The sequence below is a fragment of the Phyllobacterium sp. RCAM01083 genome, from assembly GCF_055685835.1.
This window is the reverse complement of record NZ_JBVFZN010000002.1, coordinates 57,672-115,342: the sequence shown is the minus strand read 5'-3', so window position 1 is coordinate 115,342 and position 57,671 is coordinate 57,672. Positions and strand designations below refer to the sequence as shown.

Genomic DNA, 57,671 nt, shown 5'->3' with positions numbered 1-57,671 from the left:
TATTGCCGCTGTCCAAATCGAAGCGCTTGCCAGGTGGATTGACGCGCCCGTCACGATTACCCGGGCAATTCCTCTTCCTTTCGTGGCTGATCTGCAGGGAGCCACAGCCATATATCCACCTCATGACCAGATAGCTGATCTGTTTTCGTCGTTGGGAACCGCAGTCCAGGCAAAGGACCTCAAGCAGTACGATCTTTTTGGCGCGGCGAGTGCGTTGATGGCTACATATTTCGGCCTGTTGGAAACAAGCGCCCGCTGGCTTGAAGCGGAAGGAATGTCCTATGACCAAGCGAGCACCTATTTAAGGCAGCTGTTTGGGGGCCTGTCCCACGCAACGGGCGCATCGGAGGAGCGATCGTTCGAGGCGATGGCGTCCGATTTTTCGACAAAGGGCGGTCTGAATGAGCAGGTCTTCACGGAGTTTACCGAGAACGGCGGCACAAAGGCTCTGACGCTGGCTCTTGAATCCGTACTCAAACGCATAGAGCAGCGCTAATGTGTGCCGAACAGCTGCCAGGCGTTGCAGCGCGCAGGAATCACCGCAAGATGTACCACGGTGGCAGGTCGAACTGGGAAGATTCAAACGGCGCCATTGGGGAGTATTGAGCCGGTACCGAGATGTCGTCGCTGATGATGTTCAGGGCTTCGCGGTCGGAGATGAAGTCTACTCCATGGTTCGCTTTTTCAGCACCGTTGACATCAGGGCAGACGAATTTATCGATTACACCAAAACGCCTCCCGAAGGCGTTGCGCATGACATTGATCTTGTCCTCGATGCTCTCGGCGGCCCAGGTCCGTTCGAAAGGAGCCCAGTTGACGGAAGTCGCACCCTTGCTTGACGGCGGAACGATCCGTGTCGTCCTGGATAGCACTTATCCGCTGTCGACGAACTGACAAGTCAGCTTATGCGCTCTCTACCGGGCTCCACACGACTTTGCGGATAGGCAAGTCCAATAGCCTTCGGCGCCGGTCCTTGAGTGCTGCGCCAACGCCGATCATGATGGATCAAACTAGGGTTCCGTGGTGAACGCAGCTCTAAAGCTGGCGTCATCAGTTGCGATTAGTCACCATGAGCAGCCAATCAGAGAAACCCGCTGAATTTCGTTCTTGAGGTACTTGAAATTCTGTGATGCCGGCCTTGTCAGTATTCTTCGGTACTGCTTCGCTGAGTTTGCCGGAGGAAGGGTCAAACCAGTGCGCTTGTTGCGCTGACGGCGAGAGTGAAGCCATGTTGAGTGCAACACTTCTCCGGTCGGACAGGTAGATGACGGCAAGGGTGCCGTCCGCTGACAGGCTGCCGATCGCCTCTCCGGGAAGGAGGGGGTTCGGGGCGACCAATAGTTTCCCTTGCTCAGGTCCAAGTGTCCACCATGCAATTTTGTCGAAGAACGCTTTGAGATGCGTCATGCTCTGTGCGCCGCGGCTTGCCAGGGATTCCTGCCAAGTCTTCGGCTGCTCAAAAACACCAGGGCCACCAAAATGCCATATGGGATTGTTGCCGAAGATCTGGCCGCACGCGCCTGACAGGATCGCACCATAGGCGTTTGCTCGAATGTTCTGCTCGGAAGCGTTGTGTTCGCCTTCATAGATGCTTTCAATTAGAAAGAATGGGGTGACCGGTCCTGTGATGTAGCGGAGAAGGGATTTCGCTGCCACGTCTCCATAGGTGTAGATAGTATCGAGGGTTAGCCAAGAGGTTGCTTTCCAATTCAATGCGACATCCGTATCCAGCCTTGCATGAATAGTCTGGAACGCGCCGGGATCCGTCTCTGCAATTCCTTCGGCAAGGGCGTTCGCCAGAGTCCTGTCCGGCGGATCGAAGTCGCCGCCCTGTACCCAGATAATGTTGTTATATTTCTTGTAGCGTTTGCCAAGATAACGTCCGTAGGACTTGAGCACGTCAGGCCCCGCTGCTTGCATTTCTTGGTACCAGCCCTCGGCGCCGCCATTCACCCCCATATAGGCAGGGGTTAGCAGTACCAGGAAGCCACGGTCTCGGGCTTGTTGCAGGATCCAGTCGGCGTCATCGAAATAGGCATCATTCGGCTGGGAGAAGGCAGCATTTTCTTCGAAAGGAGCGCGTTTGTAAAAGTTGCGCGGCGCGTTGCGGCTGAACTTATGCTCGATTAACCCGATAATAAGCGTATTGAAGCCGCGGTGTTGGCGGTCCGCGAGATATTTGTCGGCATCTTCGCGCGAAAGATCACCGATCAATGACCATGCGGAGTCACCCGTAATGAGAAAAGGCCGGCCTGTTGCATCTTCCAGATAGCGGTGATTTTCAGAAATGCGCAGCGGAAATATTGTATGTTGCGCATTGGCGGCAAATGGGTAAAGAGACACGAACAACAGAAACAGTCGGCAAATGTATTTCCGGCCGAGATCAGCCGTTGGCCGCCAATTCGAGATCGCGGATTGGAGCAGGTCGTATGCTGAAGCAACGGAAAACCGTTTCCGAAGAGCGCTTAACCAGACAATTGCCAAGCCATGCGCGGGCTGACGCACGGGTATCTCAAGTGCCGGTTGATCCGCTTGGCCTCGTTTGACAGCGTGATTTCCCCTTCTGCGTTCGTATTCATTGCCATCGGCATCCCAGGCATGACCAGGTAACAGCATTGGATGCTGAATCTCACCCCTGGCATAGGTATGCGTGCCACCGGAAATGCGATGATGCGACGGCCCGCAAAGCTGGTTCGACTTTTCGAAGTAGATGGCCATAAGCCAAATCCCGATTCAAAAACTTTGGCCCCTGCGCATAGTAGCACCAATGAAACTCGTTCCCTAAGATTGGTATCTCTATAGTAATTGATCGCTTGTTTATGTCTTTGCAGGCCTGCGTGATCAAGTGTATTGAACAATTGGCTCATAGCCTCAACGATCAATTTGAGTGTGAGGCTATACGCGAATTCGAGCTCTGTTGCGGCATTTGTGCGCTCTTATCAGTCGCGCTATTTGGCAAGCAGGTCCGGCCTGAACGCGAGCACTGACGCCCAGTGCTTCGAGTCCTGCACGACATCGTAGCCAAGCGCCTCGAGGTCGGCAGCAGCTTGCGTAACCGTATAGGGTGTGTGGCATTCGACCTTGAGGCAAGCGACCTTGCCCGCCCATTCGGTATTCTGCCTGAGGACCAAGGCTTCCGCGCCTTCGATATCCATCTTGATAAAGTCGACGCGCGCGTCATCCTTGAGAAGGGTGTTGAGCGACCAAGCCGGCGACGTCCGTGTCCGAGAGCCCGCAGTGCCGCCAGTCACGTGCGCTCCGTGTTCCATGCCCTCATCAATGACATACTGGATCGTACCGTCCTCGATCCACACGGCTCCGGTGATGACTTCGCAGCGCGGAGCGAAGGCGATGACATTGTTGCGGGCGAGATCGGCATTGGCTGCATCCAACTCCACCGCGCTGATCCTGGCTCGTGGAAATGCCGCGGCATAGCGGGCCACGGTCAGGCCGATATTGGCACCAAGATCCCAGATGCGTGTTGTCGTTTCCGGCGAAAGGATTTTTGGCGGCATGTCGTAAGAGGCACCGAATGTCTCATAAAGCACGACGAGGTCGCTCGTGCCCGGGCGCACGGATACGGGGCGGGACCCCAACGACCGCACACGGAACGACATCCGGCGATCCTGGGACTTCCCGTTGGCCAGAGCCCAAAGGAACCTCAGGGGTTGCATCCCAGGGCCGAACTCGGAGAACAGGCGGCCCATGTCCCTAGTCCGATCCAACACCGTTCGCTGCGACATCTCTCAAATCTCCGTCCCGCTGCCGCCAGACTAGATAGGGTGTGAAAGTCTGTCCAGTTGACCGAAAGACGTACTGAATACCCCCGGGACGTTGGCTCCGGCAGTGAGCGACACCGGGGCCGCATTTGGCATCGCCATTGTGCATGCAGCCGCTTCCCATGTTGTCGTCGATCCAGACGATCATCTCTGAACGTAAACTTCGAGCGAATCGGAAAATGCCAGTTAAGAACAAACTCATACGGCATGAGAAAATCGCGTTGATCAATCGATGCACCGCTGAGCCAGCGGGAGATTCGATCCATGTCAGCCGCCCATACCGTGCAAATCTCTGGTTTGATTCACACCACTAACGGATGAAGCGCCTGCACCTTTTATTCAAATGGTGATCGCTTGACTTGGCACCTACGATCTGAGGTTCGGACGCGTTGGGTTCAACGGATATCAGGAGCAGCCAAAGCGATGGACTCTTTGGAAAACGACACCAAAGCCGAGAAAAACCACTTGGCAGCTTTGGATGGTCTACGGGGCTTCGCGGTACTGCTCGTGATGATTTTTCACATTGTGCTCGGATATCCCTTCGAGGCCGGGGACAAGGCATTTCTCTACAAACTAGCCGGTGTGGGCTGGTCGGGAGTCGATCTCTTCTTTGTCCTCTCAGGCTTTCTTATTACTGGGATATTGTTGGACAACAAGGGCAGTACAAATTTTTTCAAGGCGTTTTTCGGCAGACGAGTCCTGCGCATTTTTCCTTTATACTACGGCGTTCTCATCGTTGTTTTCGTCATCCTCCCGGTCTTTGGGCTCTACAACACTCCCAAATTGCAATTTATCTCAGACCATCAGCTGTATTTCTGGACATTTTCGATCAATTGGGGATTTGTGGCCGCGCGCGGAGCGCATTTTTTTAACGTGGACTGGTTGGCGCTCGTACATTTTTGGTCTTTGGCAGTCGAAGAACAGTTCTATCTGCTGTGGCCTTTCGTTGTTTTTTTCTGTCCACGGAACAGATTTTTCAAAATTTGCATTTTGTTGGTTTTGGGTGCACTGGCATTTCGCTTGATGATGGCCATGCTACACTTGCCGAATGGCGCCTCGTACACATTGACCCCGGCGCGCATTGATACCCTTGCAATCGGTGCGCTGATTTCTTTGGCGGTACGCCAGTCTTCGGCCCCTTCTGGGCTCTACGCAGCTGCACCGTGGTGTACAGTTGCGGCGTTCGTGTCTATGTCGGCAGTTTTTGTCGCCCGAGATGGCATTTGGTTCAGTGATCGGTTCGTCAATACATTCGGGTTCTCCATTCTCGCATTCGGGTGGGGTGGCCTGCTGGTGATGTGTTTGCCGGGTTACCCAAATCCGCTGGTCCGCCGGATATTCAGCAGTCGCCTGCTTCGCTTTTTCGGCGTATACAGTTATGGTCTTTATGTACTCCACCATCTCATTCTGCCACAACTGCCTGCAACGCCATTTGCTGCGCTGCAGCTTCCAGAATCCATTGCGTTGTTGCTTTATATAGGTGTGTGCCTCCTCGTTTTTGTTGCTGCTGCGTGGCTTTCCTGGAACCTTTATGAAAAGCAGTTTTTGAAGTTGAAGGGATTGTTCGTCTACAAGCGCGAACGGATGCCGATCGCGTTGCTCAGGCCAAAGGCTCACAAATCCGACGATGCAACCCTGGTCAACGAAGTTGCCAAGTAAGCGGCGTTGGTGCGGCACTCAAGAGTTCAACACACCTCGGTCGTCGACCGGGTGGTCTAGTGTCACCGCTTTCCGCTGCTATCGATCCCGTCGCCGATGCTGCTTTTGCAATGAAGGTCTCGCTGCCAATTTGTAAGGAAGATGCTGTGTCGTCAATCAGACAGCGAGCGTGTGACTTTTCGACTTTTTCCCTAGAGTCGGGTAATCAGCGGCGCTCGGCCACCAGCAAAATCCTCGCCTCGGCCGACAACTCATGCAGGCCGAAATACCCTGCTACATCCTTTTGATGGCTGCCACTATTTCCTTGCTGACAGCCCGGTTTCCGGCAGCCGTCAGATGCGTTCCATCGGTATAATAGGACTTGGCGTTAGGATCGTTGTGCCAAGCAACCGACATATCGACAAATGGCACATTCAATTGTTGGAGGTATTTGCGAAAGCTATCTCGATAGGGCACATATCGTTGAAATGGGTTTTGTACGATCTCGGGTAGCCCAGGCATCATGACAACCAAAGGCAAGGATCCTTGTTGTCTGACAGTTGCTACCAAGTCAGCGAAGTGCTGCATGTTTTCTTCGAACTGCCTGGCTCGATCTTCAACGCTGACCGGTTCATTATCGCTAGGTTGATAACCCAAGATTTCGGCAATCCGCGGTATCAGGATTCTGTCAAATAGTTCGTTTATGGCGCTGAAAGGCTTTCGGTCGGGCTGACTAGCATTCACGCCAACACCGTCGCCAACACTGGTTGGTTGAAGCAGGTCGGCAGAACCTATTTCCAAAACGGCAATCTTGCTGCCAAACGTGCCGAAGCGCCGAACATATTCAAGTTCGTTGCCAATGGCCCATGACGCCGCGGAGGCATTCATCACCTCAATCTTCTGACCTGTCTCACGAAGATCCGCACCCACCAACTCGGAAAAAATTTCCGTTTGATCGACACCGGTAACACCAAAGGTGATGGAATCCCCCAGAAAGAACAAACGCTCGATTCCGTCCATGGGAAGCGCTGTCAAATCGTCTGAGCGTTGATGAAACGCATTAACTTTTATTCGATTTCCTAATCTGTAAACCTCCTGGTTCGCAACCATCATGTAACCAATTTGTGGGTCGCTTTGAAATAAGGGAGGGTTACCTAATCCGACCGCTAACCGAAGGCCAATCTCCGTACCGATCGTCAAAAGGATCACTATGGTGACAGCTAGGAAAAGTCTGCGCCGAGCAAATGCATTCTTCATTATCCAAGCCTAATCTTGCCTAAGTTGGGAGGTGCTACGTAGTTTGTAACGCGAGCATAGTAGAGCGCGGGAACAAGGAAAACCGCCATGTGAACCCATGCGATGACGATTTCGTTTGTGAAGTGGCTTACTACGAGAATGGAGGGCACAGCCGATAGCATATAGATTATTTGACTTGCCGTATTGCCCCTCAATGCAGAGTCATACAGCCGCCCCATAAGATACGCTACCAGGAAGAACTTCAAGCACCCAAAATACCAGAACGATGCAAAAGCGTCCGCCATACCAGTCGATGTTGAGCCAATGCCTGGAAAATAGAACTTGCCGTATATGGGCGCCATATCGATGATGAGAGACCGCTTGAAATCCGTCCCCACTAACTGGGCGGGCACGTAACTAAATACCAGAGAATTCCAATGTTCGATGCCGAAGTCGAGTACTTGGCTCTGATCGACGTGATCAATTGCAACCACGGCGTTGGTCATCTCGGGGCCGCCTTCCTTCAGCATCCGATTCCAATTGCCTGCGAGATCGATATTGGCTACTGCGCCCCAGCCCTGCTGTTCATAGTAGGTCGCTTCTCTATATTCTCCAGCCCCGAGCAAGCCCACAATGCTGAATGCGAGGCCACCAACAACAGCAATGCGCGGCGCAGCCCATCGCTTTTGAAACCAAAAAGCAAGTGCGATAAGAAGACAAAACTCGGCCGTTTCTCCCCGCCGCCCGGCAATGACAATCCGCTCCAGATAAAAAAGCGTATCAAACAATATTATACACAGTGCTGGTATTGAGGCTCGACGCGCAAAGCATAGGAGGGCAAGCGCAAAACCATATGTAAGTAATTTGGCAAAAAACAAATATGCCACAGCTGTACCCGTCAATATGCCGCGTAAGCGTTCTTCGTCGGGCAAACGCCCAAACTTAAAAAAGAAATATGCTCCGACAAGCGATAGAAAGGCTGCGGCTAGCAACAAATGTGGCTCGCTAAAGACATGATCCTTTAGCGTCTTCGACCGCACACCAAAGCGCCATCCAATTCCGCACATTGCAAGACAAAAGAATGAGAAAATCAGTGTCTTGATCAGAGCCGCTTCCGGTATAAATCGGCTGTTGGCGAGACCCGGCAATTGCGGCAGCACAAAGGTGAGGAATATTCCAGCAGCAAAAAAAGGGTACTGATAAAATCGCCCGGGCACAAGGAGCCCGTGAACCAACATTCCAGAACAAAGTATTACAAGCAACCAAATGATAAACCAGGTCATCTTTTCGCTCAAAGTTGTGTTGATTGATTCAATATGGAAGCGGAATTGAAATCAATTCGGTCATAAGGCGTAGTGGTGCAACAATGGACCGGGGAATCCCTCCACATGTCATCCGGCAGGGTCTGCCCCTCGAAAGGCAGTGCTCCTGTTGTTTGACAAGATGATGCGCGGCGAGGCCGCAAACGCAGCCTTCCGCTGCTGTGTCTGATTGGATTACGGCGTTGACGAACTTGTGTCCCAATGACGGGCATGCCGGTTTCTCAAGTTGAAGGCCCAGGGCCTATGTCCAGGTTTAAGTCCTGGCGGTGGAACGGCAATGGGAATATCTGTCGCAGCGGGTCGGGCAGAATAAAAGCTCATATATCCGGCACAGCCCGGAATATCCAAACCAGCCCCGGGTACAGCAAGCCGTCAGTTTGGTTTTACATCCCAACGAACAACTTGAAATTCATCCGAACGGATATGCCACAGTCCGAATAGTGACCTTGCTTCCGAATTCCGCTCCTTTGTATGCTTTGGGGCCTAACAGAGGAAGCCCAACAACATCCGGGAAGGTTGGTCACAAGAAATCATGAAGGCTTCCAGCAACTATCCAATCCCTGATGTAATCCGCCTTTGCGCCGCACTCCTGGTGGTAATGTATCACCTTGTCGGGACAAATTCGCAAAACGGGCTTTGGATTGATTTCTTTCCAGGCGGCAATACGAGACCCTTTTATAGTGTGCTACATCCAATTTGGTTTACCGGATACATCGGTGTTCAAATATTCTTTTTGATTTCTGGCTATATTATATCAATTAGCGTTGAAAGAGCATCTTCCGGCATTGAATTTTTCAAAAATCGGCTTTTGCGGATTTTACCTTGCCTATGGCTGTGTTCATGGATCGGGGCGATGTTATTTTTCGTATTTGGACTTTTCCCACTATCCCAGATTATCCAGATGTACACCCACTCGGCTCTTCTGTTGCCTTCTGGTCCCTATGTCGACGGCGTTATCTGGACGATCATGCTTGAACTGGTATTCTATCTCCTTGTTAGCCTATTCATTGTTGTCTTTGATAAGAAGAATTTACTCTATTTCGGCTATTTCCTCATAACACTTTCGGCATTTTTCTGGATTTCCGCCACGCTGTTTCCGGAGATAGTTGCCTCAAGTATCCTCATGTCACTTGCGCGCCGCTTCCTTCTGGTGCACGGCATTTATTTCGGCATGGGGATCGTCATCTCAAGGTTCATGGACGCGCGCAACAGGTCCATCGCATCTCTTTTCACGCTAGCCGGAATATTGGCGGGCTATCTACAGATAAGCAATTCGAATGCTCTGATCTACGAAACCTATAAGGACAATGGCGCATCGTCATCGTGCCTCCTGCCCTTCGCTTTTCTGGTTTTGTCCGTGGTTCTTCTCTTCATTAGTACAAAGACAGCGCAATCGGAGATTTCTGCCAGATTTCATAACCCGGCGCGGAGAATCGGTCTTTTAACCTATCCCCTGTACCTCACCCATTTCATAGCCGGGAACTTCGTCTACGCCGTCATGGAATGGCTTTTCGACTTTCCGCGCTATCTCAATACCGGAATTGCAATTATCGCGGTGCTTGGTCTTTCTTTCTTGATCTCGGAATATTTGGAGACACGGCTGAGAAAAGCGCTGCAACGAACTTTTACTTTTGCTGCCTCTGCGGCTGGATTCATTGCCGTCACGGCTTTTCAGGCAATTGCGAATGCTCGAACCAAGGGCGAGGTCCTAACAGCCGCGATGGCAGATGACACCTCAGTAGCCATGCGCGAAAACTTAGTGCTTCCGGTGGGACTGGAGCCGAGTAAATTGATGAAGAGAAAAGATGCCTGATCACGGCGCAAGCCACTGAAATGGAACGCGCACCTTTGGCGCGTGTTTGCATGAGTGAACGTCAATCGAGAGCTCGCACCTGTGACACGAGGATCAGGATTCATCAGGTATATCGAGTAACTGAAGTCGACCCGCTAGAATCTATTCGTCGGTGCTCGAAACGCCGATATCAGCGACATCGCAAGGTTGGTGGCACAGCCTTTCTGGTTTTTGCGCGCTAACGAAATATCCCCCAGCGACCGGACATGAGGTATGAGTCAATTCGCAAAATGCCTTTTTCTTTTAGTTATGGGCTCAATGGCGTTAGCATGTCTTTCGGCGAGCGCGCGAGCAGCCGCTAATTCGTGGTCCGGCGTAAACCTTAACGATGTAAGATCGTCGCATCGCGACACATCGCCGGAGAAGTCCTGGCAAGTTGCACAAGTCGGAGCGACACCCGGCGATTTTGGCTTTCCAGTACCCAACCCGGAGCCGGCACTGCCCAGCGAAGTGGATAGTTTCGACCCTCCCGCCAACGCGCCCAATCCCGCCGGTCCAACGATTGCAGAGATTTCCAGGACGGCGGATCGCGACGAGGTGATTTCAATGACGGGTGTGAAGTTGGATGGTCCATCTCGCTTCGAAGTCTTTTCTCAAGCGCCCTCCGCACAAAATGGATCGGTGATTTCGATCAATGCCTTGCGCGCCGATGAGACGGTGGCGACGGTGCTGCTGCCGGCTTCGTTACCTTCTTGGTCGATGTACCTGATCTGGCCAGAGCGCGACGGAATTCGCGGCAAGGCCTTCGCCATCAATCGCACTGAGGCTTGGTGGATAGGCCCAGGCAATGCGCCTTCCGGTACAATAGTTTCAATCTACGGCCGGAATCTGTCCAGTTCCAATGGCACATCGAGATCGTTTGTCTATATTAAACCGGCTGCTGGTGCCGGTCGATATGTGACGCCGATTTCGGTCAATCCGTTCAAGGTTGATTTCAAGGTTCCCGAATTGGCGGCCGGTTCTTATGAAGTTTGGAGCCACAACGGCCATGGCGGCCGCTTCGGTTGGAGCGGCCCCTTGGCTTTAACTGTTCTGAGCCAAGCTCCGTGGGCCGGTCAAGATCAGCAGATTTTCAATGTGAAGAGTTTTGGTGCGGTCGCAAATGGCGCCAACGACACCGCGGCCATTGAGGCGGCCTTGTCTGCGGCGGGAAATGCTGCCCCTTCTACCGTTTACTTTCCATCTGGAACCTACCTTGTGGAGTCCGCACTCCAGGCCCCAAGCAACGTCCGTTGGTTGGGCGACGGCATGGATTCCACGGAAATTCAACTAAGCAAAAATATCAATGGCAGCATGGTTGGTGGCGCCCAGCAGAATGTGCAGTTCGAGAAACTCACGCTCAATGCCAATGGAAAAACGGATTCTCATCCACTGCTGCTGGTGCCGTCAGCCTCAAATCTGCGGCTGCAATCCGTGCGGATCAAAGCCTGGGGGGTGCCGGCGCTCGAAGCACACAATGCCTCGGGGTTTTATATCGATGCCTCCGAATTGATCGAAAACGGATCCTTCTATGGAAGCAGCCGGCAAATTTTTATGACCAACAATCGGTTCCGCATGACAGGCTATGGTGAATCTGTCGTTTGGCTTTCCGGCGGGCGTGATCTTTCGATGGTCGGCAACGACCTTGCCAATGCCGATGAAAGCCGCGATGACGGGCAGGGCATCGGCCGGTTCTTTGTCGGGCAAGGCCATTTCGGCAGCATGGAAAACCTGTATTGGGGCGACAACATATCCCATCGGGCGGCTCCACATGACTGCACGAAGGTAGACTGCAACAAGGGCGAACAGATCTGCTTCGAGGTCGTCACGAGCGAACTGATGGCTGGCTTCAAGGAAGCCACCGCAAATACAGTTTCCTTCATTTCGGTGTCCCCCTCAGCGAAAGCTGGCGGGGACGATCTCGTCATCGTCGCCGGCAGGGGTGCCGGACAGCGCCGTCACATCGTCTCGGTGAGCAACAATACTGCAAGCCTGGACGCGCCATGGAATGTAATCCCCGATAGATCGAGCCAAGTCGCGCGGGCTTCTACCGCTTCGCATGTCGCGATTTACAACAATACATTCCAGGGACGCTCAGGCTACGATCAACACGATTCGGACTCCACTGCCGTTCTGCTTTTTGGGAACGTGTACGATGCCGTTGTGGATCACAATCATGTCTCTCAGATGCGCCACGGCATGATGACGGTAGCGTTGACGTCGACACGCGGACTAAGTCCCTATTTCTTACAGTATTCGAATAACGTAATTACCGACAGCAATAGTGGTCTTTACGTCGGCACCACCTTTACTGAGTCAGGGACTGCTGGTGTCTGGGGTGGTCTTGGCAATATCTACCGCAAGAACACATTCAACAATCTGGCCCATATTGGCGTTGAATATGATTCTTGGGGTTACAAAGGTGCCGATTACAACGGTACGGTTTTCGAAGGAAACCGGTTCACGAATCTTCGCTACGGCTTCATTGATGCCTTTCACCTCCTGTGGACCTATGATGGTCATTTCATTCCCCCGTCCCTGTATAGTGCGCGCAAATACAATACGATCCTTTACAAGAATGTTTTCGATCGCGGGTCCGCACCCTTGTCTGGAAGCGTGGGTTTCTTGACATTGCAACCCAAGAACACCTGGTTGAATATAGGCTCAACGTGGACGGGATTTGCTTCGGGCAACGCCGGTCCGCCAAAATAAACGTCTCATCCCAATTTTGGGGAGTATGCCGAAATTTTCCATGACATCGACGGGCTTACCTCGCACACAAACATGCGGTCCAATGCCTTCGGAGATATCGCGATAACGGGTCGTGGCCGCCTCAAATACCGTTGCGCTGTCGACAGCTGCCTATGGATCGGCGGCGCTGAGTTTGTTTCGTAATATTCTTCTCTTATCAAAACTTGAGCGAGATATCTGCCTTGAATGCGTTGTCCCGGGCTTTGCTGGCGAGCTGACCGTTGTAAGAAATGCCGAGAGTTGCACGAGATGAGAGCTTGAAATCAAGCCCTGCCTCGAGAGCCAATGCATCTTCGGCAATCGGCGCGCCGGAAATCACAAAGGCGTTGCTGCCAGTGAAGGCGAGATTTGATTCGGGGGTTGTGTCGCCGAATGCATGACGCCACCCCAGCATGCCACGCGCGGTTGATGTCATGCCACCCAGCACGAAGTCCGTTGAAGCTCGGAGGCCCAGCGTCGTAAACGTGGTGTCCGTGGTGGTTTTGCTGCCGGCAAGGGCAGCTGCGCCACCACTCTCGTTGAAGCTATCGTTCCTGAAATTGACATAGGCGAGATTAGCGAAAGGCTCGAAGGCAACGCGATTTGTATCGATGCGGTAGCCGAACTCACCAAAGACCTGTGCCGTGGCGGCATCATAATCTGCGGATAGATTGTTTGTGAATCCAGGAAAAACGACCGAGCGGCTGGTGCCGATATTATGCCAGCTATAGGCTGCTCCCGCCCGGAAGCCGAGATTGCCCCATTGTGATCCGCCATAGACACCGAGATGGTAATTGTCGCTATCACCGGAAGAGTTTCGATCGTCGACACTAAAGGATGTGTGACTGTAACCGGCAAGCAGTCCGAGACGCCAGTTGTCGACGACAATAGCATCGGCTCCGATGAGAAAACCGCCGGTCGAGCGGTCAAGGCTGGCAGCATTTCCATTGCTGTCCGCCGAACCCCAACTGCCGAAACCCGTACCCCATATGCTGAATTGTTCGCTCAAGGCGGCTGTGCTCTGCGGTCCGCCTTCGCCATAGGCCATGACCGGTATAGAGCTCGCAGCCACGCCGTCAAAGGCTGCTCGGATTCTGTTGGTCGCCGCATCGCGGATGAAACGGCTGTCCTCGACCAGTGCTGTTGTTGCGGAGGCGTAGATTTCGCCCGACAAGGCGTCGAAAGCGGTGCGCGCTGAGGCTGCGTCCAGGACAAGCAGTTTGTTGTAAAGTGCCTGTGAGGCGCCGCTCTGCTGCAAGGTATTGAGAGCCCCTGCGGTTGCAATCTGATTTTTAGTGATGGCAGCGATCGGGAATGGGCCTGTACTGCCGCCACCACCACCCGACATTTGCTTGACTGCGATCGTCAGATCGACCGCGTTGGGGGTATTGGTCAACGTTGCGTCAAGAAAGGCCGAATTGGTCATGACGCTCGGATTAAACGTCCCGCTGACGCCCCCTTGCGCGGTGAGGATCCGGTAGGTCTGACCTGTCTGATAGTTGGTTGCGGCATCGAGTTCGGCTACCGATACCGACCCGCCTTGAAGCGTTGCAACGCCGGTGGCGGCGATGAGATCTGAAGCGCCCGTCGACGCGATCTCAACATCATAGACCGATCCGGCGGCAAGGGTTATGTTTCCATTGACATGGAGCGTGCCTACTGAATTGCCTGGTGCAATCATGCCGCCGGAGGCAATCGTCGTGTTTCCAATCGTGCCCGTGCCCGCGAGAATACCGCCATTCAAAACCTGAAGCGTCCCGGCCAGGGTTCCATTGACGGACAGCGTCCCGGCCTGAACGGTGGTGCCACCGGTATATGTATTGTTTCCCGACAGTGTCAGTTTGCCAGTGCCGATTTTGACCAGCGAGGCACCCGTTCCACCACCAGACCCCCCATCCTGAATGGTTCCGGAGACTCCGGTCGAAAGATTGTTTGAGCCGACCGTCAATGTCACGCCGCCGAGAAAGAACTGGCCGCTGCCTTCGAGGGAACCCGCAGTGTTGGTGGCTGGCCCGTTGGAAAAATCGACCAGACCCGTGCCGTTTGCAATCAGCCTGGCATTGCCGCCAGAGCCACTATCGGCAAAGAGCGTTCGACCACCACTATTGCTGGTGATTGTGGCATTTCCACCTGAGCTGGTTCCGCGAATGAGCGTCAGACCGGTATTGTTGTTTGTGATCGTGGCGTTGCCAGCGTTGCTTGTATTAAAAAACGTAACTCGACCGTTGTTGAGATTGGTAATTGATGCGCTGGCGGCCACGCTGGTGTTGTCGAATTCCGTATTGCCACCATTATTGGTGATTGCGGCGTTGGCTGCTGTGGTTGCATTGACAAAAAATGTCGTGCTGCCAGTAGCATTGGAGATGGTGGCATTGCCTGCGGTGGATGTATCAAAGAATACTAGCGTACCCGCATTATTTGTGATGCGGGCGCTGCCTGCGCTGCTGTTTCCCTCGAATCGGGTCGTGCCACCCGAGTTGTTTATGATGGTGGCGTTCTGGGCGGTTGTCCCGCTGAAAAACCGCGTAAGTCCCGCGGTGCCATTGGTTATGGTCGCGCTGCCAGCATTGCTGGAATTGCTGAAGAGCGTCAGACCGCCCAGATTGCTGATTGTCGCATTCTGAGCCGTGCTGCTATTAATGAAATCCGTCTCGCCGCCGGTGTTGTTCGTAATAGTTGCGGTGCCGCCTTGGCTTGTATCTCGAAACGTTGTGAAATCGCCGGAATTGTTGGTGATGGTGTCGTTGTTCGCCGAACTATTGCCCGAATAGGTCGTATTGGCAGCATAAGCAGTTCCAGAAAGCAGGACCGCAGTCAGTGCAGTCGATACACGCAGTCCTTTACGCAGGTTCATGCCCATTCTTCCCCCCAAGTGAGGCTGACGCATCTGGATTTCCCCTCCAGCCTTGTCCAACGATATAGAACTCATTCTTAGCGCGAGTCAAAGCTAACTCATAAAGACAAATACTTAGTTTATGCGCATATTACAGGCGGAGCATGGTGTTTGATCACCAGTGTTGCGAATTTGATACTTAGTTGCGCGAGGCCTGGGTCATGGCGGTGCGAACCTGGCCGAGTATGTGAAGTCTGCTAGAGATCGACTGTTTCCGGCCTTTGGTGTTGCGATATGGAACGTCTTGACATGCCCGATAGGACGCCACCCAAACAGGGCATCGCCTGAACCGGATATCTCGCGATTTCGGGTACAAGCAATCCGGGATGTGTGCGGGCCCAGGACGAAACACCATCTGAATGAACCACCTTTTGACCTAATAGGGGGCCCGAAATTCGGCCTTTCGTTTAAATATGGACGGCAACAACGGCATGCTAAGTTCGAAACCAATGTTGAGTGGCTGAAGCGGATGAAAATGCGCAATTTTCAGCGACGGACGGACAAACCTCAGAAGCACAGGGTTGTAAATCTTTCAGAGATTTGTGGAGATCGCATGAGCGAAAATCATATGGCACCCGGCGTTGTACTCGTGACAGGAGCTTCGGGCTTCATCGGTGTTGAACTGGTCGAGCAGTTGAAGGCGACCGGCTATAGAGTGATTACCGCGACGCGAAACAGCAACAAAGCCTGCGCTGACGGGATGGAACGAGTGCTTCTCCCTTCGTCGGACGAACCGGTCGAGGCCTTCGAACGCATTCTTGGTGGGATCGATCACGTTGTTCATCTGGCCGCTATTCACCACCCCAAGGTTCTCGTGTCCGCCGAGGCCTACCATGCCGTCAATTGCGTTCTGTCAGCCAAACTCGCAAAGGCCGCACATAAAACCATCACAGGCAAATTCGTCTTTGTCTCAACGATACGCGCGCAGTGCGGAAGCGTTCACGAGGGCATCGCGCGGGAAAGCGATCCCGCGCAACCCAGCGACGACTACGGCCGGACCAAGCTCGCAGCCGAGGCCGAAATCGCTGCAGCGCTTACCCGCGGAAATTTCACCATTCTGCGGCCCGTTCTCGTTTATGGTGCCGGTGTAGGGGGTAACTTGGCGACGCTCTTGAAGCTCGCAGCATTGCCCGTGCCGTTGCCGCTGAATTCGCTGGAAGGCAAACGGTCCCTGCTTGATCGCGGGGCGCTTTGCCGCGCTATTATCCATAGTCTGAATGAGGCAGAGACCAACGGTGGCACATTCATCGTTTCCGATGGAGTTCCAGTAACCGTGTCGGAAATCGTTGCTGCCGCCCGCCGCGGTCTGGGCCGAACGCCCAATTTGTTTTCCTTCCCGTCCTGGATACTGAACATTGCGACGCGCATGACGGGCCAGAGCGATCGCCGGAAAAGACTGAATGGGGACCTCGTGGCAAGTTCAGCGAAATTGCAATCGACGGGCTGGAATGCCGTCGACAATCCCTGTCGCCAAATTGAAGTTCTATCCGGCACGCTCCCATCACGGGTTCATCCGCTTTGAGAAAGATGCATCTGGCGGGTGTTTCGGCGCGGCGTATCGGGGATATCGGAACCTGATATCTCAATCGACCTACCGCGCGATAGCCGCCGAGGCGGCCTTTGGGATAAATCACAACACCCAGAATGCGGGGAAAGCCATACAAGTTGGAGAGCAGGATAATCTGGCGGTGTCGCAACAGGCTTGAGCGACTCTATATTTGGTTGCAAACGGCCGTCAAAGCCAGGGTGGAGGCATGCCGTGGCTTTGACGATTGGTGTGGCTGCTATCTTATGCCAGCTCCAGCATTGCGGCAGGGCTGAAGCTTTTCAGGTTTTCCGTGTCGCCACTGCGAACTTTCTTGATCCACGAGGGATCGTTCAAAAGAGCGCGGCCGACTGCGATCAGGTCGAACTCTTCGCGTTCAAGACGGCGAACCAATTTGTCCAGGCTTTCAGGTTGGGAACTCTCGCCGCCAAAGGCGGCCAGGAATTCGCCGGACAGTCCCACCGATCCCACGCTGATTGTGGCAGCGCCCGTCAGCTTTTTTGCCCAGCCTGCAAAGTTCAGGCCTTCTTCGCCGTCGATTTCCGGAAATTCAGGCTCCCAGAAGCGCCGCTGCGAGGCATGGAATATATCAACGCCCGCCTCCGCAAGGGGCACGAGCCAATCGGCCATTTCGTTTGGCGTCTCCGCCAGCCGGTAGCTGTAATCCTGCTGCTTCCATTGACTGACGCGCAGGAGAACAGGGAAATCCGGTCCAACCGCACTGCGGACACTCTTCACCACCTCGGCGGCAAATCGCGCCCGCTCCTTGAGCGTCGCTCCGCCAAAATGATCTGTCCGTGTGTTGCTTCCTGCCCAGAAGAACTGGTCTATGAGATAACCGTGCGCCCCGTGGATTTCGACCACGTCAAAACCCAGTCGCTTGGCGTCTGCGGCTGCCCGGGCGAATGCAGCGATTGTATCGGCGATGTCTTCGTCCGTCATTGCGTTGCCACGCGGCTGGCCGGGACCGAGTAGACCGGAAGGACTTTCAACCGGTGATGGCGGACGCCAGTCGGTCGTCGGATGGGATGTTGAACCGGTGTGCCAGATTTGCGGGCCCATTTTGCCGCCCGCTGCGTGTACTTCTTCGATGACGTGCGCCCATCCATCCAAGGCGGCCTTGCCATGAAAGAACGGAATATCCGGGTGATTCTTGGAAGCAGGTCGGTCAATCACCGTTCCCTCCGACAGGATCAGTCCCACGTCGCCTTCAGCACGCCGCCGATAATAGGCTGCCACATTCTCGCCAGGCACACCGCCAGGGGAAAATGTGCGCGTCATTGGCGCCATGACGATGCGGTTCTTGAGTTCCAATGATTTGATCTTGAATGGCTTGAAGAGGGCAGCCACTTGCAGTGCAGACATTGATAGGTACTCCGATTGTGTTGAAGCACACAGGTATATATTGTAAACCTAGTGTCAATAAGGCACTTAATGTAGATCAGGTATACAGGAGGAAACCATCATGACCGAGGATCGGAGCAAAATGTGCGCGGTGCACGGCCCAAGTCGCCTTCTGCTCGATCAGATCGCTGACAAATGGTCCGTGCTCATTCTGTCGCTGCTCTGTGGCAATCCTCTGCGTTTCAATGAAATAAAGCGGCGTATCGACGGCATCACGCAGAAGGCGCTCACCGAAGCCTTACGAAGGCTGGAGCGAAACGGAATGGTATCGCGACACGTCATTCCCATCTCTCCGATTGCCGTTGAATACAGTGTCACGCCGCTCGGCCGCACACTGAAGGAGCCATTTGGTGCTCTATGCACCTGGGCGCTGGAGCATGAGCACGAGGTTGAACAAGCTAGGCAATCATTCGACCAACGCGCAATCGGTTATACAACCTCATCTGGCGATGCGCGCGACATGAAGGCGGCTATTGATTGAACGGCACGGACTAGAATTTCTTTCTGGTTTTACCGCATCGGCACCGCGCGGACCAATAAACCCGAAACCCCGTGATTTAAAGAATACCATTTCTGTCGAGATTAAAACGCGGAGGTTAGGCTTCCAGCTTCACTCATGATCCTGGAGCATCGATGACCAGACGGACAGACCAATTGAGTTTGGGCGCCTTTCTCTATCCGACAGGCCACCATATCGCCGCCTGGCGCCACCCGCAGGCGCAGGCCGATGCCGGGTCGAACTTCGCGCATTATGCGCAGCTGGCGCGGATTGCAGAGGCAGCCAAGTTCGACCTGATCTTCATGGCCGATGGTGTCGGTACGCGCGGAACGGATACGGAAGCGCTGAGCCGTACGGCTATCCGGTATGTCGCGCAGTTCGAGCCCTTGACGCTTCTCTCGGCGCTTGCAGCCCTGACCGAGCGGGTCGGTTTCGTCGCAACGGCGTCCACGACCTACAACGAACCCTACCATATCGCCCGGAAGTTTGCGTCGCTTGATCACATCAGCGGCGGCCGCGCAGGCTGGAACCTTGTGACATCGGCGAGTGAAGATGAAGCGCAGAATTTCAACCGTGACCACCATGTTGCCCATGCCGAGCGCTACGACCGCGCCGAGGAATTCGCGGATGTCGTGCGCGGATTGTGGGACACCTGGGAACAGGATGCGTTTCTGCGTGATAAGGATAGCGGCATCTTCTACGACCCAGCCAAGCAGCATCTGCTCAATCATCGGGGCAAGCACTTCAAGGTTCGCGGGCCGCTCAATGTCTCGCGGGCGCCGCAGGGGCATCCTGTCATCGTGCAGGCGGGTTCGTCGGAACCGGGCAGGGATCTTGCCGCCCGCACTGCCGAAGTCATATTCACGGCTCACCAGGCGATCGAGGATGCACGTGCATTCTACAGCGACGTCAAGGGCAGGCTTGCCCGTTTTGGCCGTTCGCCTGATGATCTGAAGATCATGCCCGGTATTTTCCCGGTCATTGGCAAGACCGAATCGGAGGCTCGGGAAAAGTTCGAACAGATCCAGGAGCTCATTCATCCGGCGGTGGGGTTGTCGCTGCTGAATGGAATGGGCGGAGATGTCGATCTGTCGACCTATCCGCTGGATGGACCGGTTCCCGAGGTCACGGAAACCAATGGCAGTAAAAGCAGACAGAAGCTGCTGCTCGATCTGGCCCGCCGCGAAAACCTGACCATCCGCCAGTTGTATCTGCGGGTGGCAGGTGCGCGCGGTCATTGGCAAATTGTCGGAACACCCACACAGATCGTCGACCAGATGGAAGAATGGTTCACCACCGGTGCGGCCGATGGTTTCAACGTCATGCCGCCGCATCTGCCGGTTGGCCTGACGGATTTTGTTGAACACATCGTTCCGGAGCTGCGCCGCCGTGGTTTGTTCCGCACGGACTATGCCGGCCGCACCTTGCGCAGCCATCTTGGTCTGCGCGAGCCGTCGCACCCGGCGCAGGCGGCTGTTGCAGCCGAATGAAACGATTGACAGCGAAAGAGGTGGCATCATGACCAACCCTGTTCATCTGAAAATCCGCAATGTCAGCCGACACTTCAATGTCAACGGCACGACGCTGACAGCCCTTGACGATGTCAGTCTTGACATCAAAGCGGGCGAGTTCGTGACCATCGTCGGGGCGAGCGGCTGCGGCAAGTCGACCTTGCTTCGCCTCGGCGCAGGTCTCGATGTCGAGCACGACGGCGTGATTGAACACGGGGGCAGGCGCGTCGATGGTCCCAGCCTCGACCGGGGTATCGTCTTTCAGGAGCCGAGGCTTTTCCCGTGGTTGACCGTCGAGCGCAATGTTGCCCTCGGGCTGGAGAATGCGGCTTTTTCCAAAGCGGAAAAGCGCCAGCTGGTGAGCGAGCAGATCGCGCTCGTTGGCCTTTCGGGTTTTGAACAAGCCTATCCGCATCAGCTGTCCGGCGGCATGGCGCAACGTGCCGGGATTGCCCGCGGTCTCGTCAACCGGCCGGATGTGCTGTTCCTGGATGAACCCTTCGGCGCGCTGGATGCCATTACCAAGACAAGGCTGCAAGGCGAGCTGCAGCAGATATGGGCAGCGGAAAAGATTACCATGGTGCTGGTGACCCATGATGTCGACGAGGCGGTCTATCTGGGAGACCGGGTGGTGGTCATGTCGCCGCGCCCGGGCAGGATCCGGCAGATCGTGCCGGTGGATTTACCGCATCCGCGCGAGCGCACATCCCCGGAGCTCGCCGCCATCCGCAATGAGGTGCTTGATATTCTCAACGGCACCACCGGCGAGGCGCCGAAGCCGGTATCCCGGCCGGTCGCAGCAAAGCGACCCGTCGCACCCGCACTCTCCATTCATGTCGCGCATTGCATCAAACCAGCACAGCCGGCCTTTTCGACAACGGAGATATGAGATGACATTCTCAACGATTTTGCGGCGGACGGCCCTGGCTGTCTTCACCGTTTCCCTTCTGGCGGCGCCTGCACGTGCGGCCGAGCCTTTGACGATCCACGTCGGCTATGCGGCCATCGGCGTCGACAACCGGCCCTTTGCGGAGGGTACATCGGCTGCAACGGCGCGGGCTGGCGAATATCTTGAAAAGGAATTCGCCAACGATCCCAACATCAAGATCGAATGGTTCTTCTTCAAGGGTGCCGGGCCCGCCGTGAATGAGGGGTTCAGCAATGATCAGCTCGATTTCGCCTACCCATCACCTCGGGCAGTTCGCTCGAAACCACGACGATGCCCATCCCGCTTTCGGCAAGTTCGTAGAGAATCTCGTAGATTTCGGACTTGGCGCCGACGTCGATGCCACGCGTCGGTTCATCGACGATCAGGATCTTCACACCCTGCTCCGCCAGCCAGCGGCCCAATATGACTTTCTGCTGATTGCCGCCGGAGAGGTTGACGATGTCCTGTTTGCGCGAAGGTGTGCGTACCTTCAGGCGCTTGATGAAGGTTTCCGCAACCTCCACCTCCCTCTTCCGGTCGAGCAATCCGTACGGGCTGTAATGGCGGCGCGAGGAAACATTGATGTTTTCTTCGATCGAGCGCCCCTGGAGAATACCGTCATGCTTGCGGTCCTCCGAGCACAGAACAATCCCCGACCGGATCGCCTGGCGCGGACTCCCGGCTTTCACCTGGGCACCGTCGATTGAGGTTGCACCGGAAAACTGCGGATCGGCTCCGAAGACCAGTCGCATCAGTTCGGAACGGCCCGCACCGATAAGGCCAAAGAAGCCGACAATCTCGCCGGCGCGCACATCAAAGCTCGCAGGCTCCGGCAGGCGTTCTCCGGAAACATTCTCCACCTTCAGACGCACGGCGCCCGCTTTGCGGCCGCGCCAGCCCCAGATATCGTTGATTTCCCGCCCGACCATTTCGGCTACAATCTGATCACGCGTTACACCTTGCAACGTCTCATGGTGTGCTGCGAGCTTGCCGTCGCGCAAAACCGTCAAACTGTCACAAAGCCTGAAAACCTCATCCAGCCGATGCGAAACATAGAGGATAACCTTGCCTTCGGCCCGCAAGCGGTCAATCAGCGTGAAAAGAATTTCACTTTCTCGGGAAGAAAGCGAAGAGGTCGGCTCATCAAGGGCAATCACCCGTGCATCGAGCATCACTGCCTTGGCGATTTCCACCATCTGCCGTTCACCGATGGACAGCGTCTTTACCTTCTGGCGCGGATCGATATCGATTCCTGCATTCTTCAATTTTTCGGTGACATCGGCGAACATTTTCGCGGAGGCAACTACACCCGCCTTTGCCGGGAACCGGCCGAGATACAGGTTTTCCGCCACGGTCAACTCGGGCACGAGCTGCAGCTCCTGGTGGATGACGATCACACCATGTTCGAACGCGTCTCTTGAAGAGCCATACGCCTGAACGTCGCCGTCAATGCGTATTTCGCCCTCGTTCGCATGCTGATCTCCAGACAGAATTCGGATGAGGGTTGATTTACCGGCACCGTTCTCACCCATCAATCCATGCACGGCACCCTTGCGTACATCGAAACTGATGCCGGACAGCGCTTTCACGCCGGGATAGGTCTTCGTAAGATTTGAGAACTGCAAAAACGACACGTGGCTTCCCCTCCAGCTTGGCGGCGGAACAAACCGCCGCCAGGGATTTCAATATACGGCGAGGATTACTCGATACCGAGTTCCTTGCGCACCTGCTGGAAAGTATCCCGCTTGGCGAGAGCGCCCGATGTCAGGGTAAGCTTTTCCGGCTGCTTGCCGTTCGCCACCCACTCATACATGTTGGTGGCGGTCTCATAGCCATGACGCTTGGGGGAAATGATAACAGTCCCGACAAAACCGGTAGCAGTCGGCTTCTTGAACTCGTTGATCGCCGAGTCCGCGCCGCCTATGCCGACGCCGATCACACCGTCTGCCGGAATGCCCACACTCTCCGTCGCGCGCACAGCACCGAGCACCGCCTCGTCATTGAGGCCGAAAGCGACCCACTTCTTGATACCGGCATGCGCATTCAACACCACGGTTGCAGCATTCAGAGCAGCTTCGGTATCCGTCTTTGCCTGTGGAGCCGGAAAGATATTCTCAGCCTTGAAGCCGTTTGCCTTCAGCACCGAAATGGCACCCTCGACACGGTCAACGGCCGTCGGCAGCTGATCGTAGGAAACGCGAATGGCGCCCACTTCTTCCGGCTTCCAGCCGCGCGCCTTCATCTCGTCAACGATGCCCTGCCCGACGGCTTCGCCGATCTTGGTGGCGGAAATGCCCATATGCGGCACATCCTCAAGCGGTTTACCGGCGGCATCGACCAAGCGGTCATCGACCGTCATCATCTTGAGGTTGTTCGCAGCCGCCTTGGCCACAATGCCCGGTCCGAGCTTCACGTCGGGCGTGCAGACGACAAAGCCCTGAGCGCCTTGCGCGCCAAGATTGTCGATTGCCGACATCAGCTTCTCGCCATCCTCAGCGCCGATCTTGACGAGAGTAAATCCCTTCTCCTTGGCGGCCTGGTCGGCAAATTTCCACTCATCCTGGAACCAGGGCTCCTCCGGCTGTTTCACGATGAATCCGATTTTGGCATCCTGCGCACTGGCAGGAACCATGGACACGACAGACATCGTTGCGAGTGCGCCGGCGAGAATCGCCGTCTTGATTAAATTCATTGTCATTCCTCCCAAAAGCACGATCCCGTTTTCCGATCGTGATGGTACAATTAATCATTTTTATCATACTAGTCAATTGCTCTGGTATGATAAATAGTCTATTGCTCAAGGGATTGGAATTCTCGATACGATGATCGATAAGGCTGTGACGCCGTCGCGTCACAGAGGGGAAGAAATGATGAGCCAAGCCACTGATCCGTCGATTGCAGGCGCGCAAAAAATACGCCGCCCCCGCGTGATGCCGGATGTGGTGCGCGCGCTGGCACGTGACATATTTGCCGGCCGTTATCCAAGCGGCAGCCTTTTGCCGCGGGAAAGCGACCTCGGCGACGCCTATGGCGTTAGCCGGACGGTTATCCGGGAGGCGCTGAAGGTTTTGGCCGCCAAGGGATTGGTCAGTAGCCGTCCGCGCATTGGAACAACCGTATGTGATCCGGACAACTGGAACATCATCGACCCCCAGGTGCTGGAATGGCACGCCCCGCACCTCCTGGACGACCGCCTGTTTGACGCCATCCTTGAAACACGCCGCGCCATAGAACCGCTGGTTGCGGAACTTGCAGCGAGCAGGGCCACGCTGCAGGAAATCGCCGATCTCGAACTTGCCTGGCAGGGCATGGCCGACGCAGCGAACGATGTGGAACAGTTCTCGCGTTCAGACATAGCGTTCCACCAGATTCTGTATGCGGCGAGCCACAACCCGGTGTTCCGTCAGATTGGCGGACTGATCGATGCGGCACTGAAATTTGTTCTCGAAACCACCGCCACCACTTCCAACGATCAGAGAAGCGAAGCGATCAAGGCGCACCGTGCCATGGTCGAAGCATTGCGGATGCGCGACGCTGCCGCTGCACGCAAGGCCGCCAGTGACATCCTGGACCTCGCCGCACGCGATCTTGCCGCGGCAAAATCCCTCAATGCAGGCAAAACCGTTTAAAGGTCAGACAGACGATGAAAATCACCGCACTCAAGACATTCATTGTTCCCCCGCGCTGGCTCTTTCTGAAAATTGAAACCGACGAGGGTGTCAGCGGCTGGGGCGAACCCGTTGTCGAAGGCCGGGCGCACACGGTTGAAACCGCGATCACGGAACTTGCGGATTATCTGATCGGCAAGGATCCGCGTCTGATCGAGGATCACTGGACGGTGATGTATCGCGGCGCCTTCTATCGCGGCGGCCCCATCCTGATGAGTGCGATCGCCGGTGTCGATCAGGCGCTTTGGGACATCAAGGGCAAAGCACTCGGCGTGCCTGTCCATGCGCTTCTCGGCGGCAAACTCCGCGACCGGATCAAGGTATATTCCTGGATCGGCGGTGACCGGCCAGCTGACATCGCCGCCGGCGCCCTTGACGTCACCAGCCGCGGCTTCACCGCACTCAAGATGAACGGCACGGAAGAATTGCAGATCGTCGACAGCCACGACAAGATCGATGCCGTCATCGAACGCGTCGCGACTGTTCGCCAGGCAGTCGGACCGAACATCGGCATTGCGGTCGATTTTCACGGCCGTGTTCACCGGCCGATGGCACGGGCCCTGGTCAAGGAACTCGATCCCTATCGCCTGATGTTCATCGAAGAACCTGTCTTGAGTGAGAACCGTGAGGCGCTCAAGGAAATTGCCGCTTTCTCATCAGCGCCGATTGCACTCGGCGAGCGCCTTTATAGCCGCTGGGACTTCAAGAGCGTTCTTGAGCAAGGGGCCGTTGATATCATCCAGCCCGACCTGTCTCACGCGGGCGGCATTACGGAATGCCGCAAGATCGCGGCCATGGCCGAAGCCTACGACGTGGCGCTGGCACCCCATTGCCCGCTTGGCCCGATCGCACTGGCAGCTTGCCTGCAGCTTGATGCTGTCAGTTACAACGCCTTCATCCAGGAACAAAGCCTCGGCATCCACTACAACAGTACCAATGATTTGCTCGACTACGCCAAGGACAAATCCGTCTTTCACTACGAGGATGGTTATGTGGCAATTCCGGAGGGTCCGGGCCTCGGCATTGAAATCAACGAGGAATACGTCATCGAACGCGCCAAGGAAGGACACCGCTGGCGCAACCCGATCTGGCGGCACAAGGACGGCTCTTTCGCCGAATGGTGATGTTCAAGGGCCGTCATTTTGATCGATCATTCTGCGATCCATCGCTGGACAATTCTGGTCAGTCCTAAATTGCATGAACGGTTCAATCGCAGGACGCGCATTCTTACCCGCACCTGAAATTTCAACGAGACATATCCCATATAAAGACCCTCGGTTTTGGTGTGGTCGCGGCGGACACAAACGTCTCGTAAATTTGCTCGGCATTCTCACATCGGTCGTCGCGCACTTGTTATCAAGCGGTGGCTTGCAGTGGAATGCGCATGTTGGCCGTCAAATAATTTGAGTTGACCGTTTTCGATGACAAGGCAACACTTGCAATCCACCGCAAGGCAGGAGGAAAAACGATGAATGAGCCTGACCGCTGGCGCCACATGGCAGCCGCGCCGAGAGATGGCCGACGGATCCTCGTCACGATTCGCCCATCCGAACAGGGGCCGGCAGAAGTCGATCTTGCCTATTGGTCCAAGGGTGATCAGTTCGGCACAGAAGGCTGGCGTGCTTCCGATTCCTCGCCTGGCCGCCTCGTCGAATATGCCGAGCCGGAATTGAAATGCTGGATGCCGATGCCCACTGCTAACCTCGACGGCAGCTCCATGCCATCACCATGGGAAGGCGACGACGCGCGCGAGCTCGACGGGACAGGGATTTAGCAACTCGCGCCGATATGTTGCGAGAACTCAATATGGACCCTCAAAATCCTGTTGAGCCACTGGCTTTTATACTCACTGCAGTCTATTGTTCGTTGTTTTTGTTATATTATTTATCCTAGTCCGTATCTAATACGAAGATAGCTTCGGCAGCATGGACTGATAGTCCTTTCTTAACCATGATGCCGAATGCCATATGCGCCTGATGGGGCTGCGTTATAAGGCTCATTTCGCTCTGCGGCCGTCCATCGTCTCACTATACGCCATTTTACTGCATTTGCTCGATGCTACAGCATTGGTTTTACTGGGTTTTCCGGTGTCCCTGCCCTCTTGGCTTTTTCCGGTCACCCGCCGGCTCGTGCCTGTTTTCCTCTTATCGGCGTTTTTAACTGTTCGTTTTCTCGCGTCTTGCGTGTTTGTACACATTGGATTTGCTGGGGTTTTCCGGGTGGTTTCGCCCGCGAAACGGTGTGGTTGGCGCGCCATGTCGGTGTCATTCCAGCTGCCCCTTGACCAGCCTGACATGGGTGCCATTGGCCCTGAGCTGGGCGAGCAGCATCGGCCAGACGGAGAATTCGCCCTTGGCCGCCTTGTCGGTGAGGGAGCGGAGGTAACCGCCGGCCGAATTGATCTGATCGGCCCTTTGCAGGATGCAGGCCATGGCAATGGCGGCGTTTTCCTGGCCGAGCACCGCACAGGCCTCCTCATAGGCGGATGGGCTGACGCCGAGCATGGAGCGCACGACAATGGCCGCGCCCATCAGTTCGGCCCAGCTGGCAAGGCCGTTCCTGGCATAGGCCGCGATATCCGGACAGGCCTGGCGCACCAGTCCGAGCGGAACCGGCTTTGCCTCGAAGGCCTCCGCGCCCAGCCCGGAAAGATCGATGCTGCCGCCGGACATGTCTGCCGGCATCCTCCGGCCCGGGCCCGGGTTTTCCGCTGCCTGGCCTTCCCCCTGCTCTTGCTGCGGTTCGCTCGGCAGATCCCCGTCGTCATTGTGCGCGTCGGCTTGGCCTTGGTTTTTTCTAAAGCCAGGTTCAAGATCAGATGTGGATTGGGTGTTTGAATTTTGTTTGTGGCGCTCAGAATGAGACTCTTTGGCGCTTGATTGTGTCGAATTCAGCTTATTCTGCAACAACTTGGAGATCTCCAGCTGGATGCATTCCAGGCCGTCGACAATCGGCTCCAGATCGCGGATCCTCGCCTGGCGGGGAATATCATCAATCACACCGCGAAACGCCGTGTGGTGGCCGTTCCAGTCGATGTCAGGCATTTCCTCAAAGCCCAGCTCGATCAGCTTGACGATGTCGCGGCGCAACAGCGTCACCTTCTCCTTCATCAGCTTCAGCTGCAGCCGCTCGCCCCGCACCGTCTGCGCCATAGTGTCGAACTCCTGCGCCCGCACCACCAATGGTGCCAGCGAGAAGCCAAAGGCCTCGCCGCCCTCCCCTGCCCCCGCTGCCCGGGCTTTGCGCGCATAACGCTTGCCGTTGGGGCTGTCCTTGCGGAAAATCAGGCCGGTTTCCACCAGCGCGCTCAAATGCCGGCGCAGCGTTGCCGGCGCCATGCCGTGCGCGCGCAGCGACAGCTGCACATTGGACGGAAACACCACCAGGCCACCCGCCTCGCTGAGCGCGTTCTGCGGATAGAACGTCAGCAGCGCGTTCAAAACCACCAGCGCCCGGTCGGAAATCCCGATCAGCGCCCGCGCCTCGCATAAGGAGCGAAACAGCTTCCATTTGTCGACTGAAGCTTCTGGATCGACGTCGCTCGCCTGCGCCTGCGTTGCCAGCATGCCAAGCGACAGCGATCGCCGCCCGAAGGGCGTCGTGAATGCATTCCCCGACTGCATCGTCTTCTACCTTTCAATAGGCAAAAGAAATCCGCTCGCCCAAACGACGCCAAAATGTCTTGACACTGATTCCCGGAAATGCGATTCTCGATCCTGCTAGAGATATGAGAGAAGCCTTCCAAGACAGAGATGTTTAGGTGGGCTTTTTTCTTGTGCGGTTAATCTCCTGTTTTTCCTACTGTTTCCGATTCCCTGAAGGCTCGATAGAGTTCGTCAAGGTTATCGGCAATATATGCACCGAAACGAGAAGCATTTCTGGCCTTCAACGCCAGTGTAAAGCTCTTTCCCGTATCTTTGATCTCTGCGTTAAGCGATTTATCCTTGGCCGCCCAGGTCTTCGTCCTGGAAGCGCTAGCTTTCGGTGCCGGCCGCTTCGCATTGTTCAGGCTATCGAACAGGCGCGCAAACCGATCATCGCTGTTCTCGACAGCAAAGTCCGCAGAGTGAATGAACTCGGCCGCCCTCGCCTGATTTCCCGGCTGTTCCAGAAACTTGGAAAGCTGCCACCAGCGATCCCGCCCCGTTGCCTTGGCCGAGCCGATGGCAAGAACGATAGTCTCTGGTATGTGCGACGAAACCGACTGCATCTTGGAAAACGTCGTCGGATCAAGTGCCAGCGCCGATTTGATGACGGCATGATCATAGCCAAGATCGCCCAGCCGCTTTGCAAACAGCGTCCGCTCGATAAAGGAGAGGTTTTGCCGCGCCGCGTTTTCCTGCCCCTGCGCAATGACGTGATCCTGATCCGCCATCGGCTTGACCACGGCGCGCACGAGCTTGCCGAGATGCCGTGCGACCTTAACCCGGCGATGACCGAAAACGATCTGGTAGCGACCGGATACGGAGGGGTGCGGGCGAACGAGAATGGGCGAATCCTGCCCCCTCTCCGCAATGGCAGCCCGCAGCTCCTGAAAAGCCTGATCGTCGTCATCGATGCGATCGGTGACAAACGAACCGTCGATCAGTTCCGGATCTAGTTCAACGACACTGCCCTTGGCCAGTTCTTCGAACGAGCTCTTGATGGAGCGCGATGCACCCGTCACCACATACGATAGCGCGTCGTTGCGTTCCGGCTGCGCGGGCGCCGGGTTCATCACGCTGCTGAAAATATCCTTCCGGGCCATCTAATTGCGTCCATTCCCAGTCATGCGGTTGATTTTTCTTGCGAAAATCAATGTTTTTACGGCAGTAAATCGTAGGTTCATGTCATCGGCCCCACGCACGATGCACGAGCGAGGCGATCTCGGCATTAACAGCGTCAAGTGACTCGATCGCCCGCTCATAGGTTGAGCGTGTGAAACTGTTCTTCTCCACTTCGTAGAGCGTCTGCTTGGTCAGGCCGGCATCCGATACCGCCGTGGATTTCAGCATGGCATTGGCCAATATCTCTTCAGCCAGCATGGACTGCATGAAGCCCACCATCTGGGCCTGCGGAATATCCGTCGGTTCATAGCGGGTAATCAGGTAGCGGAACCAATCGAGTTCCACTTTCGCTCCCGCCTGTTTCACGGTCTTCAGGATACCGCCCAGCATGAGCAGGAACTGCGACATGGACATCAGATCCAGCATCTGCGGGTGCACGGTGATCAAAACCGCCGTGGCGGCCGACATTGCCGTCAGCGTGAGATAGCCGAGTTGCGGCGGGCAATCGACGACAACCACGTCATAACGGTCATCGACACTCTCCAGCGCGCTGGCGATACGGGTAAAGAACTGCCGGCCTTCGCGCGACGCCTTGTCCTGCATCGCCAGCGGGGTATCGTACTCGTATTCCTGCAGTTCGAGATTGGCGGGAATGATATCGAGCCCGGGGAAATTGGTCGGCAGGATCACATCGGCAATCGGCTTGCGCTGATCGTCATAGCGGATGGACTCGTACAGCGACAGATTCCGGTCCAGTTCAGGCTGGAAACCGTGCAGGGCGGAAAGGGACGCTTGCGGATCAAGATCGATCGCCAGAACCCGGTGGCCCGTCAGCGCCAGATACTGTGCGAGATGCGCCGATGTCGTGGTCTTGCCGGAACCGCCCTTGAAATTGACGACAGCGATCACCTGCAGCTTGTCGCCGGGCTTGCGGTGCGGCACATATTTTTTAACCTCGGTCCGGCCGTTGCGGTCGAGATAATGGCGCAGCTCCAGCATCTGCTCCGCCGTATAGGAACGCCGCCCAGATGCGGCCTGCGCCGGCACGGGCCCCTTGCCTTCCAGGTGCAGCCGCTTGAGATTATTCTGCGTCACACCAAGATAGTGCGCCACTTCCGCCATGGAGAACTGCCGCAATGTCTTCTTGGCATTCGGCGGAAACTTTTCCATCCGAAGCTGATTCAAGCGGCGTGAAATCTCTGCACCCTGGTCGAGGATCTTGTCATCAAACTCAAACTTGGGCAGAGGTAGAGCGAAGTTCATCGGAGACAAGACCTCTAATAGCGCTTTTTCAAAGCAAATCTTCTGAGAAGCGCCATTAAGCTCCGATTCGAACAAACCATCAAGAAATTTTAGGTTAACAGAAACTTAACAACAGTTTTGTCATGCAATACATGCGGAGCTTTGAATCCCGATGCATATCCCGCGGCGCTGGCGCACTCTGCGTCAAAACGTGAGTAACCCGCTGTTTTTCCTACAAAAACATTGAGTATTTACCGCAGTAAATACGCCTCTGTACCGGACACCCGACGCAATCGGGGCAATCCATCTTTCAGCCGGGCGCCGCTTCACCATTGGAGCCCACCCGACTTATCCGATGATTCATCTGCAAGCACGCCCGGAATCATGCGTTTTCAGCGTCGGTCTGGTCATCGGCGGCGAATCGAACGCGATTCCTGCCCTCCGATTTGGCGCGGTAGAGCGCGACGTCCGCCGCCTTGATGAGTTTCGGCCATCCGACAGAGCCCAGGACGCCGCTGGCGACGCCGAAACTTGCGGTCATATTCAGACAGACACCGTCTGCCAGCCGAATCTCATGTCGCTGCAGGGCGAGCCGGATGCGGCGAGCGCGCATGACGACGTCCGCAAGCTGGTCACCCGTCGAGAGAATGGCAAACTCCTCGCCGCCGAACCGGGCGATGACATCCGCCGACCGGACCATCGAGCGTAGCAGGGCCGATACGTCCTTGAGCACATGGTCTCCAGCCTGATGGCCATAGGTATCGTTGACAAGCTTGAAGTAATCGATGTCCAGAAGAATAAGACAGGCCGTCTCCGGCTGCTCATCCTTGTTTGCTGCGCTCTGCCCGATCAAGTCGAGCGTGCGTCGGTTGAAGAGACCGGTCAAGCCATCGGTTTCCGCCTGCTCTTTCAATTTGTCGGTCAAGATAGCCCGCTCATGCAGCTTGCCGCGCAAAACCTGCAACGCATCGAAAAGCCGGCGCATTTCCCCGGCATAATGCTGCCTGTCACCGAGTTTGACCGGCACGTCGTGGGCAAGGCCGATAACCTCTTCGCGCGCCTGCAGGAGTGGTGACAGGACGGACCGGTGCACCATATGAACAAGGCTCGCAAGAATGGCCAGTATCGCCGATGTTATGGCGACAACCATGATCAAGGTGCTTAAGGCATGATCACGCGTGTGCATGAGTTCGTCGATCTTGACGTTCAGAAACTCGCTGCGCAGGCTCTCCAGCGGTTGAAGCGTTTTGACAAAGCGGTCTGTGAACTGCTCCGCCGTCATGGAATATTGCCCGGAGACCCGGCCTTCCGCGACAAGAGCATCGACCATGCCCAGACCCTCGCCGAAAAACACACGCTCGATTTCCTCGCGCTTGCCGTCAAGACGGGCATCGCTGCGGAAGAGGGCGTCCTGCACGCCAATCAGGCGCCAGAGCTCATTGAGCCGCCCGCGCGTCCGGCTGCTGTCAATCAGGTGCTTGCGCTCAAGGGGATGATGCGTCGCGATCGGTGCCATGATCTGGGACGCAATGCGTCCGCCATATTCGCGGAGATCGCTCAGCATGTGGCCTGTCATCACGGATGCAGCGATGGCATCGTCGGACCCGACAAGCTCATTGACATTCCAGGCCACGATCGACTGGAAATCGTCGACAACCGCAAACATGCCTTCAATCGCCTGCTGGACGTCGTCTGTAGTGCGCTGGTCAAATGGCATCGCAGCGACCCGATCGACATCCATTCTGGCGCGTTTGAGATCAGCGCCCGTCTGCTCAAGCATCCGGAGAGGGATGGGGTGGTTTAGGGTTCCGGGCTCAGGTGTTTGAGGGGCTGCCGCTGCGGCAAGAGCCGCATCACTTGCCGCACGAAACTGGATAAGCCGCTGGGTTACATCAGGTGTCAGAGGATCGGCGCTCCCCATGACCGTGTTCGACGGGCCGCGTTCCGCCGACAGGCGATTGGCGGCGTCCAGAACCAGACGAAAGCGTTCAACACGATCAAGATTAAGCCGTGCGAGCCGGTAATCCCCATAGGAAGGCAGTATGATACTCGCCGCGAGAATAGTGGTACAGGCCACGGCCATGCCTATCCCGGTCCAAAGCTTCCGATACAGGCTGGCGCCTGCATTGTTTCGCGGTGCATTTCTGGGTGGTTCAGTGGGGCTGGACTCTGGCAGGGCGGGACGTCTCCCAAAACGGGCCGGACGAAAAGAAGTCAATCAATATTATCCTATCGCAATAGTTCCCACCAGTGGCTGAGGCGCCACCTGCAAGACTGTCCTTCGTCCCTTCTGAAGTCCGCGTTTTCTGACAAACGCTTGGTCTTGTCGCTCAATCGTATGGCTGGTTTAAGGGAAGATATCAATAGGCAAGCACACGCATAGGTTGATATTGATGCGCACTTTTTAGTTGTATTCTTTCAGGAGACACCGGGAAAGCCCTGGTCTGCAGTCAAATACCGGGCGGCAAATGAGACACATTTGCCGCCCGGTACGCCGGCGATAAAACCCTCCGGCAGTCAATTCCAAAAACGGATATCCGTTGCTATTTCTTGCCGCCCGCCTTGCGGCTGGCATCGTCCTCGACCAGTTCATACCACATGGCATTGAGAACGGCGAAAGCAGCAGCAAACGGCAATCCGAGCAGCCAGGCAAAATACCACATTCTTCTACTCCTTCTTCGTCCTAGTAAGCGTGACCGCTCTTGTTGGTGATTGTCTTGTCATCCACCTTCCCCCACAGCACGTGATAAACCCAGCTTGTGTAGAGAATGATCAGCGGCACGAAAATGACCGTCACCACCAGCATGATGAACAGGGTCAGGTGGCTTGACGACGCATCCCAGACTGTCAGGCTCGACCGCGGATCAAGCGACGATGGCAGGATGAAGGGAAACATCGACAGGCCCACGGTCGAGATAATGCCGAAAATCGACAGTGCGCTTGCCAGGATGGTGGTGATTTCCCGCTTGAGCCTGAAACCCAGCATGGCGACAAGAGCGCCCACGAAGCCGAGGAGAGGGGCAACCAGCATCCATGCATGTGTGTTGAAATTGGCAAACCAGGCGTTCTTGTCCGACACCACAGTCTTCAGCAGCGGATTGGATGGCCCCGTTGGATCGACGACGCTGGAAATGCGATACCCGTCCAAACCGGTCCAAAGGATAAGTCCAGCGACGGCAAACAGAAGCACGGTGACCGGCGCCGCGATCCCGCCAAATCTGCGGGCGCGCTCGGCGATGATCCCCGTCGTCTTCAATTGCAGCCACGCACTGCCGTGCATGACCAGCATGGCGACTGAAAGAAGCCCGCAGAGAAGCGCGAACGGGTTCAGCAGCCCAAAGAACGACCCTTCATAGAAAATGCGCAGATCGCCGTCAAAACGGAAGGGAACACCCTGCAGCACGTTGCCGAGCGCCACGCCGAAGATGAGTGACGGCACGAAGCCGCCGACAAACAGGGCCCAATCCCAGGCAGCCCGCCAGATGGCGCTCTCGCGCTTCGACCGATATTTGAACGCAACAGGCCGGATGATCAGCGCCGCCAGGATAACGAACATGGCGAGATAAAAACCGGAGAAGGAGACCGCATAGAGTGGCGGCCAGGCGGCAAATATCGCGCCGCCGCCAACAATGAGCCAGACCTGATTGCCTTCCCAGATCGGACCGATCGTGTTGATGGCGATACGGCGCTCCATGTCCGTGCGGGCCACAAAGGGCAACAACGTACCGATGCCGAGATCAAAGCCGTCGGTGACGGCAAATCCGATCAGCAACACGCCGAGCAGCACCCACCAGATCAACCTTAAAGTGTCATAGTCGAGAAATTGATGCAGAATCATGATTGTTTACTCCGCCGGTACGATATGGGGGGAAATCAGGACGGCTTCTGGCTCGTTGTCCAGTTCCGGCCCCTTGCGAATGGCACGAAGCATCAGGCCCATCTCGATCACGAATAGGATTGTGTAGATCGTCACAAACCCGGCAATCGTGATCAGCAGGGACGTCGCGCCCAGATTGGAAACGGCTGCCGCCGTTGGCAGGACGCCCTCGATGATCCAGGGCTGGCGGCCGAATTCCGCAACGATCCATCCCATCTCCGCTGCAACCCAGGGGAGGGGGATCGCCAGGACTGCGATGCGCAACAGCCATGGATATGTATCGAGTTGCCGCCGTACCGACAGCACGAAGAACGTCCCGGTCAACAGGATGAAGAACATGCCGAGACCGACCATGATGCGGAACGACCAGAAGAGTGTTGGAACGTGCGGGACCGTATCCAGCGCGGCCTTTTCGATCTGGGCATCGGTTGCCTGGCGCGGATCGTCGACATAGCGCTTGAGAAGCAAGGCGTAACCGAGATCGGCCCCGTTGTCTTCAAACTTGGCCCGTACGTCCGGTGCGATCGCATTGGTGCTGCCGGCAGCGCGAATCTGTTGCAGCGCGTCGTAAGCCAGGAGCCCCTGTTTGATCCGCACCTCCGCATGCTTGACCAGATCCTCGATTCCGGGAATTTCCGTGGTCAGCGACCGCGTTCCGATGAGCCCCATCACCCAGGGAATACGAACCGCATAATGGGTTTCGCGGCTCTGCTGATCGGGAAAACCGAATGCCGTGAAGGCAGCCGGAGCAGGCTCGGTCTCCCACATCGCCTCAATCGAGGCGAGTTTCATTTTCTGGTGTTCGGTGGACAGATAGCCGCTCTCATCGCCAAGCACGACGACGGAAAGGGCCGCGGCCAGTCCGAAGGATGCCGCCACCGTCATCGACCGCTTGGCCAGCGCCGTGTGACGCCCCTTCAGGACATACCAGGCGGAAACACCCAGGACAAAGATGGAAGCCGTTACGTAACCGGCGGAAACCGTGTGAACGAATTTCGCCTGGGCGACCGGATTGAACAAAACTGCAAAGAAATCAGTGACTTCCATGCGCATCGTCTGGGGATTGAACGCTGACCCCACCGGATTTTGCATCCAGCCATTGGCGATCAATATCCACAAGGCGGAGAAGTTCGAGCCGATTGCGACCAGCCAGGTTGCCGTGAGGTGTCCCACTTTGGACAGCTTATCCCAGCCGAAGAAGAACAACCCGACAAAGGTCGCTTCCAGAAAGAATGCCATGAGGCCTTCAATGGCCAGTGGCGCGCCGAAGATATCGCCGACATACTGGCTGTAGTAACTCCAGTTCATGCCGAACTGGAATTCCATGACAATGCCGGTGGCGACACCGAGCGCAAAATTGATACCGAACAATGTGCCCCAGAACTTGGTCATCTGGCGCCATATGACGCGGCCGGTCATGACGTAGACTGTCTCCATGATTGCAAGCAATACGGAGAGGCCAAGCGTCAATGGTACGAAGAGAAAGTGATAAAGCGCGGTTATCGCAAATTGCAGGCGCGAAAGCGCTACGATGTCGAGTTCCATCTGCTCATGCCGGGCTTACGCCCGACCCCCTGTTGATCAGCGCCGCGAAGGGCGGACGCCGAGTGATTGAGACTGCGTCCTCAGTCCGGCCGCAGTGCTGCAAGTGCGGCGTCGAATTCTGGTTCGCCGCGGTGTAAAGAGGCAACGATCTGCCCCTGTTTCATGATGAGGAGACGGTCGGCCATTTCAGCCTCCCGCCGTATATGTGTGGCGACAAGGACCGTATGACCGGCCATCTCATGCCTCAGCCGCTGCAGGACATCCCGCGCTGTCTCGCCGTCCAGCCCTTCGGTCGGTTCGTCCAGCAGCCAGAGCGTCGCGTTGCGCAGAAGCAGCCGTGCCAATGCAAGACGGCGCAACTGTCCGCCCGAAAGCCCCAACCCGCCTTCGCCAAGCGGGGTATCGAGCCGGGCCGGTAATTTTTCCACATGGCTTGCCAGCCCGGCTATCACAAGCACCTGCCAAAGGCGGTCATCCCCGGCGTCGGGGTCCGCAAGCCTGAGATTCTCGCGCAGACTATCCTGAAAGAGTTCCGTCCGTTGCGTCAGGCGTGCCGAAGGGACATAGGCGACATGGCCACTCACAGGCTGCAATTCACCGGCAATCAGGGCCAGCAATGTCGATTTTCCCGCACCGCTGGCGCCAACCAGCGCAACGCGCTCGCCCTTCGCCAATGACAGCGAGACAGCCGTGAGGGCGGGATGAGCTGCGCCCTGATGAACGGCCGTGACTTTCTCAAGCGCTACCGCCAGACCTGCGGGAGGAGGGGAGGGGAGGGCAGGCGAGGGGACAGCGGCAAGATTGCCGCCGATGCGCCGCGCCGCAAGAATGGTGCGGCCAAGTTCAACTGCGCCGCGCCGCAGCCCGGCAAAGGGTTCAAGCGCTGCCAGGGCCATGAGAACAGCCAGGGCCGCAACCGGCGCCCCGATCAGGCCTGCCTGTGCCAGAATGGCAACGGCCAACAGCGTACCGGCGAGAAGCACGGCGGAGGCGATGCCGAAACCTGCGGTGACCGCCATTTCAACCCGGTTGAGCCTGTCATCCGCATTCACCAGACGATCATCGGCGGATTGGATGGCAGCGCATTGCGCCGCGACCCGGCTGGCCATGATGAGATCCGTCTGCCCCGCGACAAGATCGATCACACGCGAGCGAAGCGCTTCCATCGCATGGGCCCGGCGGCGCGCCGCATCCAGCGAAAAGCGCCCTGCCAGAAAGGGTATCGCCAGCCCTGTTGCGAGAAGCCAGGCAGCCACGCCCAGGCCAAACAGCGGATGCATCAGCCCGAAGACCACGCTCACAGCCACCGCGGAACACAGCGCGACGGCGCCCGGCACCACAATCCGCAGATAGAGCGAATCCAGGGTGTCAATGTCGGCCGTCAGCCGGAACAGCAGCTTTGACGGCCGGCGGAGCAGCAGATGGGCCGCCTCGGGTCTGGCCCATCCGCGAAACAAGGTCTCGCGCAGACCGGCGAGAACACCGAGCGTGGCGTCATGGGTGGTCAACCGCTCGCCGTAGCGCGCGGCAGTACGGGCAAGGGCCAGAAAACGGATACCTGCCGACGGCGCGAAGACATCGAACGTGAAAGCCGTTGCCGACGACAATCCGGCAATGGCCGTGGCGGTAATGAACCAGCCCGACAAGCCAAGCAGGGCAATGCCGGCAAGCACTGTCGCCGCCGCCAAAAGCGCACCCGCCAGCAGCATGAACCGCCGCTCTGCCAGGAAAAGCCGCAGCACAGGCCGGAAATCGCGTCGGAATGACATCACGCATCACTCCTTGTGAAAGCGGTCCGAAGATCGATGATGCGATCTGCCCGTGCGGCGAGAGCCGGATCGTGCGTTGCAATGACCAATGTCTTGCCCTGCGCCAGCGCAAACAATCTGCCGGCAATATCATTTGCCGTCTCATCATCGAGGTGTGCAGTCGGCTCATCCGCAAGAATCAGGTGCGCATGGGAATTTGCGGCAGCGCGCGCCAGGGCGAGACGCAGCGCTTCGCCGCCGGAGAGACCCGAACCGCCTTCACCGATGGACGATTTTCCACGGGCATTGGCGACCGTGTCCAGAGCGGCATTGTGCAGCGCCGCTGCCACCGCATCCGCATCGACCTCCGGCCGGCCCAGCGAGACATTCGCGCCAACAGTCCCGGCAAAGATATGCGGTTTCTGGCCGACCCAGGCGATGCACCGCCGCTGTGCCGCAGCATTTGCAGCCATGGATTTGCCGGCAACCAATATGTCGCCGCCGTCCAACGGTGCCAGGCCTGCAATCAGGGCCAGCAAGGTCGATTTTCCCGATCCGCTCGGTCCAAGCAGCGCCACGCTTTCACCCGGTGCGATATCGAGGCTGAATCGTTCGAAAACCGGCCGCCCCTCTCCGGCATAACGGAACGTGGCATCACGGATGTGAACGGAGGGCGTTCCGATCGGCGCAGGGAATGCAGTCCGGTCATCATGGGGCTTGTCGCCGTCATGCGGCAGGTCCACGCCCTTGACGGCAAGTTTCCGCAGCGCCTCCAGCGAAGCTTCGCCTGCAGCACGGTCATGCCAGACCGCCGAAAGCTCGCGCAACGGCTCAAAGAAAGCGGGAGCGAGCAGCAGGATGAACAGCCCTTCGCTCAAGGAGAGCCTGCCGCTCCAGGTTCCGAAGTCGAGTTGCCCGAGGAGATGAAACCCGACATAGACCGCCACCATCGCAACGCCAAGCGCGGCAAAAAGCTCGAGGACAGCCGAGGATAGAAAGGCGATGCGCAGGACTGCCATCGTGCGCGACCGCAACGACTCCGCATCGGCCCTGAGGCGCTTTGCCGTCACATCCACCGCATCGAGCGCGCGAATTGTCGCCAGTCCGCGCAGCCGGTCGAGCAGAAACGCATTCATTCCGCCAACTTCGACCAATTGCGCCTCGCTCGCCGCCTTGGCGCGCCAGCCGATCAGCGCCATGAACACGGGAATGAGCGGTGCGGCAACGAGCAGAACGATGGCAACAGCCCAGGACAGGGAAAGAACGCAGACAAGGATTGCAAGCGGGACCAGCGTTGCCTTGAACCGGGCCGGACGAAACCGCGCGAGGTAAGGCACCACGGCTTCGGCCTGCTCGGCCAGGATGCTTGCAGCCTTCCCGGAGGCAATCCGGCCGGGATCAAGCGGCGAGCGATGGGCAAGGGCGAGAATGGCGTCCCGGCGCAGTCCGGTAAGCATGGAGCGCGCACCATGGAAAGCGAGCCGGTTACCCGCAGCGTCGATGAATGCGCGCACGACGCCGATTGCAAGAACGCCGGCGGCAAGCCAGACGACACCCGACAAACCGTTGCCCGCAGCGATCCGGCCGACAGCGATGCTGAGCAGGGCCGCCTGCGGCAGCCACAGGAGCGCGGCAACAGCCTGCACAAGGGCTGCGGACCGTCCTCCGGGCAAACGGCCTGATGTTTCCGTCCCGATATTATCCGGCTCAGTGGTTTTTGCGCGCACCTCGCCGTTTGCGGCCGGATCTCCTGCCCGCAAAGCCACCGGGGAACTGAGTGCATCGACTGACATGACATTTATGCCTTGTCCGGACTGCGTTTGGTGCGGCCGAGCGAGACGATCTTGTCCTTCGCCTCGAGCAACCGCGTTACCTTGGCGCCAAGCGTCAACAGAGTTGCAAGGCGGTCAGTTTCGAGCTTCTTCACGTCATCGTACCAAGTTGTGAGGCGCTCGATAAGCCCATGCATTTCCGCCATGCGTTCCTGTGCATGCCGCTCGGCATCGCTCGCCGGCTGCTGCATGAGTATTTCGCGCAAGACGGAGAGTGTCGGATCGACCTCGCGCTTCTTTCGTTCCTCCGCCAGCGTGCGCAAAATCTGCCAGACATCGTCCGGAGTTGTGAAGAAGTCCCGCCGGTCATCCGGCAGGTGTTTCAGCAGGACAAGATTCCAGGCCTGCAGCTCGCGCAAGCTCATCGACACATTGGATCTGGAAATGCCCAGCGATTCGACAATCTGATCGGCATTCAACGGCTCGGGCGTGACATAGAGCAGGGCATAGATCTGCCCCACGGTGCGATTGATGCCCCACCGGCTGCCCATTTCGCCGAAATGCAACACGAAGGACTGAACGAGAGGAGGAAGGTTCATCAGAGATTCCCGACACAACAGTTATTTCAGTAATTACTGAAATTACGATATTCGATAAATCAATGAGATGCAAGTGACCTCAGAACTCAACCTAGCATTGCAACGATGACGGAAAGAATACGCTGTCTGTTCAGGGGCTTGGCCAACAAAAAACCCGGCCGTTGCCAGCCGGGTTTTCCAATTTCCACCTGAACGCCGCGACGCGGTCAGTTCAGTCCGAGCTTGCCGCGCAGGGTCGAAAGGTCCTCAGCCAGCGTGTTCACGGCAGCTGCAAGCACCGCGCGATCGTCGTCGGTCAGCTTGTCATAGAGTTCGTAGCCTTCCGCGGTCTTGTACTTCGACAGGGTTTTGCCGACCGTATCGAAATTACTCGCAACCTTGGTGACGAACGCGCCATCACCCTTTTCGATCAGCGGACGTGCCAGCTCGAAAATCTTGCGCGAACCATCGAAGTTTGCCTTGAAATCCCACAGGTCCGTATGGCTGTAGCGGTCTTCTTCGCCGGAAATCTTGGTCGCCGCCACTTCTTCCATCAAGGTGGCCGCGCCGCCGAAGACCTTCTCGGGCGGGAAGGTCAGATCGGTGATGCGCTTGTGCAGTTCGATCACATCGGCCTGGAGCTTGTCGGCAAACTCCGCCAGGCCTTCCGTGCTGTTCTGGCTGAACAGGCCATACTCAAGGCGATGGAAACCGGTGAATGCGGGATCTTTTTCCTTCAGTTCGTGATTATCGGCGCGCGAATCGATGGAGCCATCGAGATCGCTGAAAAGTTCGGCCACCGGCTCCACGATTTCGTAGTTCATGCGGGTCGGCGCATAAAGCTTCTTGGCCTTTTCAAGATCGCCGGCCTTGATCGCATCGGTAAAGGCCTTGGTCTCGCTGACCAGCTTTTCCAGGTTTTCGCCGATGAAAATCTTGTACTCGGCAATGGGCCCGACGAGATCGAGAGGCGAGACCTCCGCATTGGCGACGCGCGGCGCCACGGCGGCCATGATCGCGAATACGCTCGCTGTGAGATAGGCTCTGAATTTCATGGGTAGCTCCTTCAGGATTTGGTGTTTGTTGGCGTGTGGCCGGCTGCTTCCAAAAGGGTTCGGCCAAGAAAATCGTCGGCGCCGGTGACGCCCGGCAGGGTAAAGAAGAAACCGCCGCCAATGGGCTTGATGTATTCTTCCAGCGGCTCGCCATTCAGCTTGTTCTGAACGGCAATGAATCCCTTCTCCAGATCCGCCTGGTAGCAAATGAACAGCAGCCCCTGTTCGAGCTGACCGGATTTGCTCACGCCGTTGGAATAATTGAACGGGCGGCGCAGGATGAGATGCGCGTCGGCGGCCTTGCTGCGGTCATTCGCCAGCCGGATATGCGCATCGAGCGGCGTGACAGCACCGTCCGGGTCTTTTGCATAATCGGGCACTTCCGTTTCGGTGCGGCCGCCAAAAGGAGCGCCGCTGGGCTTGAGCCGCCCGATAATGCGCTCCTGCTCGCCAAGCGGCGTGCGATCCCACCGCTCGACGAAATTACGGATGATCCGGACCGCCTGATAGCTGCCATTGCGCGCCCAGGCCGGTTCATCGCCACTGTCCTGAACCCAGACAATCCGCTGCATCAGGCCGGCATCGCCGGCATCGGGATTGGCCGATCCGTCACGAAAGCCGAGAAAGTTGCGCGCACTCTGGTGCGTCCCGTCGGGGCTGCGCGGCAGGACGGGAACCGACCCCTCCTGCTTCCAGCGCAGGACCATCAGATCCGGCAGGTTTTTCAGGATATCGCGCAGGGCGTGAATATTGGTATCCGGTGTATTCGACGATATCTGCAACGACAGGTCGCCATGACACAGGGACTGGTCCAGCGCGTCATTCTTGAACGCCTTCATGCGCGACAGGCGGGCAGGCTTGTGGGGTGAAAGCCACTCCCGCTGCTCGAAGAACGATGCGCCAAGCGAAACGGTGATTGTCAGATTGTCGGGCAGGACCATCGGGCCGAGGATGCCGCTGTCTGCAGGCGGCAGCTTGTCATCGAGGGCAGGGGGGGTGCCGCCCTTCATCAGGAACGCAATCCGCTCGGTGAGGCTTCTGAACAGCCGCTCCACCTCTTCCGGCTTGCTCGCCAGCACCCGGAACGACGCCACCATGCCGGCGGCCGGACGCGGTGTCACGATGCCGGACTGATATTGCCCGTGGAAGGGCTGCTGTTCCAGCATCTTGTCGCTCACGGGAGCGTCGGTCACCTGTTCGCCGTGGCTGTTCGCAGCCTGAGACGTCGTGATGCCGGCGGCGAGCACACTGCCAGCTGCGCCCGCTCCGAGAAGGAGGCCGCGGCGGCTGGTCACGAAGGGCTTGTTGTCTTTGTCCTTTGTCATGATTGCTCCCCCGGGCCTATTCAAGCCCGACAGCGGCATTCAGTTTGCCGATGGCATCGGCAAGTGCCTGCATCCGTGCGGCCAGCGCCGTTCTTTTGTCCGCGCTTACGCCGTCATAGGCCGGGAAACCATCCGCGCCGCGCAGCGATTTCAGCGTGCCGTCCACGGCAGCGAAGCGCGCTTCGATATCCGCGACAACCGCAGGAGAGCCCTGTGCAACCACAGGCTTCATCAGCGCGATCATGCGCGATACACCGGCAAGATTGGCTTCAAAATCGGCAAGGTCGGTTCGCGCGTAGTGATTTTCGCCGGCTGCGATCCTCGTGCCTGCAATGGTACCGATCAGGCGGGTGGCGCTGGCGGCAATCTGATCAGGCGGGATGCGCAGTGACCGTACCCGATCCTTGAGCGCCGAAACGTCAGCCAGCAGTTTTGCCGAAACGGGCGCAAGGCCATCGAGGCTCTTGACCGAATAAAGCCCGTACTCGATGCGGTGAAAACCGGTAAAGCCGATGTCCGCCTCGCGCTTTTCCAGATAGTCGGCGACAGGATCGATCGCATTGTGCAGATCGGCAAAGCGGTCGGCCATGGGCTCGATCTGCATGTAGGGCTGGCGGGCCTTCTGGTAGAGCTCCCGCGCCTTGTCGATATCACCGGCCTTGATGGCCTCGTCAAGCGCCTGCACGCCCTTCACAAGCGCACCCGTCTGCGTGGCAAGAAAGACCTGGTATTCGGCCAGCGGACCAACGAACGCCACCAGCGCCGGGCGCGCTGCCGCCGCATCGGCCTCCGCCGAAGGCGTTACGGTCAGGGTCCCGCGCGGATTGTTGAGCAGTCCGCAGGTGATTTGATACGTGCCGGGATTGAGCTTGGCGGTGAATGTCTGGGTAAAGCCCGGAACGATATTCTCCCGTTCTTCCAGCACCATGACGCCGTCGAGTATTTCCCATTCAAGGGCCCGATCCGACTTGTTGACAATATTGAACGTGGTCCGCCCGGCCGGAACGGTCAGGGCATTCGGATCGCATTTTCCCTCACTGATCGTCACCGTGATCGCGCCAGCCGAAGCGCCGGTCTTGACCTTCGTCGAGGCATAATAGAAGGCGCCTCCGCCAGCAACAACAAGCAAGCCGGCACCCATGACGGCAAGCTTCATCAGCGCTTGTGAGGGCGGGCGGGGAGCAGACGGGTTCGTATTCTGGACCATGGGATGCTTTCAGTGGGTTGGCCGGGATGCTGCGGCAGCGGTTTGACGCTGCGCTGGCCGCAGAAAGAAGAACAGGCTGACGGCGAGAAACACGACATAGGCGATGATCTCACCGAGCGTCGGCATATCCTGATAGCCGAACATGCCTGACAGCAGCGTACCGAAGGCACTGCTGACCGGCAGCACGTTGCTCAAATCGAACACCACCGTCTGCAGGCTGTTCCAGACGCCCGCTTCATGCAGGTGCCGCAGCGAACCGGCAAGGATGCCAGCGGCAACAACGAGGATGAACAGGCCTGTCCAGTAGAAGAACCGTTTCAGGTTGAGACGGACACCGCCGGCATAGATGCCGTAGCCAAGACCGATGGAGACCAGGATGCCCAGAAGCGCGCCGAGCGGCGCATCGGAGTTGGCGCTCTGCTGGAAAATGGCCAGGAGGAAGAAGACGGATTCAAGCCCCTCGCGGGCCACCGCAAAGAAGACCATGGCGACCAGTGCCGCTCCCTGCCCGGAGGAATGGGCAAGCGCATCGTCGATGGATGTGTGCAGTTCCGATTTGATGGAGCGGGCAGCCTTGCGCATCCAGAAGACCATGGATGACAGCACGATCACCGCGACGAAGCCGACAAGGGCTTCGAAAAATTCCTGGGCTTTCTGGGGAAACTGCGCACTGACCATCTGCAGACCCGCGCCCACGAACAGGGACAGGGCAACGGCAAGCAGAATGCCCACCCATACTGCAGGCATCCAGGCACCGCGACCGGTCTGCTTCAAATAACTCGCAACAATGCCGACAATCAGCGCGGCCTCAATGCCCTCGCGCAGCATAATCAAAAATGGAACAAGCATTAAAACCAATCCTCGGCGCGGCCAGCCCGATGTTGCGCAGCGCTGGGCAAGTCATAAACCGGGACGAAAAACGAAGCAATAACAATATATTAGAAGAATTCTAAGAAGGTGAGGCCGCGAATTTCTGTAATCTTTTCCGTATGTTGAGTGATTTTGTCCACTATTTTGCGACACGAAAATGCGCCCTTTGCAGCGCTTGCAAATACCACCGGTTGCAGAACATGAGGTCTTCAGGCAGGTTTTACCAAGAAGAAAGGCGCACCTGCCGGAAAATTCATGCCTCGGGCTTGCCATAGCCGCCGCCCGTCGGCGTGACGATGATGAAGGCTTCACCCGCTTCCAGCACGGTGTGCGCACAGCCCTGCAGCGCTTCGACGGCGCCATTGCTGCGGCGCACCGCATTGGAGCCGGTCTGCCCCGGCTCTCCGCCCTGCAGGCCGAACGGTGCCACACGGCGGTGACCGGAAAGAATGGCGAAGTCGAGCTTTTCCTGTGCGCGGATCGTCCGCTGCGTGCCGTTCCCGGCGGACCATTTTCCCTTGCCGCCGGAACCGGCGCGGATATGAAAGTCTTCCAGCACCACGGGGAAGCGCGTTTCGAGAATCTCCGGATCGGTCAGCCGGGAGTTGGTCATGTGGGTGTGAATGGCATCGGCGCCGTCATAACCGGGGCCAGCCGGAGCGCCGGAGCAGATCGTCTCGTAATACTGGTACTGGTCATTGCCGAAGGTGAGATTGTTCATCGTTCCCTGCGCGGCAGCCTGCGCACCCACCGCACCGAACAGGCAGTTCGTGACGGCCTGGCTGACCTCGACATTGCCCGCGACAACCGCAGCGGGATATTCCGGCGAGAGCATGGTGCCATCGGGAACAATGATGTGGATCGGGCGCAGACATCCGGCATTCATCGGAATGTCGCTCTGCACCAGTGTCCGGAAGACATAGAGCACGGCAGCGCGCGTCACCGGGCGCGGCGCGTTGAAATTGTCGGACCGCTGTTCTGACGTGCCGGTGAAATCGACGGTCACCTCGCGCGCAACCTTGTCGACCGAGATTTTGACGACGATGCTGCACCCCTGATCCATCTCATAGGTGAAGCTGCCGTCCTGCAGCTGATCGAGCACGCGGCGCACGCTCTCCGCGGCATTGTCCTGCACATGGCCCATATAGGCTTCGACGACATCCTCGCCGAAATGGCTGATCATCTTGCGCAGCTCCGCCACGCCTTTTTCATTGGCGGCAACCTGCGCCTTCAGGTCATTGACGTTCTGCAGCAGCGTGCGCACGGGGTAGCGGGCACCGGTCAGCAATGCCGCCAGTTCGTCCTCGCAGAAACGGCCGCGATCCAGCAGCTTGAAATTGTCGATGTAGACGCCTTCTTCTTCAATATTCGTTGCCAGCGGCGACATGGAGCCCGGCGCGATACCGCCGATATCCGCATGGTGGCCACGGCTCGCCACCCAGAAACGGATCGTCGTACCGGCATCGTCGAACACCGGCGTGCAGACTGTCAGGTCGGGCAGGTGCGTGCCGCCATTATAGGGGGCATTGATGAGGAAGACATCGCCGGGATGAATGACCGGATTTTCCCGGATTGCGGCGGCAACCGACGCGTCCATGGAGCCAAGGTGCACCGGCATATGCGGCGCATTGGCAACAAGATTGCCTTCCGCATCGAAAACGGCGCAGGAGAAATCCAGCCGTTCCTTGATATTGACGGAATAGGCGGTGTTCTGCAGCGTCACGCCCATCTGCTCGGCGATCGACATGAAGAGATTGTTGAAAATCTCCAGCATCACCGGATCGGCCTTCGTGCCGATGGCCGAACGGTCCGGCAGCGCCTTGATGCGCTTGAGAACGATATGGTTCTTGGCCGTCAGTTCCGCCTGCCAGCCGTCCTCGATGACGATGGTCTGGTTCGGCTCGATGATGATGGCCGGGCCGGTGAGGCGCTGGCCGGGCTGCATCGCATCGCGCAGCACCACGGCCGCGTCATGCGCTGCCCCTTGCGAATAGAAGCGGTTGTGCCGCACCGCATCCGGCTCACCGGTTGCTGTCGCATCAACAGCCGCCTCGGCTTGACCGGCACCGCCGCCGACGGTCTCCACTTCCACCGCGTCGATAACGAGCGCCTTGTTTTCGGCGACAAATCCAAAGCGGCGCTTGTGCAGGATTTCGAACTCGCGCCGCAAACGGCCGATGTCGTCATGTGCCGGAAAGGTCGCCTCGACGGCCAGCACGGTATCCGTACCAGCATAGCGGATATGGGCGCGCACGATGGTGGTGATCTCACTTTCGGCGATACCCTGCGCGTTGAGCTCGGACAGGCATTCCTGCTGAAGCTCCGCAGCCAGACCGGCAAGCGGGGCAGGGGCGGCCGGATCGAGCGGCACACCCAGTGCCTTCTGCCGGGTCGCCCGGATATCGGCAAGGCCCATGCCATAGGCGGACAGCAGACCCGACATTGGATGCACGAGAATGCTCTTCATGCCCAGTGCATCGGCTACCAGACAGGCGTGCTGGCCGCCGGCACCGCCAAAGCAGCTGAGCGCATAGCGCGTCACGTCATAACCGCGCTGCACGGAAATCTTCTTGATCGCCTCGACCATATTGGCAACGGCGATGCGGATAAAACCGTCAGCCACATCTTCAGGGCTACGGCCATCGCCGATCCGGCCTGCCAGTTCGGCAAAGCGCGAGCGCACGGCATCGACATCCAGCGGCTGGTTCTGGTCCGGTCCGAAGATCGGCGGGAAGAATTCGGGCAGGAGCTTGCCGACCATGACATTGGCGTCGGTCACGGCCAGCGGGCCGCCATTGCGGTAGCAGGCGGGACCGGGATTGGCACCGGCGGAATCCGGGCCGACCCGGAAACGCCCGGCATCGAAATGCAGGATGGACCCGCCACCGGCGGCAACCGTGTGGATGAGCATCATCGGCGCGCGTACCCGCACCCCTGCCACTTCCGTCTCGAAAGCGCGCTCATACTCGCCGTCGAAATGCGCGACATCCGTTGATGTGCCGCCCATGTCGAAACCGATGACATTGGGAAAGCCGGCTTCTTCGCCGGTGCGGGCCAGGCCGACAACGCCGCCGGCCGGGCCGGACAGGATGGCATCCTTGCCCTGGAACATATCGGCGGCGGTCAGACCGCCCGAGGACATCATGAACATGACGCGCGCGCCGGTGCGGGCAATATCGAGCTCTGCCGACACCTGCGCCACGTAGCGGCGCAGGACCGGCGAGAGATAGGCGTCGATGACAGTGGTATCACCACGCCCGACCAGCTTGATCAGCGGCGAAACCTCGTGGCTGACGGATACCTGGGCAAAACCAATCTCCCGGGCGATTGCGGCCATGGCAGCCTCGTGCGCCGGAAATTTGTAGGCATGCATGAACACGATGGCGAGCGCGTCATAGCCTTCATCCTTCAACGCTTTCAGGGCTGCGCGCGCCTGCACGCCGTCAAAGGCGATCTCAACCGTGCCATCGGCGAGCACGCGCTCATTGATTTCGACAACCCGGTCATAAAGCGCCTCGGCCTTGATGATCTCGGTGGCAAAGATGTTCTTGCGTTCCTGATAGCCAATGCGCAGGGCATCGCGAAACCCCCTGGTCGTCACAAGGGCAAGCCGTTCGCCCTTGCGCTCCAACAGGGCATTGGTGGCAACGGTGGTGCCCATGCGCACTTCGCCGATGCGCCCAGCCGGAATGGCTTCGCCCGGCTTCAGCCCGAGATGCAGGCGGATGCCCTGCACGGCGGCATCCTTGTAGGCCTCGGGATTTTCGGACAGCACCTTGCGGGCATGCAGCACGCCGTGCGGATCGCGCCCGATGACATCGGTAAACGTGCCGCCCCGGTCAACCCAGAAATCCCAGCTTCCGATGCTCATCCCGCACTCCTCTTGATCGACTGCCACATTTGTAAGCATGCCCAATTAATAGACTATAGCGTCATTGACAATATGTCGATAAAATGATGATATAAATTCGTCAAGGCGGAGGCAAGCAGAATGACGACTGGTCCGAAAGACCACACCACGGCGGATCTCGAACAATTTGCAACGGCACTGCCGAAGCATCTCAAACCCGTCTCCTCCATTGGTCCCATTGTCTCGTCAGCCCATCTTGCCGAGGGCGGTTCGCCCGGCCTTTCCGAAGTCGAATACGGCATGATCCTCGCCTCCCACGCCTTTTCCCGCTGGATGGTGCGCTGCATGGCGGCCGCCGGACTGCCGGGGCTTTCGGCCACGGAAATTCTCATTCTCCATTCCGTGCGGCATCGCGGCCGCGAAAAGAAACTCGCCGACATCTGTCTGGTTCTCGATATCGAAGACACGCATGTCGCCACCTATGCCATCCGCAAGCTGGAAGCGGCCGGGCTCGTCACCACCGGCAAGGCCGCCAAGGAAAAAACGATCAAGATCACCAACAAGGGCGCCGACGCCTGCACGCGTTACGCTCAGATTCGCGAGCGGCTGTTCGTGGCATCGACGACCAATGCCCGGCCGGCCGAGGATACGCTGTCGGAAATCGCCGCCGTCCTGCGCTTTCTCTCCGGCGCCTACGATCAGGCGGCCCGCGCCGCCACCACACTTTAAGGATAGCTGCGTGACCGATACTGCTTCAGCCCCGCTCTTGGCCGTGGACAATCTTTCCGTCGCGTTCGGTCCGTCGCGTGTCGTGGAGAATCTGAGCTTTTCGGTGCGGGCAGGGCGCACGCTTGCCATTGTCGGCGAATCCGGGTCGGGCAAGTCCGTGACCTCGCTTTCCGTCATGCGGCTTGCCGATATGATGGGCGGCCAGTTCCCCACCGGCCAGGTGCTGTTCGAAAGCCGCCAGGGGCGGATCGACCTGACCACCGCCACGCAGAAAACCATGCGCGGCATTCGCGGCAAGGAGATCGCCATGATCTTCCAGGAGCCGATGACCTCGCTCAACCCGGTGTTCACCATCGGCGACCAGATCGCCGAAGTTCTGATCCTGCATGAGGGCATGTCCAAACAGGCAGCGCTGGCCGAGGCCAAACGGCTTCTGGACATGGTGCGCCTGCCCGACGCTGCCGATCTGCTCGGCCGCTACCCGCACCAATTGTCCGGCGGCATGCGCCAGCGCGTCATGATCGCCATGGCGCTTGCCTGCCGCCCGAAACTGCTGATCGCCGATGAGCCGACAACCGCGCTCGATGTCACCATACAGGCACAGATTCTGACCATCATCCGCGAATTGCAGACCGAACTTGGCATGGCGGTGATCTTCATCACCCACGACATGGGCGTTGTCGCCGAAATGGCCGATGACGTGGTGGTGATGTGGAAAGGCCGGAAGGTCGAGGAAGGCCCGGTTGCCGATATTTTCGCCCGTCCGCAGCATCCCTATACCCAGACCCTGCTCGCCGCCGTACCGAAACTCGGCAGCATGACCGGAGAGGCCTATCCCAAGCGCCTGCCGCTGACGGTCATGGATGGTGATACACCCCGCCTTGTCGGCGGCGAGCATGTTCAGGATACGGCCCGCTACGGCCTGCCGCCCGTCCTTTCAGTGCGTGATCTCGTCACCCGCTTCAACATCAAGAAGGGCATTTTCGGCGGCGTTACCCACCGGGTCCATGCGGTTGAGAAGGTTTCGTTCGACATCCATCCCGGCGAAACCCTTGCGCTTGTCGGTGAGTCCGGTTCGGGGAAATCCACGATTGGCCGCACGATCCAGCAACTGCAGAAGGAAACGTCGGGCACCATTCTGTTCGGCGGGCGTCCGGTCTCCTCGATGAATGGCACGGAGCGGCAAAAGCTGCGGCAGGAAATCCAGTATATTTTCCAGGACCCCTTTGCCTCGCTCGATCCGCGCAAGACCGTCGGCTTCTCCATTGCCGAACCCATCCGCACCCACGCATTGATCGACGGCAGCAAGCCGATCCAGAAACGGGTCGATGAATTGCTGGAACGGGTCGGCCTGACCAGCGCCCATGCCAGCCGCTATCCGCACGAGTTTTCCGGCGGCCAGCGCCAGCGCGTCTGTATTGCCCGCGCGCTTGCTTCCAATCCCAAACTGATCATTGCCGACGAGGCGCTGTCGGCGCTCGACGTGTCCATTCAGGCGCAAATCCTCAACCTGTTCATGGAATTGCAGGAGCAGCAGGGCCTCTCCTATCTCTTCATCAGCCATGACATGGCTGTCGTTGAAAAGATGAGCCATCGCGTCGCCGTCCTTTATCTGGGACAGGTCGTGGAAATCGGCACCCGCCAGCAGATCTTCGAAACCCCGGCGCATCCCTATACGCAGCGCCTTTTGTCGGCGGTGCCGGTGGCTGATCCGGCGCGGGCCCGCAACCGGGCCATGCTGGAAGGTGAAATACCAAGCCCCATTCGCCGCGTCGGCGACGAACCCGCCATTTTCAAGCGAACCGAAATTGCACCCGGCCACTTTGTGGCGAGTGCGGCCTGAACCAAACGTCTACATATAATGAGGAGAACACAACAATGATAAGAACACGACGGGGAATACACGCAGCGTTTCTGGCGCTGGGTCTGGCAGGCACAGCCTTGCTCGCAGCACCCGCATGGGCGGCGGGTACGCTGACCATTTCGTCGCCGCAGGACCCGGGCAGCTGGGATCCGATCGATACATTTCTCGTCAACTGGGCCTCGGTTGCCACCAATATCTATGATGGCCTGACCTATCGCGGTGCCGATCTGAAACTGGTGCCCGGCCTTGCCACCGCCTGGGAAGAACTCGACGAAGGCAAGCGCATCCGCTTCACCCTGCGCGAAGGCGTAAAATTCCATGATGGCGAACCCTTCAATGCGGAAGCCGTCAAATTCACCTTCGACCGTCTTCTCGGTGAAGAAGGCAAGAAGGGTCCGCAGCGTTCCAACTATGCCGCCATCGACAAGGTGGAAATCATCGACGCCAAGACCGTCGATTTCCATCTGAAGGCGCCGGATCCGGTGCTTCTGACCAAGCTTGCCGGCTATGGCGCCATGATCGTGCCGCCGAAATACATCCAGGAAAAGGGTGACGATTATTTCAACGCCCATCCCGTCGGCACCGGCCCGTTCAAGGTGGTCTCCTACGAGCCGAAGATCGGCATCAAGCTCGAAGCCTTTGCCGACCATTGGGGCGGCGCACCAAAACTCTCCAATCTCGAATATCGCTTCATCGCGGAACCCGCGACCGCCGTTGCCGAATTGCAGGCAGGCCGTGTCGATCTGGTCATCCCTCCCACCATTCCTGTCGGCATGATTCCGACCATTCAGGCCGATCCGAAGCTGGAAGTGGTCAGCACCGCCGGACCGACCGTCTATGCCCTGCGCTTCAACACCAAGAGCGGACCGACGGCGGATGAACGGGTGCGCAAGGCACTGATCCTTGGCGTTGATCGCGATGCGATTATCCAGACCATCCTTGGCGGTCAGGCAGCACCGATTGCCAGCTTCCAGGGCGCCCTGTCCTTCGGCAACGATCCCGCCATGAAGCCGCTGCCCTACGATCCGGAAAAAGCCAAAGCCCTGTTGAAGGAAGCGGGCATTGCAGCGGGCACCACGCTGCAGATCGACGTGCGCGGCAACGACTCCACGTTCAACGAGGTGTCGCAGGCCATCGCCAGCTATCTTCAGGTCATCGGGCTCAACGCCACGATCAAGCCCTACGAGACCAATGTCCTGCTCAACGACATCATTCCGGCGGGCAAGACCGGTGCGATGTTCGAACAGGCATGGGGCGGCTGGACGCTCGATTACGACAACACCGCCTATTCCATGTATCACTCGGGTGAAAAGTGGAATCCCTATGACAGCGATCCGAAGCTGGATGCGCTGCTGGAATCGCAGCGTTCCATCACCGACCGGGCAAAGCGCGAGGAAATCCTCAAGTCCATCGCCCACTACACGGCGGATCGGGCGCTGGAAATTCCGCTCTACAATTACAATGCGATTTTCGGCGTGAGCAAGCGCGTGAAGAATTTTACGCCTGTTCCCGACAGCCGCCTGCGGCTGACGGATGTCACGGTCGAGTAGCAAAACAGGCCCGTCGCCTTGCAAGGGGCGGCGGGCCAAGGATTGAAGGATAGAGACGTGGCTGGTTTTCTCATCAAACGCTTTCTGCAGGCGATCTTCGTCGTCATTGTCGTGACGCTCATCGTGGCGTTCGCCATTCGCCTCACCGGCGACCCGGCGCTGATGCTGACACAAGGCGCAGGCAGCGTGACTGAAGCGGATCTTGTCCGCATCCGTGAGGCGCTCGGTCTCAACCAGCCGTTTCTTGTCCAGTATTTCGGCTTCATCAAGGGGCTGTTCACGCTCGATTTCGGCCGCAGCTTCCTTGGCGGCACGAAGGTCTCCACCCTGCTCGCCGCCGCCTTGCCCGCGACGCTGCTCCTTGCTTTCTCCTCCCTGATCGTCTCCATCGCCATTTCCATCCCGCTCGGCATCAAGGCAGCAACGGCGCGCGGCAAGTGGGCGGATCAGGCGATCCGCATTCTGTCCCTGGTCGGCCTGTCCTTCCCGAATTTCTGGCTGGCGCTGATGCTCGTGCTTTTGTTCGCCATCACGTTGAAATGGCTGCCGCCAAGCGGCATGAACGGTTTCGAGAGCTTCATCATGCCCGCCGTGACCATGGGCATCATCCTCACCGCCACCAATGTGCGCCTGGTGCGCACCGCCATGCTGGAAACCCTCAATTCACAATACATCATGGTCGCACGGGCCAAGGGCCTCAGCGAGAATGTCGTGCTGTACAAGCACGCGCTGCGCAATTGCGCCATTCCGCTGATCACCTATTTCGGCCTGCAGTTCGGCGGCCTGCTCGGCGGTATCGTGGTGGTCGAGCGCGTGTTCAACTGGCCGGGTCTTGGCACACTCGCATTCGATGCGGTCGGCGCGCGCGACTATCCCGTGCTGCAGGCGGTCATCACAGTCCTTTCCCTGATGATCATCGGCGTCAATCTTCTCGTCGACATCGCCTACGGCCTTGTCGACCCGCGCATCCGGACGGAGTAAGCCCATGTCTGCCGTAGCCTCCACCCCTCGATTTGCGCGGTTTCGCAATCTGGAATTCATTCTCGGCGCGCTGCTCGCCGGCGGCATGTGCCTTGCCGTCATCTTCTCCAGCGTCATCTTTCCGGGCGGCGCCGAGAAGATCGACCTGATGGCACGCCTGCTGCCGCCCTTCATGAAATGGGCGCATCCCTTCGGCACCGATCCGCTTGGCCGCGATGTGCTGGCACGGGTGATCACCGGCGGCAAGATTTCGCTGCAGGTCGGGTTCATCTCCGTTGCCGGCGCCGTCATCATCGGCGTGGTGATGGGCCTGATCTCCGGTTATTACCGCGGTTTCTGGGACATGGTGGTGATGCGGTTTGCCGATGTGCAGCTCGCCATGCCGTTCATCCTTCTTGCCATCACCTTCATTGCCATTGCCGGCGGCGGCCTGACCAACATGATCATCCTGCTGATCGTCTCGCAATGGGTGCAATATGCCCGGCTGGTGCGCGGCTCGGTGCTGTCGTTGCGGGACCGGGAATTCATTCTCTCGGCGCGCGCCATCGGCGTGAAAGATCACCGCATTCTGTTCCAGCATCTGCTGCCGAACCTGATCGGGCCGGTCATCGTGCTGATGACCCTCAACGTCGCCACCAACATCCTGCTGGAGAGCAGCCTGACCTTTCTCGGCCTTGGCGTCGACCCGCTGATACCGAGCTGGGGCGGCATGCTCGCGGACGGGCGCACCTACCTGCAGAATGCCTGGTGGGTCAGTGTCTTTCCCGGCCTTGCCATTCTCCTGACCGTACTGGGCTTGAACCTTCTGGGCGATTGGCTGCGCGACAGCCTTGATCCCACCGGACGAACATCGCGCTAATCAACAGTGAATTGAAATGACACTTATTTATGAAAGCGGTTTCAACCGCACCCTCGACCAGCTGCTCGCAACCTATGGCGAGGCGGCCGCCCGCGGCACGCGTCTCGAAGCCTGGCTGTTCGAGGACGCGCCGAGCCGCCGCGCCGCCGAGGCAAGGCTTGCGGCTATCGGCGTCGAGGCGCGCTTGCGCAGCGCCTACAAGCCACTCCTGCATTTCTTTCTGGAAGAAGTCGATACCGGCGCCCTGAAAAGCATCGCCATCGCCTATCCCGTGCACGAAAACTGCCCGCAGAACCGCTTTCTCCTTGAGACCTATCCGCTGGCTGCGCTGACCGACACCGCCGAGTTGCGCTTTGAAACCGGCAGCAGCGCACCCTTCGCCTATGACGTGACGCTGGTCTACAAGGACGGCCGCAAGGCTGAGCACACGATTTTCGCCCCCAATCGCATCCATACGGATTTCATTGGCGAAACCCTTGTCTCGCCCACCGGCTGGATCCGGCTGAACGGCGCCTTCGAGGGCACGCGCCTCGAGACCGACTACGAAGCCCTGTTCGCCAATGCCATGCGCGCCGTGATCGATCACGGCTGGGGCAATACCGAGCCCTATTTCGGCGAGCTTAACATCCGCGCAACGCTGCCCATCGCCGACCAGCCGCTGCCATTCGGCGATGAAGTCATCAGCCTGCGCGAGGCGCTGCACGAAGACTTCTATTTTTCGCTGCTGGAAGTATTCCAGAAAAAATCCGGCCGTCCGCTCGGCGACCGCGGGCTGCAGCCCGGGCAGATCATACCGGAGATCACCGAAGGCGAGGGGGCTCCTGCGATCCGGATCGAAACCCGCACGCTCGATACATCCGAAGTATCCGGCGAGGCACAGTCTCTTGCGACGGCGCATGCGCCCATCTTCGTTGCACAGGTCCGCACGGAACTTTCCGGCATCGAGGGTGAAACCTTCGAGGCACGCTCCCGTGCCGGGAGGGTGGTTCAAGCCCGCTACCATAGAGGCACCGATGCCGCCGTCATGATCAGCGGCGGCCAGCACCCGAATGAAACAACCGGCATCATCGGTGCGTTGCGCGGCGCGCAGGCACTGGCAGATCGTCCCGGCGCGCACTTCACCATTTCGCCGCTGGAAAATCCGGACGGTTACGCCGTGCACCATCGTCTGCGCGCCGACAATCCGCGCCACATGCACCATGCGGCGCGCTACACGGCGCTGGGCGACGACCTGGAATACCGCACCGCCGCTCAGCCTTACGAGAAAGCGATCCGCTTTGAGGCACAGCGCCTGAGCAGTGCACGCCTGCACATCAACCTGCACGGCTACCCCGCCCATGAATGGACACGGCCGCTCTCAGGCTATGTACCGCGCGGCTTTGCCATGTGGACCTTGCCGAAAGGTTTCTTCCTCATCATGCGTTACCAGCACGGATGGGAAGAGCGGGCCGAGCGCTTCATCGATGCGGTGACCCGGCGCCTGGCCGCCGTGCCCGGGCTCGTCGCCTTCAACGACACGCAGATCAGCCTCTACGAAACCCATGCGGGTGAAACCGGTTTCCGCATCATCAACGGTTTCCCCTGCTTGATCTCGGTCGATGACAGGCATGATGTGCCCTTGACGCTGATCACGGAATATCCCGATGAAACGATTTATGGCGACGCGTTCATTGCCGGACATACCGCGCAGATGGAAACCGTTCTTGCCGCATATGACGCGTTTCAGATAATCGAATCCGTGGCCTGAACAAGGATATTCAGCGCCTGTCGACGCGCTCGAGGAAACTCAGCACCGCCTTGTTGAACAGTTCCGGCCTCTGCAGCGGGGCAAAATGGCTGACGCCGGGCAGGCCGGTCAGTTCGGCGCCGGGAATACTGCGGGCGAGATAGGCGGCGTGTTCGGGTTTGATGAACTCGTCATGCTCGCTCTGCACGATGGCAACGGGCACACGGATTCTGCCGAGATCGGCGGTGGTATAATTGGGTTCGGTCTGCATCATCAGGCTGACCGCGCCGACAAAAGCGTCGAAGTCATCCGGCGTTGCCGAGAGCGCTGCGTAATCCTTCTTATGGCGGGCAAAACACCGGTCAATCACCGGTGTCGGCACGAAGTCCCGGGTGCCGCTCGGATCCATGTTGCAGCCGAAGAAGAAAACACCCGTGACGCGATCCGGCCTTTGGCTGGCAAGCACCAGCGCAATGCAGGCACCATCGCTCCAGCCGACAAAGGCCGCTTTTGCAAGCTGCAATCTATCCATGACAGCCAGAACATCCGACGCCATCAGGTGATAGGTATAGGGCCGCTCGTCCCGCGTGCTGCGGCCATGGCCGCGGCTGTCGATGAGAATGACCCGGCGGCCGGAATTGACCAGGGCCGGAACCTGATACCCCCAGTTGCCGCTGTGACCGAGGCCGCCATGCAGGAGGATCACCGGAGCGCCGGAGCCGTAGGACGCATACCAGATCCGCGCGCCATCATGCTCGACATGGCCTTCACCGCTTGCCGCAGGCAAAGGCGCCGCGCCATCCGCCTCGAACATCGTCAGATCGTCGTCCTTGAATGTCATGGTGCCCCCTTATCGGAACAAGGCTTCAATGGGCAAGGCTCGACACGCCAAGCAGCTGATGAACCGTTTCATCGTCCTTGGACAACTGCTCCGACGAGCCGTCCCAGACGATGCGCCCGCGTTCGAGAATAATGACACGCTCGGCAAATTCCAAGGCGCTCTGGATACGCTGCTCCACCAGGAGAATTGTCATTTCACCGCTGGAAGCGAGGCGTGAAAACGCCGCCATCAGTTCCTCGCAGATAACCGGCGCCAGTCCCTCCAGCGGTTCGTCAAGAAGCAGCAGGGAGGGGCGGCCTAG

Annotated in this window: 42 protein-coding genes and 4 pseudogenes (2 of these 46 cut by a window edge); 20 read left to right on the top strand and 26 right to left on the bottom strand. The window is 57.9% G+C overall.

Annotation, left to right across the window (positions count from 1 at the left end):
- Positions 1-496: the 3' portion of a pyrroline-5-carboxylate reductase gene (locus ACZ25R_RS00515; protein WP_472459649.1), read on the top strand. The gene continues 275 nt to the left of window position 1, outside the view; the window shows 496 of its 771 coding nt (coding positions 276-771); its start codon lies beyond the left edge, outside the window; its stop codon occupies positions 494-496.
- 40 nt (positions 497-536) lie between these two features.
- Here the strand turns inward: ACZ25R_RS00515 and ACZ25R_RS00510 are convergent, their stop codons facing one another.
- Entirely contained in the window at positions 537-755 is a 219-nt protein-coding gene (locus ACZ25R_RS00510; protein WP_472459804.1) for a hypothetical protein, read from the bottom strand.
- On the opposite strand from ACZ25R_RS00510, the pseudogene ACZ25R_RS00505 reads away from it, so the two are divergent.
- Positions 696-885: pseudogene (locus ACZ25R_RS00505) on the top strand (NADP-dependent oxidoreductase); the annotation flags it as partial. The gene ACZ25R_RS00510 and the pseudogene ACZ25R_RS00505 sit on opposite strands and share 60 nt — an antisense overlap.
- Positions 886-1,050: 165 nt before the next feature.
- Here the strand turns inward: ACZ25R_RS00505 and ACZ25R_RS00500 are convergent.
- Entirely contained in the window at positions 1,051-2,718 is a 1,668-nt protein-coding gene (locus ACZ25R_RS00500; protein ID WP_472459648.1) for a glycoside hydrolase family 140 protein, read from the bottom strand.
- 230 nt (positions 2,719-2,948) lie between these two features.
- Positions 2,949-3,617, bottom strand: coding sequence for an FkbM family methyltransferase (locus tag ACZ25R_RS00495; RefSeq protein WP_472459647.1), 669 nt, complete (start codon positions 3,615-3,617; stop codon positions 2,949-2,951).
- Between the two features lie 585 nt (positions 3,618-4,202).
- Between ACZ25R_RS00495 and ACZ25R_RS00490 the strand changes: the two genes are divergently transcribed.
- Positions 4,203-5,438: an acyltransferase family protein gene (locus tag ACZ25R_RS00490; RefSeq protein ID WP_472459646.1), complete on the top strand. Its 1,236-nt coding sequence runs from the start codon at positions 4,203-4,205 to the stop codon at positions 5,436-5,438.
- A gap of 273 nt (positions 5,439-5,711) precedes the next feature.
- Here ACZ25R_RS00490 and ACZ25R_RS00485 read toward each other — a convergent pair whose 3' ends face one another.
- Both ACZ25R_RS00485 and ACZ25R_RS00480 read right to left on the bottom strand, forming a co-directional pair.
- Complete coding sequence (locus ACZ25R_RS00485; protein ID WP_472459645.1) at positions 5,712-6,674, bottom strand: SGNH/GDSL hydrolase family protein; 963 nt, start codon at positions 6,672-6,674, stop codon at positions 5,712-5,714.
- The gene (locus ACZ25R_RS00480; protein ID WP_472459644.1) at positions 6,674-7,936 is read right to left on the bottom strand and encodes a hypothetical protein; all 1,263 of its coding nucleotides are present in this window, start codon (positions 7,934-7,936) and stop codon (positions 6,674-6,676) included. Before ACZ25R_RS00480 ends, ACZ25R_RS00485 begins: the two co-directional genes overlap by 1 nt.
- 571 nt (positions 7,937-8,507) lie before the next feature.
- On the opposite strand from ACZ25R_RS00480, the gene ACZ25R_RS00475 reads away from it, so the two are divergent.
- Positions 8,508-9,788, top strand: a complete 1,281-nt coding sequence (locus ACZ25R_RS00475; RefSeq protein ID WP_472459643.1) for an acyltransferase family protein — start codon at positions 8,508-8,510, stop codon at positions 9,786-9,788.
- Positions 9,789-10,040: 252 nt separating this feature from the next.
- On the top strand, positions 10,041-12,518 hold the full coding sequence (locus ACZ25R_RS00470; protein ID WP_472459642.1) for a glycosyl hydrolase family 28-related protein: 2,478 nt from the start codon (positions 10,041-10,043) through the stop codon (positions 12,516-12,518).
- A gap of 196 nt (positions 12,519-12,714) precedes the next feature.
- Here the strand turns inward: ACZ25R_RS00470 and ACZ25R_RS00465 are convergent, their stop codons facing one another.
- Positions 12,715-15,390 carry an autotransporter outer membrane beta-barrel domain-containing protein gene (locus ACZ25R_RS00465; RefSeq protein ID WP_472459641.1) on the bottom strand — a complete coding sequence of 892 codons (2,676 nt, stop codon included), beginning with the start codon at positions 15,388-15,390 and terminating at the stop codon, positions 12,715-12,717.
- A 607-nt stretch (positions 15,391-15,997) separates the two neighbouring features.
- On the opposite strand from ACZ25R_RS00465, the gene ACZ25R_RS00460 reads away from it, so the two are divergent.
- A complete protein-coding gene (locus ACZ25R_RS00460; RefSeq protein ID WP_472459640.1) occupies positions 15,998-16,951 on the top strand; it encodes an NAD-dependent epimerase/dehydratase family protein in 954 nt (317 codons plus the stop codon).
- A gap of 267 nt (positions 16,952-17,218) precedes the next feature.
- Here ACZ25R_RS00460 and ACZ25R_RS00455 read toward each other — a convergent pair whose 3' ends face one another.
- Positions 17,219-18,340 carry an NADH:flavin oxidoreductase gene (locus ACZ25R_RS00455; protein ID WP_472459639.1) on the bottom strand — a complete coding sequence of 374 codons (1,122 nt, stop codon included), beginning with the start codon at positions 18,338-18,340 and terminating at the stop codon, positions 17,219-17,221.
- A gap of 100 nt (positions 18,341-18,440) precedes the next feature.
- On the opposite strand from ACZ25R_RS00455, the gene ACZ25R_RS00450 reads away from it, so the two are divergent.
- The 4 genes and pseudogenes from ACZ25R_RS00450 to ACZ25R_RS00435 all read left to right on the top strand — a co-directional run.
- Entirely contained in the window at positions 18,441-18,860 is a 420-nt protein-coding gene (locus tag ACZ25R_RS00450) for a winged helix-turn-helix transcriptional regulator (RefSeq protein WP_472459638.1), read from the top strand.
- Positions 18,861-19,012: 152 nt separating this feature from the next.
- Positions 19,013-20,368, top strand: coding sequence for an LLM class flavin-dependent oxidoreductase (locus ACZ25R_RS00445; protein ID WP_472459637.1), 1,356 nt, complete (start codon positions 19,013-19,015; stop codon positions 20,366-20,368).
- Between the two features lie 28 nt (positions 20,369-20,396).
- Positions 20,397-21,278: an ABC transporter ATP-binding protein gene (locus ACZ25R_RS00440; protein WP_472459636.1), complete on the top strand. Its 882-nt coding sequence runs from the start codon at positions 20,397-20,399 to the stop codon at positions 21,276-21,278.
- A 1-nt stretch (position 21,279) separates the two neighbouring features.
- Positions 21,280-21,573 (top strand): annotated as a pseudogene (locus ACZ25R_RS00435) (ABC transporter substrate-binding protein); the annotation flags it as partial.
- Here the strand turns inward: ACZ25R_RS00435 and araG are convergent.
- Together araG and ACZ25R_RS00425 are read right to left on the bottom strand one after the other, a co-directional pair.
- Positions 21,560-22,951 (bottom strand): annotated as a pseudogene (gene araG / locus ACZ25R_RS00430) (L-arabinose ABC transporter ATP-binding protein AraG); the annotation flags it as partial. The pseudogenes ACZ25R_RS00435 and araG overlap by 14 nt on opposite strands.
- A gap of 65 nt (positions 22,952-23,016) precedes the next feature.
- On the bottom strand, positions 23,017-24,009 hold the full coding sequence (locus ACZ25R_RS00425) for an arabinose ABC transporter substrate-binding protein (protein ID WP_105735011.1): 993 nt from the start codon (positions 24,007-24,009) through the stop codon (positions 23,017-23,019).
- Positions 24,010-24,187: 178 nt separating this feature from the next.
- Here ACZ25R_RS00425 and ACZ25R_RS00420 point away from each other — a divergent pair, with 178 nt between their 5' ends.
- From ACZ25R_RS00420 to ACZ25R_RS00405, 4 genes and pseudogenes are all read left to right on the top strand, one after another.
- A complete protein-coding gene (locus ACZ25R_RS00420; RefSeq protein ID WP_472459635.1) occupies positions 24,188-24,946 on the top strand; it encodes a FadR/GntR family transcriptional regulator in 759 nt (252 codons plus the stop codon).
- Between the two features lie 14 nt (positions 24,947-24,960).
- Complete coding sequence (gene dgoD, locus ACZ25R_RS00415; RefSeq protein ID WP_288194018.1) at positions 24,961-26,109, top strand: galactonate dehydratase; 1,149 nt, start codon at positions 24,961-24,963, stop codon at positions 26,107-26,109.
- Positions 26,109-26,217, top strand: a pseudogene (locus ACZ25R_RS00410) (IS6 family transposase); the annotation flags it as partial. The gene dgoD and the pseudogene ACZ25R_RS00410, both read left to right, overlap by 1 nt.
- A gap of 236 nt (positions 26,218-26,453) precedes the next feature.
- The gene (locus tag ACZ25R_RS00405; protein WP_288194020.1) at positions 26,454-26,759 is read left to right on the top strand and encodes a hypothetical protein; all 306 of its coding nucleotides are present in this window, start codon (positions 26,454-26,456) and stop codon (positions 26,757-26,759) included.
- Between the two features lie 490 nt (positions 26,760-27,249).
- On the opposite strand, the gene repC is transcribed toward ACZ25R_RS00405, so the two are convergent.
- The 15 genes from repC to ACZ25R_RS00330 all read right to left on the bottom strand — a co-directional run bounded on the left by repC (position 27,250) and on the right by ACZ25R_RS00330 (position 48,841).
- Positions 27,250-28,608 (bottom strand): plasmid replication protein RepC, encoded by a 1,359-nt coding sequence (repC, locus tag ACZ25R_RS00400; RefSeq protein ID WP_472459634.1) that lies wholly within the window; start codon positions 28,606-28,608, stop codon positions 27,250-27,252.
- Between the two features lie 158 nt (positions 28,609-28,766).
- On the bottom strand, positions 28,767-29,732 hold the full coding sequence (gene repB, locus ACZ25R_RS00395) for a plasmid partitioning protein RepB (protein ID WP_472459633.1): 966 nt from the start codon (positions 29,730-29,732) through the stop codon (positions 28,767-28,769).
- Between the two features lie 82 nt (positions 29,733-29,814).
- Positions 29,815-31,014 (bottom strand): plasmid partitioning protein RepA, encoded by a 1,200-nt coding sequence (repA, locus tag ACZ25R_RS00390; RefSeq protein ID WP_105735049.1) that lies wholly within the window; start codon positions 31,012-31,014, stop codon positions 29,815-29,817.
- A gap of 361 nt (positions 31,015-31,375) precedes the next feature.
- The gene (locus ACZ25R_RS00385) at positions 31,376-33,070 is read right to left on the bottom strand and encodes a GGDEF domain-containing protein (RefSeq protein ID WP_472459632.1); all 1,695 of its coding nucleotides are present in this window, start codon (positions 33,068-33,070) and stop codon (positions 31,376-31,378) included.
- Positions 33,071-33,536: 466 nt separating this feature from the next.
- Positions 33,537-33,656: a cytochrome bd-I oxidase subunit CydX gene (gene cydX, locus ACZ25R_RS00380; RefSeq protein WP_105735051.1), complete on the bottom strand. Its 120-nt coding sequence runs from the start codon at positions 33,654-33,656 to the stop codon at positions 33,537-33,539.
- Between the two features lie 20 nt (positions 33,657-33,676).
- A complete protein-coding gene (cydB, locus tag ACZ25R_RS00375) occupies positions 33,677-34,831 on the bottom strand; it encodes a cytochrome d ubiquinol oxidase subunit II (protein ID WP_472459631.1) in 1,155 nt (384 codons plus the stop codon).
- Positions 34,832-34,837: 6 nt separating this feature from the next.
- The gene (locus tag ACZ25R_RS00370; protein ID WP_223615876.1) at positions 34,838-36,415 is read right to left on the bottom strand and encodes a cytochrome ubiquinol oxidase subunit I; all 1,578 of its coding nucleotides are present in this window, start codon (positions 36,413-36,415) and stop codon (positions 34,838-34,840) included.
- Between the two features lie 80 nt (positions 36,416-36,495).
- Complete coding sequence (cydC, locus tag ACZ25R_RS00365; protein ID WP_472459630.1) at positions 36,496-38,187, bottom strand: thiol reductant ABC exporter subunit CydC; 1,692 nt, start codon at positions 38,185-38,187, stop codon at positions 36,496-36,498.
- Complete coding sequence (gene cydD, locus ACZ25R_RS00360; RefSeq protein WP_472459629.1) at positions 38,184-39,956, bottom strand: thiol reductant ABC exporter subunit CydD; 1,773 nt, start codon at positions 39,954-39,956, stop codon at positions 38,184-38,186. Before cydD ends, cydC begins: the two co-directional genes overlap by 4 nt.
- Before the next feature lie 5 nt (positions 39,957-39,961).
- Complete coding sequence (locus ACZ25R_RS00355) at positions 39,962-40,534, bottom strand: GbsR/MarR family transcriptional regulator (protein WP_223615878.1); 573 nt, start codon at positions 40,532-40,534, stop codon at positions 39,962-39,964.
- A 206-nt stretch (positions 40,535-40,740) separates the two neighbouring features.
- Positions 40,741-41,568 (bottom strand): iron uptake system protein EfeO, encoded by an 828-nt coding sequence (gene efeO, locus ACZ25R_RS00350; RefSeq protein ID WP_472459628.1) that lies wholly within the window; start codon positions 41,566-41,568, stop codon positions 40,741-40,743.
- An 11-nt stretch (positions 41,569-41,579) separates the two neighbouring features.
- Complete coding sequence (efeB, locus tag ACZ25R_RS00345) at positions 41,580-42,893, bottom strand: iron uptake transporter deferrochelatase/peroxidase subunit (protein ID WP_472459627.1); 1,314 nt, start codon at positions 42,891-42,893, stop codon at positions 41,580-41,582.
- A 16-nt stretch (positions 42,894-42,909) separates the two neighbouring features.
- A complete protein-coding gene (gene efeO, locus ACZ25R_RS00340) occupies positions 42,910-44,100 on the bottom strand; it encodes an iron uptake system protein EfeO (RefSeq protein WP_472459626.1) in 1,191 nt (396 codons plus the stop codon).
- A 9-nt stretch (positions 44,101-44,109) separates the two neighbouring features.
- Positions 44,110-44,949, bottom strand: a complete 840-nt coding sequence (gene efeU, locus ACZ25R_RS00335; RefSeq protein ID WP_472459625.1) for an iron uptake transporter permease EfeU — start codon at positions 44,947-44,949, stop codon at positions 44,110-44,112.
- 274 nt (positions 44,950-45,223) lie between these two features.
- The gene (locus tag ACZ25R_RS00330) at positions 45,224-48,841 is read right to left on the bottom strand and encodes a hydantoinase B/oxoprolinase family protein (protein WP_472459624.1); all 3,618 of its coding nucleotides are present in this window, start codon (positions 48,839-48,841) and stop codon (positions 45,224-45,226) included.
- Positions 48,842-48,961: 120 nt separating this feature from the next.
- Here ACZ25R_RS00330 and ACZ25R_RS00325 point away from each other — a divergent pair, with 120 nt between their 5' ends.
- The 6 genes from ACZ25R_RS00325 to ACZ25R_RS00300 are packed head-to-tail and all read left to right on the top strand — an operon-like array spanning position 48,962 to position 56,550.
- Complete coding sequence (locus tag ACZ25R_RS00325) at positions 48,962-49,549, top strand: winged helix DNA-binding protein (RefSeq protein WP_105735062.1); 588 nt, start codon at positions 48,962-48,964, stop codon at positions 49,547-49,549.
- Positions 49,550-49,559: 10 nt separating this feature from the next.
- Complete coding sequence (locus tag ACZ25R_RS00320) at positions 49,560-51,392, top strand: ABC transporter ATP-binding protein (RefSeq protein WP_472459623.1); 1,833 nt, start codon at positions 49,560-49,562, stop codon at positions 51,390-51,392.
- 35 nt (positions 51,393-51,427) lie between these two features.
- The gene (locus ACZ25R_RS00315; RefSeq protein ID WP_472459622.1) at positions 51,428-52,963 is read left to right on the top strand and encodes an ABC transporter substrate-binding protein; all 1,536 of its coding nucleotides are present in this window, start codon (positions 51,428-51,430) and stop codon (positions 52,961-52,963) included.
- A gap of 57 nt (positions 52,964-53,020) precedes the next feature.
- Positions 53,021-53,944, top strand: coding sequence for an ABC transporter permease (locus ACZ25R_RS00310; protein ID WP_105735065.1), 924 nt, complete (start codon positions 53,021-53,023; stop codon positions 53,942-53,944).
- 4 nt (positions 53,945-53,948) lie between these two features.
- Complete coding sequence (locus tag ACZ25R_RS00305) at positions 53,949-54,803, top strand: ABC transporter permease (RefSeq protein WP_130272160.1); 855 nt, start codon at positions 53,949-53,951, stop codon at positions 54,801-54,803.
- 16 nt (positions 54,804-54,819) lie between these two features.
- Entirely contained in the window at positions 54,820-56,550 is a 1,731-nt protein-coding gene (locus tag ACZ25R_RS00300; RefSeq protein ID WP_472459621.1) for a M14 family metallopeptidase, read from the top strand.
- Between the two features lie 10 nt (positions 56,551-56,560).
- Here the strand turns inward: ACZ25R_RS00300 and ACZ25R_RS00295 are convergent, their stop codons facing one another.
- Complete coding sequence (locus ACZ25R_RS00295) at positions 56,561-57,370, bottom strand: alpha/beta fold hydrolase (protein ID WP_472459620.1); 810 nt, start codon at positions 57,368-57,370, stop codon at positions 56,561-56,563.
- A gap of 25 nt (positions 57,371-57,395) precedes the next feature.
- Positions 57,396-57,671, bottom strand: partial view of an ABC transporter ATP-binding protein gene (locus ACZ25R_RS00290; protein ID WP_472459619.1) — the 3' end only. The gene runs 444 nt beyond the window's last position; the window shows 276 of its 720 coding nt (coding positions 445-720); its start codon lies off the right edge, out of view; it ends in the stop codon at positions 57,396-57,398.

Excerpts from the sequence above, each read along its gene's own strand:
- cydX (WP_105735051.1), bottom strand. The coding sequence starts at position 33,656 with ATGTGGTATTTTGCCTGGCTGCTCGGATTGCCGTTTGCTGCTGCTTTC.
- ACZ25R_RS00480 (WP_472459644.1), bottom strand. The coding sequence starts at position 7,936 with ATGACCTGGTTTATCATTTGGTTGCTTGTAATACTTTGTTCTGGAATG.
- ACZ25R_RS00510 (WP_472459804.1), bottom strand. The coding sequence starts at position 755 with ATGCGCAACGCCTTCGGGAGGCGTTTTGGTGTAATCGATAAATTCGTC.
- cydB (WP_472459631.1), bottom strand. The coding sequence starts at position 34,831 with ATGATTCTGCATCAATTTCTCGACTATGACACTTTAAGGTTGATCTGG.
- cydD (WP_472459629.1), bottom strand. The coding sequence starts at position 39,956 with ATGTCAGTCGATGCACTCAGTTCCCCGGTGGCTTTGCGGGCAGGAGAT.
- ACZ25R_RS00485 (WP_472459645.1), bottom strand. The coding sequence starts at position 6,674 with ATGAAGAATGCATTTGCTCGGCGCAGACTTTTCCTAGCTGTCACCATA.
- ACZ25R_RS00355 (WP_223615878.1), bottom strand. The coding sequence starts at position 40,534 with ATGAACCTTCCTCCTCTCGTTCAGTCCTTCGTGTTGCATTTCGGCGAA.
- ACZ25R_RS00450 (WP_472459638.1), top strand. The coding sequence starts at position 18,441 with ATGACCGAGGATCGGAGCAAAATGTGCGCGGTGCACGGCCCAAGTCGC.
- ACZ25R_RS00495 (WP_472459647.1), bottom strand. The coding sequence starts at position 3,617 with ATGTCGTTCCGTGTGCGGTCGTTGGGGTCCCGCCCCGTATCCGTGCGC.
- ACZ25R_RS00500 (WP_472459648.1), bottom strand. The coding sequence starts at position 2,718 with ATGGCCATCTACTTCGAAAAGTCGAACCAGCTTTGCGGGCCGTCGCAT.
- repC (WP_472459634.1), bottom strand. The coding sequence starts at position 28,608 with ATGCAGTCGGGGAATGCATTCACGACGCCCTTCGGGCGGCGATCGCTG.
- ACZ25R_RS00420 (WP_472459635.1), top strand. The coding sequence starts at position 24,188 with ATGAGCCAAGCCACTGATCCGTCGATTGCAGGCGCGCAAAAAATACGC.
- dgoD (WP_288194018.1), top strand. The coding sequence starts at position 24,961 with ATGAAAATCACCGCACTCAAGACATTCATTGTTCCCCCGCGCTGGCTC.
- ACZ25R_RS00440 (WP_472459636.1), top strand. The coding sequence starts at position 20,397 with ATGACCAACCCTGTTCATCTGAAAATCCGCAATGTCAGCCGACACTTC.
- ACZ25R_RS00445 (WP_472459637.1), top strand. The coding sequence starts at position 19,013 with ATGACCAGACGGACAGACCAATTGAGTTTGGGCGCCTTTCTCTATCCG.
- ACZ25R_RS00325 (WP_105735062.1), top strand. The coding sequence starts at position 48,962 with ATGACGACTGGTCCGAAAGACCACACCACGGCGGATCTCGAACAATTT.
- ACZ25R_RS00330 (WP_472459624.1), bottom strand. The coding sequence starts at position 48,841 with ATGAGCATCGGAAGCTGGGATTTCTGGGTTGACCGGGGCGGCACGTTT.
- repA (WP_105735049.1), bottom strand. The coding sequence starts at position 31,014 with ATGAACTTCGCTCTACCTCTGCCCAAGTTTGAGTTTGATGACAAGATC.
- ACZ25R_RS00300 (WP_472459621.1), top strand. The coding sequence starts at position 54,820 with ATGACACTTATTTATGAAAGCGGTTTCAACCGCACCCTCGACCAGCTG.
- efeB (WP_472459627.1), bottom strand. The coding sequence starts at position 42,893 with ATGACAAAGGACAAAGACAACAAGCCCTTCGTGACCAGCCGCCGCGGC.
- repB (WP_472459633.1), bottom strand. The coding sequence starts at position 29,732 with ATGGCCCGGAAGGATATTTTCAGCAGCGTGATGAACCCGGCGCCCGCG.
- ACZ25R_RS00295 (WP_472459620.1), bottom strand. The coding sequence starts at position 57,370 with ATGACATTCAAGGACGACGATCTGACGATGTTCGAGGCGGATGGCGCG.
- ACZ25R_RS00490 (WP_472459646.1), top strand. The coding sequence starts at position 4,203 with ATGGACTCTTTGGAAAACGACACCAAAGCCGAGAAAAACCACTTGGCA.
- ACZ25R_RS00305 (WP_130272160.1), top strand. The coding sequence starts at position 53,949 with ATGTCTGCCGTAGCCTCCACCCCTCGATTTGCGCGGTTTCGCAATCTG.
- ACZ25R_RS00455 (WP_472459639.1), bottom strand. The coding sequence starts at position 18,340 with ATGTCTGCACTGCAAGTGGCTGCCCTCTTCAAGCCATTCAAGATCAAA.
- ACZ25R_RS00475 (WP_472459643.1), top strand. The coding sequence starts at position 8,508 with ATGAAGGCTTCCAGCAACTATCCAATCCCTGATGTAATCCGCCTTTGC.
- ACZ25R_RS00470 (WP_472459642.1), top strand. The coding sequence starts at position 10,041 with ATGAGTCAATTCGCAAAATGCCTTTTTCTTTTAGTTATGGGCTCAATG.
- efeO (WP_472459628.1), bottom strand. The coding sequence starts at position 41,568 with ATGAAATTCAGAGCCTATCTCACAGCGAGCGTATTCGCGATCATGGCC.
- ACZ25R_RS00425 (WP_105735011.1), bottom strand. The coding sequence starts at position 24,009 with ATGAATTTAATCAAGACGGCGATTCTCGCCGGCGCACTCGCAACGATG.
- ACZ25R_RS00370 (WP_223615876.1), bottom strand. The coding sequence starts at position 36,415 with ATGGAACTCGACATCGTAGCGCTTTCGCGCCTGCAATTTGCGATAACC.
- efeU (WP_472459625.1), bottom strand. The coding sequence starts at position 44,949 with ATGCTTGTTCCATTTTTGATTATGCTGCGCGAGGGCATTGAGGCCGCG.
- efeO (WP_472459626.1), bottom strand. The coding sequence starts at position 44,100 with ATGGTCCAGAATACGAACCCGTCTGCTCCCCGCCCGCCCTCACAAGCG.
- ACZ25R_RS00405 (WP_288194020.1), top strand. The coding sequence starts at position 26,454 with ATGAATGAGCCTGACCGCTGGCGCCACATGGCAGCCGCGCCGAGAGAT.
- ACZ25R_RS00315 (WP_472459622.1), top strand. The coding sequence starts at position 51,428 with ATGATAAGAACACGACGGGGAATACACGCAGCGTTTCTGGCGCTGGGT.
- ACZ25R_RS00460 (WP_472459640.1), top strand. The coding sequence starts at position 15,998 with ATGGCACCCGGCGTTGTACTCGTGACAGGAGCTTCGGGCTTCATCGGT.
- ACZ25R_RS00465 (WP_472459641.1), bottom strand. The coding sequence starts at position 15,390 with ATGAACCTGCGTAAAGGACTGCGTGTATCGACTGCACTGACTGCGGTC.